The 57671-nt window shown below is 70.6% G+C and carries 47 protein-coding genes (1 of these 47 cut by a window edge); 43 read left to right on the top strand and 4 right to left on the bottom strand.

What is annotated here, in order from left to right; genetic code table 11:
• The 22 genes from ASG04_RS14055 to ASG04_RS13950 form a co-directional block, all read left to right on the top strand.
• Positions 1-247: the 3' portion of a hypothetical protein gene (locus ASG04_RS14055; protein ID WP_056125465.1), read on the top strand. The gene continues 467 nt to the left of window position 1, outside the view; the window shows 247 of its 714 coding nt (coding positions 468-714); the start codon falls outside the window, past its left edge; it ends in the stop codon at positions 245-247.
• Between the two features lie 60 nt (positions 248-307).
• The gene (locus ASG04_RS14050; RefSeq protein ID WP_056125463.1) at positions 308-2077 is read left to right on the top strand and encodes a peptidoglycan D,D-transpeptidase FtsI family protein; all 1770 of its coding nucleotides are present in this window, start codon (positions 308-310) and stop codon (positions 2075-2077) included.
• Positions 2078-2112: 35 nt separating this feature from the next.
• The gene (locus ASG04_RS14045; RefSeq protein ID WP_056125461.1) at positions 2113-3735 is read left to right on the top strand and encodes a Mur ligase family protein; all 1623 of its coding nucleotides are present in this window, start codon (positions 2113-2115) and stop codon (positions 3733-3735) included.
• A complete protein-coding gene (locus ASG04_RS14040; protein WP_056125459.1) occupies positions 3732-5207 on the top strand; it encodes a UDP-N-acetylmuramoyl-tripeptide--D-alanyl-D-alanine ligase in 1476 nt (491 codons plus the stop codon). Before ASG04_RS14045 ends, ASG04_RS14040 begins: the two co-directional genes overlap by 4 nt.
• The gene (gene mraY / locus ASG04_RS14035; protein ID WP_056125457.1) at positions 5204-6307 is read left to right on the top strand and encodes a phospho-N-acetylmuramoyl-pentapeptide-transferase; all 1104 of its coding nucleotides are present in this window, start codon (positions 5204-5206) and stop codon (positions 6305-6307) included. Before ASG04_RS14040 ends, mraY begins: the two co-directional genes overlap by 4 nt.
• Complete coding sequence (gene murD, locus ASG04_RS14030; protein WP_200938520.1) at positions 6300-7835, top strand: UDP-N-acetylmuramoyl-L-alanine--D-glutamate ligase; 1536 nt, start codon at positions 6300-6302, stop codon at positions 7833-7835. The genes mraY and murD overlap by 8 nt, the downstream gene beginning before the upstream one ends.
• Before the next feature lie 61 nt (positions 7836-7896).
• Positions 7897-9096, top strand: a complete 1200-nt coding sequence (gene ftsW / locus ASG04_RS14025; RefSeq protein ID WP_235515547.1) for a putative lipid II flippase FtsW — start codon at positions 7897-7899, stop codon at positions 9094-9096.
• Complete coding sequence (locus ASG04_RS14020) at positions 9093-10208, top strand: UDP-N-acetylglucosamine--N-acetylmuramyl-(pentapeptide) pyrophosphoryl-undecaprenol N-acetylglucosamine transferase (RefSeq protein ID WP_056125454.1); 1116 nt, start codon at positions 9093-9095, stop codon at positions 10206-10208. The genes ftsW and ASG04_RS14020 overlap by 4 nt, the downstream gene beginning before the upstream one ends.
• A complete protein-coding gene (gene murC, locus ASG04_RS14015) occupies positions 10205-11644 on the top strand; it encodes a UDP-N-acetylmuramate--L-alanine ligase (RefSeq protein ID WP_056125452.1) in 1440 nt (479 codons plus the stop codon). Before ASG04_RS14020 ends, murC begins: the two co-directional genes overlap by 4 nt.
• Positions 11641-12828 (top strand): FtsQ-type POTRA domain-containing protein, encoded by a 1188-nt coding sequence (locus ASG04_RS14010; RefSeq protein ID WP_056125450.1) that lies wholly within the window; start codon positions 11641-11643, stop codon positions 12826-12828. The genes murC and ASG04_RS14010 overlap by 4 nt, the downstream gene beginning before the upstream one ends.
• A 192-nt stretch (positions 12829-13020) precedes the next feature.
• A complete protein-coding gene (gene ftsZ / locus ASG04_RS14005) occupies positions 13021-14187 on the top strand; it encodes a cell division protein FtsZ (protein ID WP_056125449.1) in 1167 nt (388 codons plus the stop codon).
• A 7-nt stretch (positions 14188-14194) separates the two neighbouring features.
• Positions 14195-14893 (top strand): YggS family pyridoxal phosphate-dependent enzyme, encoded by a 699-nt coding sequence (locus ASG04_RS14000; protein ID WP_056125447.1) that lies wholly within the window; start codon positions 14195-14197, stop codon positions 14891-14893.
• Between the two features lie 46 nt (positions 14894-14939).
• Entirely contained in the window at positions 14940-15509 is a 570-nt protein-coding gene (locus tag ASG04_RS13995; protein ID WP_056125445.1) for a cell division protein SepF, read from the top strand.
• Between the two features lie 107 nt (positions 15510-15616).
• Positions 15617-15913 (top strand): YggT family protein, encoded by a 297-nt coding sequence (locus ASG04_RS13990; protein ID WP_056125443.1) that lies wholly within the window; start codon positions 15617-15619, stop codon positions 15911-15913.
• A gap of 197 nt (positions 15914-16110) precedes the next feature.
• A complete protein-coding gene (locus tag ASG04_RS13985) occupies positions 16111-16803 on the top strand; it encodes a DivIVA domain-containing protein (protein ID WP_056125441.1) in 693 nt (230 codons plus the stop codon).
• 2 nt (positions 16804-16805) lie between these two features.
• Positions 16806-17471 carry a signal peptidase II gene (lspA, locus tag ASG04_RS13980; protein WP_235515546.1) on the top strand — a complete coding sequence of 222 codons (666 nt, stop codon included), beginning with the start codon at positions 16806-16808 and terminating at the stop codon, positions 17469-17471.
• Complete coding sequence (locus ASG04_RS13975) at positions 17468-18397, top strand: RluA family pseudouridine synthase (RefSeq protein WP_056125439.1); 930 nt, start codon at positions 17468-17470, stop codon at positions 18395-18397. The genes lspA and ASG04_RS13975 overlap by 4 nt, the downstream gene beginning before the upstream one ends.
• Before the next feature lie 144 nt (positions 18398-18541).
• A complete protein-coding gene (dnaE, locus tag ASG04_RS13970) occupies positions 18542-22024 on the top strand; it encodes a DNA polymerase III subunit alpha (protein WP_056125844.1) in 3483 nt (1160 codons plus the stop codon).
• A 6-nt stretch (positions 22025-22030) separates the two neighbouring features.
• The gene (locus ASG04_RS13965) at positions 22031-22849 is read left to right on the top strand and encodes a hypothetical protein (RefSeq protein ID WP_056125436.1); all 819 of its coding nucleotides are present in this window, start codon (positions 22031-22033) and stop codon (positions 22847-22849) included.
• The gene (hisD, locus tag ASG04_RS13960) at positions 22846-24153 is read left to right on the top strand and encodes a histidinol dehydrogenase (protein WP_056125434.1); all 1308 of its coding nucleotides are present in this window, start codon (positions 22846-22848) and stop codon (positions 24151-24153) included. The genes ASG04_RS13965 and hisD overlap by 4 nt, the downstream gene beginning before the upstream one ends.
• Positions 24154-24165: 12 nt before the next feature.
• Positions 24166-24663 (top strand): transcriptional regulator NrdR, encoded by a 498-nt coding sequence (gene nrdR, locus ASG04_RS13955; protein ID WP_056125432.1) that lies wholly within the window; start codon positions 24166-24168, stop codon positions 24661-24663.
• The gene (locus tag ASG04_RS13950; RefSeq protein WP_082518151.1) at positions 24660-25745 is read left to right on the top strand and encodes a quinone-dependent dihydroorotate dehydrogenase; all 1086 of its coding nucleotides are present in this window, start codon (positions 24660-24662) and stop codon (positions 25743-25745) included. The genes nrdR and ASG04_RS13950 overlap by 4 nt, the downstream gene beginning before the upstream one ends.
• A gap of 826 nt (positions 25746-26571) precedes the next feature.
• Here the strand turns inward: ASG04_RS13950 and ASG04_RS13945 are convergent.
• Positions 26572-27162, bottom strand: a complete 591-nt coding sequence (locus ASG04_RS13945; RefSeq protein ID WP_082518149.1) for a DUF3043 domain-containing protein — start codon at positions 27160-27162, stop codon at positions 26572-26574.
• A 72-nt stretch (positions 27163-27234) separates the two neighbouring features.
• Between ASG04_RS13945 and ASG04_RS13940 the strand changes: the two genes are divergently transcribed.
• The 6 genes from ASG04_RS13940 (at position 27235) to ASG04_RS13915 (ending at position 34198) form a co-directional block, all read left to right on the top strand.
• The gene (locus ASG04_RS13940; RefSeq protein WP_056125429.1) at positions 27235-28695 is read left to right on the top strand and encodes a dipeptidase; all 1461 of its coding nucleotides are present in this window, start codon (positions 27235-27237) and stop codon (positions 28693-28695) included.
• A gap of 183 nt (positions 28696-28878) precedes the next feature.
• Positions 28879-29268, top strand: a complete 390-nt coding sequence (locus ASG04_RS13935) for a HesB/IscA family protein (protein WP_056125427.1) — start codon at positions 28879-28881, stop codon at positions 29266-29268.
• A 298-nt stretch (positions 29269-29566) separates the two neighbouring features.
• Positions 29567-30466 carry a cytochrome c oxidase subunit II gene (gene coxB / locus ASG04_RS13930; protein WP_056125425.1) on the top strand — a complete coding sequence of 300 codons (900 nt, stop codon included), beginning with the start codon at positions 29567-29569 and terminating at the stop codon, positions 30464-30466.
• A gap of 11 nt (positions 30467-30477) precedes the next feature.
• Positions 30478-32214 carry a cytochrome c oxidase subunit I gene (gene ctaD, locus ASG04_RS13925; protein WP_056125424.1) on the top strand — a complete coding sequence of 579 codons (1737 nt, stop codon included), beginning with the start codon at positions 30478-30480 and terminating at the stop codon, positions 32212-32214.
• A gap of 4 nt (positions 32215-32218) precedes the next feature.
• Complete coding sequence (locus ASG04_RS13920; RefSeq protein ID WP_056125422.1) at positions 32219-32635, top strand: cytochrome c oxidase subunit 4; 417 nt, start codon at positions 32219-32221, stop codon at positions 32633-32635.
• A gap of 189 nt (positions 32636-32824) precedes the next feature.
• The gene (locus ASG04_RS13915) at positions 32825-34198 is read left to right on the top strand and encodes a glucose-6-phosphate dehydrogenase (protein WP_056125420.1); all 1374 of its coding nucleotides are present in this window, start codon (positions 32825-32827) and stop codon (positions 34196-34198) included.
• A 91-nt stretch (positions 34199-34289) separates the two neighbouring features.
• Here the strand turns inward: ASG04_RS13915 and ASG04_RS13910 are convergent, their stop codons facing one another.
• Complete coding sequence (locus tag ASG04_RS13910) at positions 34290-36188, bottom strand: glycoside hydrolase family 15 protein (protein ID WP_268750905.1); 1899 nt, start codon at positions 36186-36188, stop codon at positions 34290-34292.
• Between the two features lie 53 nt (positions 36189-36241).
• Positions 36242-37306, bottom strand: a complete 1065-nt coding sequence (locus tag ASG04_RS13905) for an App1 family protein (protein ID WP_056125417.1) — start codon at positions 37304-37306, stop codon at positions 36242-36244.
• Positions 37307-37449: 143 nt separating this feature from the next.
• Between ASG04_RS13905 and ASG04_RS13900 the strand changes: the two genes are divergently transcribed.
• The 13 genes from ASG04_RS13900 to holA all read left to right on the top strand — a co-directional run bounded on the left by ASG04_RS13900 (position 37450) and on the right by holA (position 54519).
• A complete protein-coding gene (locus ASG04_RS13900; RefSeq protein ID WP_056125415.1) occupies positions 37450-38097 on the top strand; it encodes a TetR/AcrR family transcriptional regulator in 648 nt (215 codons plus the stop codon).
• A gap of 127 nt (positions 38098-38224) precedes the next feature.
• Entirely contained in the window at positions 38225-39151 is a 927-nt protein-coding gene (locus tag ASG04_RS13895) for an ABC transporter ATP-binding protein (protein WP_056125413.1), read from the top strand.
• Positions 39148-39864 (top strand): ABC transporter permease, encoded by a 717-nt coding sequence (locus ASG04_RS13890; RefSeq protein ID WP_056125411.1) that lies wholly within the window; start codon positions 39148-39150, stop codon positions 39862-39864. The genes ASG04_RS13895 and ASG04_RS13890 overlap by 4 nt, the downstream gene beginning before the upstream one ends.
• Positions 39861-40589, top strand: coding sequence for an ABC transporter permease (locus ASG04_RS13885; RefSeq protein WP_056125408.1), 729 nt, complete (start codon positions 39861-39863; stop codon positions 40587-40589). Before ASG04_RS13890 ends, ASG04_RS13885 begins: the two co-directional genes overlap by 4 nt.
• A complete protein-coding gene (locus ASG04_RS13880; protein WP_056125407.1) occupies positions 40586-41509 on the top strand; it encodes an ABC transporter substrate-binding protein in 924 nt (307 codons plus the stop codon). Before ASG04_RS13885 ends, ASG04_RS13880 begins: the two co-directional genes overlap by 4 nt.
• 265 nt (positions 41510-41774) lie before the next feature.
• Positions 41775-43187, top strand: a complete 1413-nt coding sequence (locus ASG04_RS13875; RefSeq protein WP_056125406.1) for a cytochrome ubiquinol oxidase subunit I — start codon at positions 41775-41777, stop codon at positions 43185-43187.
• Position 43188: 1 nt separating this feature from the next.
• Entirely contained in the window at positions 43189-44193 is a 1005-nt protein-coding gene (gene cydB, locus ASG04_RS13870) for a cytochrome d ubiquinol oxidase subunit II (RefSeq protein WP_056125405.1), read from the top strand.
• Positions 44194-44218: 25 nt separating this feature from the next.
• Entirely contained in the window at positions 44219-45871 is a 1653-nt protein-coding gene (cydD, locus tag ASG04_RS13865) for a thiol reductant ABC exporter subunit CydD (RefSeq protein WP_082518147.1), read from the top strand.
• Positions 45868-47562 carry a thiol reductant ABC exporter subunit CydC gene (cydC, locus tag ASG04_RS13860; RefSeq protein WP_056125404.1) on the top strand — a complete coding sequence of 565 codons (1695 nt, stop codon included), beginning with the start codon at positions 45868-45870 and terminating at the stop codon, positions 47560-47562. The genes cydD and cydC overlap by 4 nt, the downstream gene beginning before the upstream one ends.
• A 97-nt stretch (positions 47563-47659) precedes the next feature.
• Entirely contained in the window at positions 47660-50215 is a 2556-nt protein-coding gene (leuS, locus tag ASG04_RS13855; RefSeq protein ID WP_056125403.1) for a leucine--tRNA ligase, read from the top strand.
• 94 nt (positions 50216-50309) lie between these two features.
• Positions 50310-51023, top strand: a complete 714-nt coding sequence (locus ASG04_RS13850) for a ComEA family DNA-binding protein (protein WP_082518145.1) — start codon at positions 50310-50312, stop codon at positions 51021-51023.
• Positions 51020-53377, top strand: a complete 2358-nt coding sequence (locus ASG04_RS13845) for a ComEC/Rec2 family competence protein (protein ID WP_056125401.1) — start codon at positions 51020-51022, stop codon at positions 53375-53377. The genes ASG04_RS13850 and ASG04_RS13845 overlap by 4 nt, the downstream gene beginning before the upstream one ends.
• Before the next feature lie 122 nt (positions 53378-53499).
• On the top strand, positions 53500-54519 hold the full coding sequence (gene holA / locus ASG04_RS13840; RefSeq protein ID WP_056125399.1) for a DNA polymerase III subunit delta: 1020 nt from the start codon (positions 53500-53502) through the stop codon (positions 54517-54519).
• A gap of 211 nt (positions 54520-54730) precedes the next feature.
• Here holA and rpsT read toward each other — a convergent pair whose 3' ends face one another.
• Complete coding sequence (rpsT, locus tag ASG04_RS13835; RefSeq protein ID WP_056125396.1) at positions 54731-54991, bottom strand: 30S ribosomal protein S20; 261 nt, start codon at positions 54989-54991, stop codon at positions 54731-54733.
• A gap of 191 nt (positions 54992-55182) precedes the next feature.
• On the opposite strand from rpsT, the gene ASG04_RS13830 reads away from it, so the two are divergent.
• Entirely contained in the window at positions 55183-56334 is a 1152-nt protein-coding gene (locus ASG04_RS13830) for a pyridoxal phosphate-dependent aminotransferase (protein WP_056125837.1), read from the top strand.
• 59 nt (positions 56335-56393) lie between these two features.
• A partial coding sequence (locus ASG04_RS17650) for an Ig-like domain repeat protein (protein WP_162241727.1) occupies positions 56394-57671 on the top strand: 1278 nt, incomplete at its 3' end.

Raw genomic sequence — 57671 nt, 5'->3', positions numbered from 1 at the left:
CGACGACGTGCCGCTGGTCGCGAAGCCCGGCGACACGGCGACGAGCAAGGAGAACGGCCCGGCGGCCGGCAGCACCGCTGACACCACGGGCACCGCCGACGCCGCGGGCACGACCGGCGCTGCCGGTGCGGGGTCCGGCACGGCCGACGCTGAGAAGACCGACGGCGCCAGCGCGTCGGCCGGGGGTTCCTCGTCGCCGTCCGTAGAGTCCGACCCGAACCAGCTCCAGGCACCCTCCACCCGGTGACCTGCGGGTCAACCAGGTGACCTCCGGGTCAGCAGAACCAGCCGGGAAGGACCGCACCGCGTGACGAAGACGATCCGCAACCGCCGACTCCGTTACAGCGTCGTCATCGTCGCCGTGATCGCCCTGGTGGCGGTCTTCGTGATCCGCCTCGTCGACATCCAGGTCGTCCAGGCGGCCGAGCTGAACAAGGCCTCGAGCGCCAAGCGCAGCATCCCGGTGACCCTCTACGGCACGCGCGGATCGATCGTCGACCGCAACGGCACCGCACTCGCCGACAGCGTGACGCGCTACAACATCACGACGGCCCCGCGGCTGGTCAAGGACTTCGAGGGCAAACTCGGCGGCACCCGCGTCAAGGACGTCAGCGTGGCCGACGCCCTGACCGCCATCGCGAAGGCCGCGGACGGCGACGCCGCGGCGATGCGGAAGTCGATCGACGCCGACCCCACGTCCGACTTCGCGTACCTGGTCAAGGGCCTCGACGTGAAGCAGTACGAGGCGGTCCGTGCGCTCGACGTGCCCTGGCTCTACCCGCAGCAGCAGTCGGCCCGCACGTACCCGACCGGTGCGACCACGGGCAACATCACCGGCTTCATGGGCACCGACGGCGCGCAGGCCGGGCTGGAGTACGCCTACGACAAGTGCCTGGCGGGCACCAACGGCTCGCAGACCTACGAGCGCGGCGAGGACGGCGTCCAGCTGCCGGGCAGCACGGTGACGACCAAGCAGGCCAAGGACGGCGGGACCCTGCAGACGACGATCGACAGCGACCTGCAGTACATGGCGTCGCAGGACATCGCGGACGCGGCCCAGAAGCTCCAGGCGGTGTCGGCGACCGCCACGGTGACCAAGGTGAAGACCGGCGAGGTCCTGGCGGTCGCGGACTACCCGACCGTGGACCCGAACGACGTCGACGCCACGACGGACAAGGGCGCGTTCGGCTCGCGAGCGCTCACCGACTCGTACGAGCCCGGCTCGACGATCAAGGCGGCCATCGCGGCGGCGCTCATCGACCAGGGCAAGGCCACCCCGACCACCGGGGTCGTCGTCCCCTACGAGCGGACCTTCCCGTGGGGCGGGACGATCCACGACGCCGAGTACCACCCCACCGAGAACCTGACCCTCACCGGGATCCTGCGCGACTCGTCGAACGTCGGCATCACCGAGCTCGGGTCACGGCTGACCGACCAGCAGCGCTACGACGTCATGAAGAAGTTCGGCCTGTTCCAGCCGGAGTCGGCGATCGACTACCCGGGCCAGCCGGGCATGCAGTACGGCGCGAGCCCGAACTGGGACCAGCAGACGGGCATCAACTCGATGTTCGGGCAGGGCATCTCGACGACGGCGATGCAGGTCGCGAGCATCTACCAGACCATCGCGAACGAGGGCGTCCGGATCCCGCTGCACTTCGTCAAGGGCTGCACCACGGCCGACGGCACCACGATCGACGCGCCCGACGTGCAGAGTGAGCGCGTCGTGTCCGCGAACGCGGCCACCCAGGTGACCGACATGCTCCAGAGCGTGGTCACGGGCGGCACCCTGGTGGGGATGAAGCCGATCTCCGGCTACAACATCGCCGCCAAGACGGGCACCGCCGAGGTGGCCGAGGGCAGCAAGGGCTACGGCTCCCAGCGCATCATCTCGGTGGCCGGAATGGCACCCGCCGAGGACCCCCAGTATGTTGTCACGGTGACGTTCACGAAGCCGCAGACGAGCAAGTTCTCGAGCGGAGCGGCTCCGGCGTTCCGCACACTCATGTCCCAGGTGCTCGAGAAGTACCGCGTCGCCCCCTCCACGACCGAGGCGCAGACCTACCCCTCCACGTGGTAGTCCAGGCCGTCCCCGTGGTGAGGAAGAAGGAGCACTTGTCCGCACGGATCCCCCCGGTCCTCCGACCCGAACACCCGACCCCGAGGGCCGTGGCCGAGCTGGCCAACGGCTTCGGCCTGCGGGTCGTCGGGTCGCTGGACGCCGTCGAGACGACCGGCGTCACCCTGAGCGCTGCCGAGGTGCAGCCGGGTGACCTGTTCGTCGGCGTGCACGGTGCGAACCGCCACGGTGCGGAGTTCGCAGCCGAGGCCGCCGAGCGCGGCGCCGTCGCGGTGCTCACCGACGCCGAGGGTGTCGACGTCGCCCAGGGATCCGGACTGCCGGTCCTCGTCGTGGACGACCCCCGTGCGGCGCTCGGCGACGTCGCGGCCTGGGTGTACCGCACCCACCCGGACGAGGCCACGGACCTGCCGCAGCTCTTCGCGGTCACCGGCACCAACGGCAAGACCAGCACGTCGTACATCCTCGAGGGCATCCTCAAGCAGCTCGGCCTGGTCACGGGACTGAGCTCCACCGCCGAGCGTCACATCGGCTCGCTCAGCGTCACGAGCCGCCTGACCACCCCCGAGGCGAGCGAGATGCACGCCCTGCTCGCCCGCATGCGCGAGAGCGAGGTCCGCGCGGTCGCCGTCGAGGTGAGCGCGCAGGCCCTCAGCCGCCACCGCGTCGACGGCATCGTGTTCGACGTCGTCGCGTTCACCAACCTGAGTCACGACCACCTCGACGACTACGCCGACATGGAGGAGTACTACCAGGCCAAGCTGCCGCTGTTCCAGCCGGAGCACGGCCGTCGCGGCGTCGTCTCGCTCGACACCGACTGGGGTCAGCGCGTCGTCCAGGACTCCCGCATCCCGGTCACCACGATCACGGTGCACCCCGAGGTCGAGGCCGAGTGGCACGTCGACATCGTCGAGGCACACGCGGCCTACACCGAGTTCCGGCTGACCGGACCCGAGGGCCGCGAGCTCACCACCCGCGTGCCGCTCATCGGCTGGCACATGGCTGCCAACGCCGCGCTGGCGATCGTCATGCTCGTCGAGGGCGGTTTCGAGCTCGGGGCGATCGCGCACGCGCTCGAGAGCGGCCACCGGCACTACGAGGACGCCGGCGACGGCACCGTCAGCGCGATCGAGTGCTACCTGCCCGGCCGGACCGAGCGCGTGTCCGGCGACCGCGGCCCCAGCGTCTACGTCGACTTCGGCCACAGCCCCGACGCGTTCCTCAACACGCTCGCCGCCGTCCGGCAGTTCACGCCGGGCAAGGTCGTCATGCTGTTCGGCGCCGACGGGGACCGCGACACCACCAAGCGCGCGGACATGGCCCGGGTCGCTGCCGAGGGCTCCGACATCCTCGTCGTCACCGACCACCACCCGCGCTTCGAGGACGCCGCCTCGATCCGGAAGACCCTGGTCGACGCCGCCCGCGCCGCGCTGCCCGAGCACGAGATCCACGAGGTCAGCCCACCCGAAGCGGCGATCCGCACCGCCGTCGGACTCGTCGGCGAGGGCGACTCGATCCTCTGGGCCGGTCCCGGACACCAGGACTACCGCGACATCCAGGGCGTGCGCACCCCGTACTCGGCCCGCGACGAAGCCCGCGCGGCACTCCGTGAGGCCGGCTGGGAGCCGAACGCCGGCCCGGTGGAGGACGCGCGATGATCGCCCTGTCCCTCGCCGAGGTCGCCGCCGCGATCGACGGCGAGCTGCTCCGCGGTGCCTCCGAGTCCGTCGTCGACGGTCAGGTGGAGACCGATTCCCGCCTGGTCCGGCCCGGCAGCGTCTTCTTCGCGCTGCTCGGCGAGGAGACCGACGGCCACCGCTTCGTGGCCGCTGCGGCCGAGGCCGGTGCCGCACTGGTCGTCACCGAGCGGCCCGTCGACCTGCCCGACGGTTCCGCCACCGCACAGATCGTCGTCCGTGACGGGTACGCCGCCCTCGCCGCGCTCGCGCACGAGGTCGTCGCCCGGGTCCGCGCCTCGAGCGCCGACCGCGTCGACGACGACGGCTCGCCCGCACCGCTCCGGGTGGTCGGCATCACCGGCTCGAACGGCAAGACGAGCACCAAGAACATGCTCCGCACGATCCTGTCCGGACACGGCGAGACCGTCGCGCCCGAGGGCTCGTTCAACAACCACGTCGGCGCGCCGATCTCGATGCTGCGCATCACCCACGACACCCGGTACCTGGTGGTCGAGATGGGTGCGAGCGGCAAAGGCCACATCGCCAAGCTCGTCCGCGTGGCCGAGCCGGACACCGGTGTCGTCCTCAAGGTGGGCCTGGCGCACGCGGGCGAGTTCGGCGGCATCGAGGCCACGCAGCGCGCCAAGTCCGAGATGGTCACCGACCTGCCGGACTCGGCGACCGCCCTGCTGAACGTCGACGACGACCGGGTCGCTGCGATGCGCGACCTGACCGCTGCCCACGTCGTGGGCTTCGGCACCGCTGACCAGGCCGACTACCGCCTGTCCGACGTCGTGACGGACCGCGACGGCACCCGCTTCACGCTCACCGCGCCTCCAGGACGCTCTGGAGGATCGGCGCAGGTCCCCGAGACCGTCGACGTCCGCCTCGCCATCCTGGGCGAGCACCACGCCATGAACGCGACGGCCGCCCTGGCCGTCGCCCACCGCTGGGGCGTCCCGCTCGCCGACGGCGCCGCGGCACTCGCGTCGATGACGCGCGCCGAGCGCTGGCGCATGGAGCTGCTGCAGGGCGGACCCGAGGGCGTCACCGTCATCAACGACGCCTACAACGCCTCGCCCGACTCGATGTCGGCCGCGCTCCGTACCCTGGCGCAGGTCGTGCGGCCGGGGGAGCGGACCATCGCCGTGCTCGGCGAGATGGCCGAGCTCGGCGAGTTCTCGGTGGAGGAGCACGACCGCATCGGTCGGCTCGTCGTCCGGCTCGGCATCGGGCAGCTCGTGGTCGTCGGCCGCGGTGCGATGCCCATCCACCAGGCCGCCACCCTCGAGGGGTCGTGGGACGGCGAGTCCGTGTTCATCGAGGACGTCGACGACGCCGTCCACACGCTGCAGGAGATGGTGCGCCCCGGCGACGTCGTCCTGGTGAAGTCGTCGAAGTCGGCCGGGTTGCGCTTCCTCGGCGACCGCCTCGGAGGTGTGTCCGCATGATCGCCCTCTTGATCGCCGGCGCGGTGTCGCTGGTGTTCACACTGCTGCTCACGCCGCTGTTCATCAAGCTGTTCCACCGGCTCGGCTGGGGACAGTTCATCCGCGACGACGGACCGCAGTCGCACCACACCAAGCGCGGCACCGCGACCATGGGCGGCATCGTCCTGATCCTCGGGACGGTGATCGGCTACTTCGTCGGGCACCTGGTCGGCCGCGACTCCGTGACGCTCTCCGGCATGCTCGTGCTCTTCCTGATGGTGGGACTCGGCTTCGTCGGGTTCGTCGACGACTTCCTCAAGGTCCGGCGGCAGCGCAGTCTCGGGCTCGGCGGCTGGGCCAAGGTGCTCGGCCAGGTCATCGTCGGCGTCATCTTCGCCACGGTGGCCCTGGTGGTCCCGTCCTCGACCGGCAAGCCGCCGGCGTCGACGATGGTCTCCGCCATCCGGGACATCCCCTGGCTCGACTTCATGGCGCTCGGCACGGTCATCGGCACGATCCTGTTCCTGGCGTGGATCGTGCTGCTCACGGTCTCGACGTCGAACGGCGTCAACGTGGCCGACGGGCTCGACGGTCTGGCCACGGGATCGAGCATCCTGGCGATCGGGTCCTACGTGATCATCGGCTTCTGGCAGTCGAACCAGGCCTGCGGCAGTCCGCGCCTCGACGCCAGCACCGAGCACGCCTGCTACACCGTGACCAACCCACTCGACCTCGCCGTCGTCGCGGCTGCGGTGTGCGGCGGCCTGATCGGCTTCCTCTGGTACAACACGTCCCCGGCGCAGATCTTCCTCGGGGACACCGGGTCGCTCGGCCTCGGCGGTGCACTCGCCGGTCTCGCGATCCTCAGCCGCACCGAGCTGCTCCTGATCCTGATCGGTGGCCTGTTCTTCATCGTCACCGGGTCGGTCATCCTGCAGCGGGCGTACTTCAAGATCACCCACGGCAAGCGGATCTTCCGGATGAGTCCGCTGCACCACCACTTCGAGCTCAAGGGCTGGGCCGAGGTCACCGTCGTCGTGCGGTTCTGGATCATCGCCGGGCTCTGCGTCGCCGCGGGTGTCGGGCTCTTCTACCTGGAATGGATCGCGCGCGTTGGCTGAACGACTCGACGGCCTCGACAGCTGGTGGTCCGAGGGCTGGAAGGGCCTCGACGTCGCCGTGCTCGGGCTCGGCGCGACCGGGTTCTCCGTCGCCGACACCCTGGTCGAGCTCGGCAGCTCGGTCACGGTGTACTCGTCGGACGCCCCGGCGGACAGCGTCGAGCTCCTCGACGTGATCGGGGCGCGGTTCGTCCAGACCCCGCTCGAGGCCGTCCCCGCGTCCCTCGCCGAACAGGCTCCTGACCTCGTGGTCGTGTCACCCGGCCTCCCGCCGCACAACCCCACCGTGCAGTGGGCGGTCGCCAACAGCACCGTGTGGGGTGACATCGAGCTCGCCTGGCGGGTGCGGGACAAGGTCGTCCGCGGCCCCGTCGCCGCCCCGTGGGTGACGATCACCGGCACGAACGGCAAGACCACCACGACCCAGCTCACCACCGCGATGTACGAGGCCGAGGGCCTCCGCGCGGTCGCGTGCGGGAACATCGGCGTGCCGGTGCTCGACGTCGTGCGCGATCCCGACGGGTTCGACGTGCTCGTCGTCGAGCTCTCGAGCCACCAGCTGCACTACATGGCGGACTCCGGCGACGGCGCCGTGCTGCCGCTCGCGTCGGCGTGCCTGAACATCGCCGACGACCACCTCGAGTGGCACGGGTCCGCCCAGGCGTACCGGGCCGCCAAGGCCAAGGTCTACGAGCGCACCGTGCTGGCCTGCGTCTACAACGTCACCGACGACGCCACCCGCGCGATGGTCGAGGACGCGGACGTGGTCGAGGGGTGCCGCGCGGTCGGGTTCACGCCCGGCATCCCGGGTCCCAGCGAGGTCGGCATCGTCGAGGACGTGCTGTGCGACCGCGCCTTCACCGAGGACCGCCGGAACAGCGCGCTCGAGCTCGCGACCCACGCCGACCTGGTGCAGGCCGGGCTCGACAGCCCGCACATGACGATGAACGTGCTCGCGGCGGCGGCACTGGCCCGCGCCGGGTCCGTCCGACCGAGTTCGATCCAGCGCGCGGTCCAGGCCTTCCGAGCCGACCACCACCGCACCGAGCGCGTCGCGACGAGCGCCGACGGCATCGTCTGGGTCGACGACTCGAAGGCGACGAACCCGCACGCGGCCACCGCCTCGCTGTCGTCCTTCGAGTCCGTCGTGTGGATCCTCGGCGGGCAGTTCAAGGGCGTCGACATCGACGGACTCGTCGCGCGGTTCGGTCCCGCCGCGCGCGGCGTCGTCGTGATCGGCACCGACCGGACCCCCGTGCTCGAGGCATTCGCGCGACACGCGCCGACGGTACCGCTCCTGCAGGTCGAAGCACCGGACACTGATCAGGTCATGCCCGAGGCGGTCCGGCATGCCGCATCGGTCGCGAGACCGGGCGACACGGTCCTCCTCGCGCCGGCCGCTGCGTCGTTCGACCAGTTCGGTTCCTACGCGGACCGGGGTCGCCGGTTCGCGGCGGCGGTCCACGAGCACCTGGGAGGAAACGCCGATGGCGACGACACCGACGGACCTTCCGACCACCGCGCGTAGCGGCCGGAGCACGAGCGGTCAGCCGAGCAGGACGCGTCGTCCGAACGGCGCGGTCGTCGCGGTGAAGAACGTCTTCGTCGCGGAGTCCAGCACCTTCTACTCGATCCTCGGCGTCACGCTGTTTCTGGTCGTCTTCGGCGTCGTGATGGTGCTGTCGTCCTCGAGCGTCGAGCAGTACGCCAAGACGCACGACTTCTTCGGCGCCTTCACCCGCCAGGGTCTGTACGCGATCATCGGCGTGCCGCTCATGCTCGTGGCGAGCCGGATCCCGACCGGCGTGTGGCGGAAGTACTCGCGCTGGGTCATCGTGCTCGGTCTCGTCGTGCAGGCGGCGGTCGTGCTGACGCCGCTCGGCTACTCGATCCAGGGCAACCGGAACTGGATCAAGCTCGGCACCTTCACCGCCCAGCCGTCCGAGATCCTCAAGCTCGCCCTCGTGCTCGGCATCGGCACGATCGTCTACCAGAAGCGCTTCAAGCTCGACCAGTGGAAGCAGATCCTGCCGCCCATCGGCCTCGTGACGGCCGGCTCGATCGGCCTCGTGCTGTTCGGCGGTGACCAGGGGACCGCGATGGTCATGATGATCCTGGTCTTCGGCGCGATGTTCGTCGGCGGGGTCCGGCTGCGGCACATCGGTCTCGGCGTCGGCGCGATCCTGGTCCTGCTGCCGTTCATCACGATGGCGTCGAGTTCCCGCTCGTCCCGCATCAGCGCGTGGTTGTCGGGCTGCACCGACACCAGCCAGTACCAGGACCTCTGCTGGCAGCCCGTCCACGGCATGTGGGCGCTGGCGTCCGGCGGCGTGTTCGGCGTCGGCCTCGGCAACTCCAAGGCGAAGTGGTCGTGGCTGCCCGAGGCGGACAACGACTACATCTTCGCGATCATCGGCGAAGAGCTCGGCCTGATCGGTGCCGTCGTCGTCCTGGCGCTGTTCGTCGTACTCGCCGTCAGCATGGTCCGCATCATCCGGCTCTCCGACGACGCCTTCGTGCGCACCGTCACCGGCGGGGTGCTCGCGTGGATCATCGGCCAGGCGCTCGTCAACATCGGGGTGGTCCTCGGGCTGCTCCCCGTGCTCGGCGTCCCGCTCCCGCTCATCTCGGCCGGTGGGTCGGCGCTCATCATGACCCTCGTGGCGATCGGCGTCGTGCTCTCCTTCGCCCGTGACCTGCCGAGTCGGCACGACCTCGCTGCCCGGGGTGCGACGCGACTGCCCGACGCTGCGCGTGGCGTCCCGCTCGTGGACGGTCGACGCCGATGAGCACGTACCTCTTCGCCGGCGGGGGCACCGCCGGGCACGTCAACCCCCTGCTCGCCGTCGCCGACCGGCTGACCGAGCGGTCACCGGACGACCGGGTGATCGTGCTCGGGACGGCCGAGGGACTCGAGTCCCGCCTCGTCCCGATGCGTGGGTACGAGCTCCTGACGATCCCGCGCCTGCCGTTCCCGCGCAAGCCGAACGCCGCGGCGTTGCGATTCCCCGGGGCGTTCTGGCGGGCCGTCCGGCAGACCGAGGCGATCATCCGCGACCGCGGCGTCGACGTCGTGCTCGGCGTCGGGGGCTACGCCTCCGCGCCGGCCTACATCGCGGCGAAGCGGACGGGCACGCCCATCGTCGTGCACGAACAGAACGCCAAGCCGGGCCTGGCGAACCGACTGGCGGCGTTCCTGACGCGGCACGTCGGGGTCACGTTCGCGAACACGCGCCTGCGACACGCCCGTGTCGTCGGCATGCCGCTGCGCCGCGAGGTCGAGTCCCTCGACCGACGGGCGAGCCGAGCCGCGGGACTCGCCGAGTTCGGCCTCGACCCCGCGCGGCCGGTGCTGCTCGTCACCGGCGGGTCCTCGGGCGCGCGCAGCATCAACCGCACCGTGAACCGCTCCGCCGCCAGCATCGTCGGTGCCGGGTGGCAGGTGCTGCACGTCGTCGGCGGCAACTCCGACATCGGTCCGAGCGACCTGGACGGCTACACGGTGCTGCCGTACTGCGACCGGATGGACCTGGCGTACGCGGCGTCGGACTTCGTGGTGTCGCGCTCCGGCGCGGGGATGGTGTGCGAGCTCACTGCGGTCGGGTTGCCCAGCGTGCTCGTGCCGTACCCTGTCGGCAACGGCGAGCAGCGGCACAACGCCCGCGACGTCGTCGAGGCGGGCGGCGCGGTGCTCGTGGCCGACGAGGAATTCGACCAGGACTGGGTGACGTTCCACCTGCTGGACATCCTGCAGGACCGTGCCCGCATCGCGGACATGGCGGTCCGGGCAGGCAGCGTCGGCCACCGGGACGGCGCCGACCGCATGACCGACCTCGCCCTCGACGCAGCCCGGTCCGCCAGCAGCGAGCGCGCCGGCAGCACCACGGAGGAGCAACCATGACCATCAAGCCGGACCTGACCCAGCCGATCCCGGACGACCTCGGCACGGTCCACTTCGTCGGCATCGGCGGCTCCGGCATGAGCGGCATCGCGCGGCTGTTCCTGGCGGCCGGGCACTCCGTCACGGGCAGCGACTCCCGCGAGACCGCCACCACCGGTCGCATGCGCGAACTCGGCGCCGAGGTCCACATCGGCCACGACGCCGCGAACGTCGGTGCCGCGGACACGATCGTCGTCACGAGTGCGCTCTGGCCGGACAACCCCGAACTGCTCGAGGCCCGGCGCCGCGGTCTGCCCGTGCTGCACCGGTCGCAGGCCCTCGCCGCGCTCATCGCCCAGCACCGCCTGGTCGCGGTCGCCGGCGCCCACGGCAAGACCACCTCGACGGGCATGATCGTGACCGCGATGGTCGAGCTCGGGCTCGACCCGAGCTTCGTCAACGGCGGGGTGATCCAGTCGCTCGGCACGAGCTCGGCCCCCGGCTCGAGCGACCTGTTCGTCGTCGAGGCCGACGAGTCCGACGGCTCCTTCCTGCTCTACGACGTCGCCGTCGCGCTCATCACGAACGTGGACGCCGACCACCTCGACCACTACGGCACGGAAGCCGCCTTCATCGACGCCTTCGTCGAGTTCGCCGCGAAGGCCGGCGAGCGGGTCGTCGTCTCGAGTGACGACGCGGGCGCCAAGCGCGTCACCGAGGGTGTGCGAGCCCGCCCGGACGCGCCGCAGGTCACGACCTTCGGCGAAGCCGTCGACGCCGACGTCCGGATCGAGCGCATCGTCGAGTCCGCCGGCGTCGAGGTCGACTTCCGTGCCGACGGCCGCTCGCACCACCTGACCCTGCGCGTGCCCGGACGGCACAACGCGGTCAACGCCGTCGGTGCGTTCGCCGTGCTGGTCGGCCTGGGCGTCGCGCCCGAGGACGCGGTGCGCGGGCTCGAGGCCTTCGGCGGCACCGAGCGTCGGTTCGAGCTGCACGGTGTCGAGCGCGGCGTGTCGGTGTACGACGACTACGCGCACCACCCCACCGAGGTCGCGGCGGCACTCCGGGCCGCGCGCAACGTCGTCGGCGACGGTCGGATCATCGCGATCCACCAGCCGCACCTGTACTCGCGCACGCAGCTGATGGCGGGCGACTTCGCGAAGGTCTACGAGGACCTCGCCGACCACACCGTCGTCCTCGACGTCTACGGTGCCCGTGAGGACCCGGTCCCCGGCGTGACCGGCGCCCTGGTGCAGGAGCGCTTCGTCGACCAGTCCCGCGTCGAGTACCTGCCCGACTGGGCCGACGCCTCGGCCCGCGCGGCCGAGGTCGCGCGGGACGGCGACATCATCATGACCCTCAGCTGCGGTGACGTGTACCGGATCATCCCGCAGGTGCTCGGCGCACTCCAGGACGACAGCGCGCTCCGGGTCGACGGAGCACCCGCCCGGTGAAGCGTCCCGAGGGCTTCGACGAGCGTCCGGCCGCGCCGGCTGCTCCCGCCGAGGCGGAGCACGCACCGCGCGAGCGACGGGTCCCGCGCATGCCGCGGCTGTCGGTCCGTCGCGGCGCGGCCGACACCCGGGAGGCCCGGCCCGACACCGACGCGCCGGCTGCGGCCGACGAGACGGTCGCACCGGACGTCCCCACCACCTCCGCCCTGCGGGCGTCGCACCCCGTCGCGGACGTCGCGCCCGCGCAGGACGGGGCGCGACGTCCGAACGGGGGTGCGACGGCGGGCGAGGGTGACCAGCTCGCCGGCGTGACCGACGTGATCGACCTGCACCGGCCCTCCAGTCCGCCGCATCCGGACACGGACGCACCCGACGAGCCGATCGGCTCGAAGGTCCGCGCCGCCGAGACCGCGCGCGAGGCGCGCGCGGCCCGCAAGCGTCGCCGCCTGCTCGAGCGCACCGAGGTGCGGCGGTTCACGCGGCGCTCCCGGCACCGGCGCGCCGTCGGCATCACCGCGGCGAGCGTGGTGCTGGTGCTCGGCGTGTCGATCCTGGTCGCGGTGTTCTCCCCGCTGATGGCGCTCCGCACGATCGAGATCAAGGGCACCAGCCGTGTGGACGACACGCAGCTGCGTCAGGCGCTCTCGGACCAGATGGGCACCCCGCTCGCACGGCTCGACTTCGACGCGATCAAGAAGGACATCGCGGGCTTCCCGCTCATCGAGAGCTACGTCACCGAAGAGGAACCGCCGCACACCCTGGTCGTCACGGTGACCGAGCGCACGCCCGTGGTCGCCGTGAAGTCCGGCGACGCGTTCCAGCTGGTCGACCCCGCCGGCATCGTCGTCCAGTCCTCGCCGACACAGCCCGATACCATGCCCGTCGCGGACATCGGCCGCACACAGCTCGGCTCGAGCGTGTTCCGCACCATGACCGAGGTCGTCCTGGCGCTGCCCTCGGCTGTGCGCTCGCAGGTGTCGGGTGTCGCGGCGTCGACCGCGGACGACGTGACGCTGACCATGAAGGACGGGTCGCGCGTCGTCTGGGGGAGCCCGGACGACTCGGACGCCAAGGCGGCGCTCCTCGACGCCCTCGTCAAGGACCACGCGACACGCGACCCGGGGACGGCCGTCGAGTACGACGTCTCGGCGCCGGACAACGGCATCATCCGCGCCCAGTCCTGACCCGTTCGGACGGCCCGGGTCGTGCCGGCCGCGGGGAGCAGCGAGAATTGCGGGACCACATCGCCGACACGCGGCGTGGCGGGACGACACCGCGGGGAGGGCCCCCGTAGCGTCGTCGCAAGCACCACACCTAGCAGCAAAAACCCTGAACTTCAAGTGGAGGTTGAGGGTTCAACCGGAGGCCGGACTGACGTGACCACGAACCACAACTACCTCGCCGTGATCAAGGTCGTCGGTGTCGGCGGCGGCGGCGTCAACGCCGTCAACCGCATGATCGAGCTGGGCCTCCGAGGGGTCGAGTTCATCGCGATCAACACCGACGCCCAGGCGCTCCTGCTCAGCGACGCCGACGTCAAGCTCGACGTGGGCCGCGAGATCACCCGCGGCCTCGGCGCCGGCGCGGACCCCGAGGTCGGCCGTCGTGCCGCCGAGGACCACGCCGAGGAGATCGAAGAGGCCCTCGCCGGTGCCGACATGGTCTTCGTCACGGCCGGTGAAGGCGGTGGGACCGGCACGGGTGGTGCTCCCGTCGTGGCCCGCATCGCGAAGTCCATCGGCGCGCTCACCATCGGTGTGGTCACGAAGCCGTTCAGCTTCGAGGGCAAGCGTCGTCAGTCCCAGGCCGAGAACGGCGTCGCCGGGCTCAAGGACGAGGTCGACACGCTCATCGTCGTGCCGAACGACCGCCTGCTCGAGATCTCCGACCGCGGCATCTCGATGGTCGAGGCCTTCGCGACCGCCGACCAGGTCCTGCTGGCCGGCGTCCAGGGCATCACCGACCTGATCACGACCCCGGGTCTGATCAACCTCGACTTCGCCGACGTCAAGAGCGTCATGCAGGGTGCGGGTTCCGCGCTCATGGGCATCGGGTCCTCGCGCGGGGCCGACCGGGCCATTAAGGCCGCGGAGCTCGCCGTCGCGTCGCCGCTGCTCGAGGCGTCGATCGACGGCGCGCACGGTGTGCTCCTCTCCATCCAGGGTGGTTCGAACCTCGGCATCTTCGAGATCAACGACGCGGCCCGCCTGGTGCAGGAGGCCGTCCACCCCGAGGCGAACATCATCTTCGGTGCGGTCATCGACGACACGCTCGGCGACGAGGTGCGCGTCACGGTCATCGCGGCCGGCTTCGACGGCGGCGAGCCGTCGTCCCAGGTCAAGGAGCGTCGCGCCAGCTGGGTCGACCCGGAGTCCAACGCGACCGCTCCGGTGGCCGGTGGCGGCTCGACCGCGATCGAGGACTCGACGACCTCGACCCGCTCGTGGGCGTCATCGGACCACGAGCCGCCGACGCAGCGCGCCGCAGACCCGGCCTTCGACGGCGACGACGACGAGCTCGACGTCCCCGACTTCCTGAAGTGACCCCGGCGTGACGGACGGCTCCACGAGCCTCCAGGACCGGCTGTCCTCGGTCCGCGACGGCATCGCCGACGCGGCCAGGGCAGCCGGTCGTGCGTCCGACGAGCTCACGCTGATCGTGGTGACGAAGTACCACCCGGCGTCGCTCGTGCGCGAACTCGCGGCCCTCGGCGTCACCGACGTGGGGGAGAACCGCCACCAGGAGGCCCAGGCCAAGGCGGCTGAGCTCGCCGACCTCGCGCTGACGTGGCACTTCGTCGGCCAGCTGCAGTCGAAGAAGGCACGGCAGGTCCGCCGGTACGCCCACGTCGTGCAGTCACTCGACCGCGACTCCGTGGTGGACGCCTTCGCCCCGACCGAGTCCGAACCGGACCCACCCGTGATCGACGGCTTCGTCCAGGTGAACCTGACCGACGACCCCGACCGGGGTGGCGTGCAGCCGGACGACGTCGAGGCGATGGTCGAGCGCGTCCTGCGCACCGGCACGATCGCACTGCGCGGCGTCATGGCCGTCGCACCGCTCGACGAGGACCCGCGTCGGGCCTTCGCCCGGCTGCGCGGCATCTCCGAGCGCGTGCGGCGGATCGCACCCGGTGCGACCGACATCTCGGCCGGGATGAGCAACGACCACGCCGAAGCCATCGCCGAGGGCGCGACACACCTGCGGATCGGAACGGCAATCACGGGAAAGCGGCCGAGCGCGCCCTAGCCTCATGGCAGGGCATCCACGAGCACGCACACCCCTGGAGGGAACCATGGCCGGTCCGTTGAAGAAGACGATGGTCTACCTCGGCCTCGCCGACGAGGAACTCGAGTACGAGGACGAGCAGCAGCCGACGCAGCACCAGCAGCGCGTGCAGCCGCAGACCCCCGCACCCGCGGCATCGCAGCACGAGGCACCGGCGGCAGCGCCCGCGGCAGCCCCCGCCGCGGCCCCCGTCGAGACGAAGGCCCCGCACACCCAGCACCAGCGCGGCGCACAGGTCACCCCGCTCCGCCGCTCGCACACGACCGCACAGAAGGCGACCCCGGTCCAGGAAATGAACGAGATCCTCACCGTCCACCCGCGCGAGTACAAGGACGCCCAGTCCATCGCCGAGAGCTTCCGCGACGGGATCCCCGTCATCATCAACCTCTCGCAGATGACCGAGTCGGACGCGCGGCGCATGATCGACTTCGCGAGCGGCCTGTCGCTCGGGCTGTACGGCAAGATCGAGCGCGTCACGAACAAGGTCTTCCTGCTCTCCCCGGCCCACGTCGCAGTGAGCGGTGAGGCGCCCGAGGTAGAGTCCGACATCGAGGCGTCCTTCTTCGCCCAGTCCTGAGTCGTCGCGTCCCGGGGTCTCCCTGACCCCGAGGCGCCGCCCAGGCCCACCCGCCCTGTGTCCGGCGCTCCAGCAGTGCCGTGCACCCGAGACGAGCGAGCCGAACCGTGTCCGTGATCTTCACGCTCCTGTACTTCCTGCTCCTGCTGTACTTCTTCGTGCTCTGGGGGCGGTTCGCACTGGACATGGTGCAGTCCTTCAACCGCTCGTGGCGCCCCCGCGGCGGCATGCTCGTCGTCGCAGAGGTGGTCTACACGACCACCGACCCGCCGATCCGCACCGTCCGTCGTGTGCTCCCGCCGCTGCGCATGGGCGCGGTGGCCCTCGACTTCGGGTGGTCCATCGTGATGCTCGTCACGATCATCCTGATGAGCATCGTCCGGGTCATCTCGGTCACGGTCTGACCACCAGCCCCACGCATCGACTGGCCGCGACACGCGCCACGCCCAGTCGGTGATCACGGTTCCGGTCCAGCGTCGGTGTACGGTAGTTGGGATCGATGCCCGCGCATGTGGGTATCCGCACCGTGAGTTCGCGCCTGGTACATTCGGGCGCACCGTTTCGGTTCCACACGTTCAGCAGTTCTATTGAGGTGACGGCAATGGCTTTGACGCCGGAAGACGTAGTCAACAAGCGGTTCCAGCCGACCAAGTTCCGCGAGGGCTACGACCAGGACGAGGTCGATGACTTCCTGGACGAGGTCGTCGTGGAGCTGCGCCGTCTGACCGCAGAGAACGAGGAGCTCCGGCAGCGCCTGCAGGCCGCCGAGTCGGCGCCCAAGCCGGCCGCGGCCGCCGAAGAGGCTCCTGCCCCCGCTCCGACCCCCGAGCCCGAGCCGGCCCCCGTCGCCGCCGCTCCGGAGCCCGCGCCGGTCGCCGCCGCCGCGCCGACCACCACGGTCAACCCGGACGACGACACCGAGGGCACCACGAACCTCCTGACGCTCGCGCGCCGTCTCCACGAGGAGCACGTCCGCGAAGGCGTCGAGAAGCGTGACGCGCTCATCGCCGAGGGTCAGGCGCAGGCCGCTCGACTGGTCTCCGAGGCCGAGGCGAAGCAGCGCCAGATCATCGCCGACACCGAGAACACCAACCGCCAGCGCGTGCAGGTGCTCGAGGGCGAGCAGCGTCAGCTCGAGGGCAAGATCGACGAGCTCCGCACCTTCGAGCGCGACTACCGTGCGCAGCTCAAGAGCTACATCCAGGGCCAGCTGAGCGAGCTCGACGCATCGTCGGGCACCGAGCAGTCGGGCCTCACCCCCGCGCCGGCATCGGCGCAGGGCTTCGGCAACTGACGTTGTCCCAGCAGCAAGACCAACGAGCGAAGGTCAGTGTCCGCGCGATCGCGGCACTGGCCTTCGCCGCTGTCGTCGTGGTGGCGATCGACCAGGTCGCGAAGGCCATGGTCGTCGCGAACCTGCCGTACGGACAGGTCGTCCCGGTCCTCGGCGGCGCGCTGCAGTTCCTGTACGTGCGGAACCCCGGCGCCGCGTTCTCGTTCGCGGTGAACATGACGTGGGTGTTCTCGATCGTGTCGGCCGCGGTCGTCGTGGCGATCATCGTCTTCGCACGGCGCATCCGGTCCATGTGGTGGGCGATCGTGCTCGGCATGCTGCTCGGCGGAGCGCTCGGCAACCTGCTCGACCGGCTGTTCCGTGAACCCGGCTTCGGCCGCGGACACGTCGTCGACTTCATCTCGACGCCGTGGATGATGCCGGCGATCTACAACGTCGCCGACTCCTTCATCTGCATCAGCATGGTGGTCTTCGTGCTCCTGGTCATCCTCGGGGTCAACCTCGACGGCACCAGGACGGTCTCGACGAAACGCGCAGGTACGGACGGCCAGGAGGCCCCGGCCGGGTCCGCGACGGACGCTGCAGTGACCCCGCCGGTCGCGTCCACCGACGCGGCGGAGCCGAACCGGTCCTCCCGGCCCGACCAGCTCGGCCACGACGCGACGTGAGCGAGCAGCGTCAGCTCCCCGTCCCGGACGGGCTCGCCGGTGAGCGCGTCGACGCGGCCATCGCGAAGCTCCTCGGCTTCAGCCGCTCCTTCGCCGCCGAGGTCGTGACGGCCGGTGGTGTCCGCGTCGACGGCGTGGTCGTCGACAAGTCCGACCGGCTGCAGGCCGACTCGTGGCTCGAGGTCGAGTGGACCCCGAAGGAAGCCCCGCGCATCGTGCCGGCCGTCGTCCCCGGGATGACCATCGTGCACGACGACGACGACATCGTCGTGGTCGACAAGCCCGTGGGGGTCGCCGCGCACCCGTCGCCCGGGTGGGACGGTCCGACCGTGCCCGGCGGCCTCGCGGCCGCGGGGTTCACGATCGCGACCTCCGGAGCCGCCGAACGCGCGGGGATCGTGCACCGGCTCGACGTCGGCACCTCGGGGCTGATGGTCGTCGCCAAGTCCGAACTCGCCTACACGAGCCTGAAGCGGGCGTTCAAGGAGCGCACCGTCGACAAGGTGTACCACGCGCTCGCGCAGGGGCACCCGGACCCGACCACGGGCACGATCGACGCACCCATCGGGCGGCACCCGTCGAGCGACTGGAAGTTCGCGGTCACCTCGGACGGCAAGCCGAGCGTCACGCACTACGCCACGCTCGAGGCCTTCCGGTCGGCGACGCTGCTCGAGGTGCACCTGGAGACCGGTCGGACGCACCAGATCCGCGTGCACATGGCGGCGACCCGGCACCCGCTCGTCGGGGACACGACGTACGGGGCCGACCCCGTGTTGGCCGCCGAGCTCGGGCTGACACGGCAGTGGCTCGACGCGGTCCGGCTCGGGTTCGCGCACCCGCGCACCGGCGACTGGGTGGAGTTCCAGGCGTCGTACCCGGAGGACCTGCGGCTCGCGCTCGAGCGCATCCGGAGCGCGTCGGTCTGACACGCGGGCGGTTCCCTCGACACGCCCATGGGTGTCGTCGGCCGCGGTTAGGCTGTCTGCGTCCCACACGCAGTTCGTTCGACCGGAGGCCCCGTGGCGAGTTCCGACTCCTTCGTCCACCTGCACGTGCACAGCGAGTACTCGATGCTCGACGGCGCCGCGCGACTGAACGACCTGGTCGCGGAGACCGCAGCGCAGGGCATGCCTGCCGTGGCGGTGACCGACCACGGCAACATGTTCGGTGCGTTCGAGTTCTGGAAGGCCGCCAAGGCCGGGGGCGTCAAGCCGATCATCGGGACCGAGGCCTACATCACCCCTGGGACGCACCGGTCCGACAAGACCCGCGTGCGCTGGGGCGACGGCGGCGGTGACGACGTCTCCGGTGCTGGCTCGTACACACACATGACGATGTTCGCCGAGAACACCACGGGCATGCACAACCTGTTCCGGCTGTCGTCGAAGGCCTCGCTCGAGGGCTACTACTTCAAGCCGCGCATGGACCGCGAGCTCCTCAGCGAGCACCACGAGGGCATCATCGCGACGACGGGCTGCCCGTCGGGCGAGGTCCAGACGCGCCTGCGCCTCGGGCAGTACGACGAGGCGATCAAGGCCGCGGCCGACTTCCGCGACATCTTCGGCAAGGAGAACTACTTCGCCGAGATCATGGACCACGGTCTCGAGATCGAGCGCCGGATCATGGGCGACCTGATCCGTCTGGCGAAGGACCTGGGCCTGCCGCTGGTCGGCACGAACGACCTGCACTACACGCACTCGCATGACGCCAAGTCGCACGCGGCGCTGCTCTGCGTGCAGTCCGGCTCGACGCTCAACGACCCGAACCGCTTCAAGTTCGACGCCGACGAGTTCTACCTCAAGACCCCGCAGCAGATGCGGCACCTGTTCCGCGACAACATCGAGGCCTGCGACAACACGCTGCTCATCGCCGAGCGGTGCGACGTCGAGTTCGACACCTCCGCCAACTACATGCCGAAGTTCCCGGTCCCCGAGGGCGAGACCGAGCACTCGTGGTTCGAGAAAGAGGTGGCGAAGGGCCTGCAGTACCGGTACCCCGGCGGGATCTCGGACGAGGTGCAGGCACGCGCCGACTACGAGGTCGGCATCATCAACCAGATGAACTTCCCGGGGTACTTCCTGGTGGTCGCGGACTTCATCAACTGGTCGAAGGACCACGGCATCCGCGTCGGTCCTGGCCGTGGTTCCGGCGCTGGTTCGATGGTCGCGTACGCCATGCGCATCACCGACCTCGACCCGATCCGACACGGCCTGATCTTCGAGCGGTTCCTCAACCCCGACCGCGTCTCGATGCCCGACTTCGACGTCGACTTCGACGACCGGCGCCGGGGTGAGGCGATCAAGTACGTCACCGAGAAGTACGGCTCGGAGCGCGTGGCGCAGATCGTGACGTACGGCACGATCAAGGCGAAGCAGGCGCTCAAGGACTCGTCGCGCGTGCTGGGCTTCCCCTTCGGCATGGGCGAGAAGCTCACCAAGGCGATGCCGCCGCCCGTCATGGGCAAGGACATCCCGCTCACCGGGATCTTCGACAAGGAGCACCCCCGCTTCAAGGAAGCGGTCGACGTCCGCACCGTGGTCGAGACCGACCCCGAGGCCAAGACGGTGTTCGACACGGCTCTCGGGCTCGAGGGGCTGAAGCGCCAGTGGGGCGTGCACGCGGCCGGCGTCATCATGTCGAGCGACCCGCTGATCGACATCATCCCGATCATGAAGCGGGAGCAGGACGGCCAGATCGTCACGCAGTTCGACTACCCCGCGTCGGAGTCCCTCGGCCTGATCAAGATGGACTTCCTGGGGCTCCGCAACCTCACGATCATCAGTGACGCCCTCGACAACATCAAGAGCAACCGGGGGACCGACCTCGACCTCGAGACCATGGGCCTCGAGGACCCCGAGGCGTACGCGCTCCTGCAGCGCGGCGACACCCTCGGCGTGTTCCAGCTCGACGGCGGCCCGATGCGCGGTCTGCTGCGCCTGATGAAGCCCGACAACTTCGAGGACATCTCCGCGCTCATCGCCCTGTACCGTCCGGGGCCGATGGGGGCGAACTCCCACACCAACTACGCGCTCCGCAAGAACGGCGAGCAGCCGATCACGCCGATCCACCCCGAGCTCGAAGAGCCGCTCAAGGACATCATCGGCACGACCTACGGCCTGATCATCTACCAGGAGCAGGTCATGGCCATCGCGCAGAAGGTCGCGGGCTTCTCCCTCGGCCAGGCGGACATCCTCCGCCGCGCGATGGGCAAGAAGAAGAAGTCCGAGCTGGACAAGCAGTACGCGGGCTTCGAGAAGGGCATGCAGGACAACGGCTACTCGGCCGCTGCCATCAAGACCCTCTGGGACATCCTGCTGCCGTTCTCGGACTACGCGTTCAACAAGGCGCACTCGGCGGCGTACGGCGTGGTGTCGTTCTGGACCGCGTACCTCAAGGCGCACTACCCGGCCGAGTACATGGCCGCGCTGCTGACCAGTGTCGGCGACGCCCGCGACAAGCTCGCGCTGTACCTCAACGAGTGCCGCCGCATGGGCATCCGGGTCATGCCGCCGGACGTGAACGAGTCGATCGGGTTCTTCGCCGCCGTCGGCGACGACATCCGCTTCGGCATGGGCGCCATCCGCAACGTCGGCTTCAACGTCGTCGACGACATCGTCCAGGCCCGCACCGAGAAGGGCGCGTTCGAGTCGTTCCACGACTTCCTGCGCAAGATCCCGATCTCGTCCGCGAACAAGCGCACGGTCGAGTCGCTCATCAAGGCCGGCGCGTTCGACGAGTTCGGCGACAGCCGCCGAGCCCTCGTCGAGATCCACGAGGGTGCGGTCGAGGCAGCCGTCAAGGTCAAGCGTGACGAGGTCCACGGCAACGTCGGGTTCGACTTCGACTCGTTGTTCGCCGAGGTCGCCGAGGAGCAACCCGCCATGGCCGCCGTGTCCCAGGTGCCGGAACGGCCGGAGTGGTCCAAGCGCGACAAGCTGGCGTTCGAGCGGGACATGCTCGGGCTGTACGTGTCCGACCACCCGCTCGCCGGGCTCGAGATCGAGCTCGCGAAGCACCAGTCGATCACCATCGCCGACCTGATCGGCGCCGACGACTCGGTCGAGGGCGAGACGGTCACGGTGGCCGGCCTGCTGACGAGCGTGCAGCACCGGGTGGCCAAGACCAGCGGCAACCCGTACGGCATCGTGCAGATCGAGGACTTCGGCGGCGAGATCGGCGTGATGTTCCTGGGCAAGACCTACCAGGAGTTCGGACCGTCGCTCGTCGCCGACTCGATCGTGGTGCTCCGCGGGCGGGTCAACGTCCGCGACGACGGCAAGGCCCTGCACGCGGTGAGCATGTTCCAGCCGGCCCTCGGCGACGTGATGGGCTCCGGTCCGCTCACGCTGACGCTGCCGGAGCGGCAGGCGACCACCACGACGGTCACCGAGCTGGCTGCCGTCCTCGGTCGCCACACCGGCGACACCGAGGTGCGGCTCCGCCTGCTCAAGGACGACGTCGCCCGCACCTTCGAGCTGCCGTTCCCGGTCAACCTGACTCCCGACCTGTTCGGCGAGCTCAAGAGCCTGCTCGGCCCGCGCTGCCTGGTCTAGCACCGGATGACCGAGCACGCGGCACCGCGCCCCTCGGACGCGGTGCTGCGTGCGTTCGGCGTGGCGAGCGTCCCGCTCGAACGGCTGCCCGGCGGGCAGGGACAGACGTGGCGTGCGGGCCAGGTCGTGTTCCGTCCGCACGGCGACGCCCAGGAGGCCCGGTGGCGGTCCGACACGCTCGCCCGCCTCGAGCACACGGTCGTGTTCCGCACGCCGCGTCCGGTCGCCGCGACGGGCGGCGGCTGGCTCGTCGACGGCTGGGAGGCGTGGGAGTGGCTGCCGGGCGCGACCGACCCCACACGAGTGGACGACGTGATCGCCGCCGGTGCCGCGTTCCACCGGGCACTGGTCGGACTGCCCCGTCCCGGCTTCCTCGACGACGTCGGCGGTCCGTGGGCCGAGGCCGACCGGCTGGTGTGGCACGGTGTGCTGCCGGCCGACCCGACGCTCGACCGTCTGGCGCGGTCGTTCCGTCCCGTCGTGTCACCGTCGCAGCTCATCCACGGGGACCTGCTCGGCAACGTGCTCTTCGTCCACGGGCAGCCGCCGGCCGTCTTCGACTGGGCACCGTACTGGCGCCCAGCGGGACTCGGCGCCGCGATCGCCGCGGTCGACGCCGTCTGCTGGCACGGGGTGTCGATCGAGCGCCTCGAGGCGCTCGGCACGGGTGTCCCCGAGTGGTCGCAGCTGCTGGTCCGGGCGCTGGCCTTCCGCATCGCCACCCTGCACCTGCTGGGGGCGTGGGACCGCGCCCAGGCCGACCACCACCGGCCGGTCGTCGACGCGCTCGTGCAGGGTGCCGCCGGTACGCTGGTCGTCTCATGATGCAGCGAATCGACCTCCGTGGTGGCCTGCCCGCCCGCGCCGAACTCCTCCGTCTCATGCCGCGTGCCGTCGGCGACATCGCGGCCGCCGTGGACGCCGCACGGGTCCTGGTCGACGACGTCAGGTCCCGCGGTGCGGAAGCGTTGCGCGACCAGGCCGAGCGGTTCGACGGGGGAGCACCAGCCGACGTCCGGGTCCCCGCCGCCGAGATCGCCGCGGCCGTGGCGGGCCTGACGCCCGCGCTGCGCGAGGCCCTCGACGAGGCGATCCGCCGGGTCCGCGCCGCCAGTGCCGCGCAGGTCCCCGCAGCGTCGGTGACCACACTCGCCGACGGCGCCGAGGTGCACCAGCGCTGGCAGCCGATGCGCCGCGTCGGCCTGTACGTGCCCGGTGGCAAGGCCGTCTACCCGTCCAGCGTCGTCATGAACGTCGTCGCGGCCCAGGTCGCCGGGGTCCGCTCGATCGCCCTGGTGTCCCCGCCGCAGCGCGACCACGGTGGCGCCGTGCACCCGACGATCCTGGCGGCTGCCGGGCTGCTCGGCGTCGACGAGGTCTACGCGATGGGCGGTGCCGGCGCGGTCGGCGCACTGGCCTACGGCGTGTCGGCGATCGGTCTCGAGCCCGTCGACCTGGTCACCGGCCCGGGCAACAACTACGTCGCCGCGGCGAAGCGCCTGGTGCGCGGCGTGGTGGGCATCGACTCCGAGGCCGGCGCCACCGAGATCCTCGTGATCGCGGACGACACCGCCGACCCGGGGTTCGTGGCCGCCGACCTCGTCAGCCAGGCCGAGCACGACGAACAGGCCGGCAGCGTCCTCGTGACGACGTCCGCGGCGTTCGCCGACGCGGTCGAGGCTGCCATCCCGCAGCGCACGGCCGTGCTGGGGACGGCCACGCGCCTCCAGACCGCACTCGACGGTCCGCAGTCCGCCGTCGTGCTCGTGGACTCGCTCGCCGACGCGGCCACCGTGAGCAACGCGTACGGACCCGAGCACCTCGAGATCCAGACCGCCGACGACGACGCGGTGCTCGCCGACATCGACGCGGCCGGTGCGGTGTTCGTCGGCCCGAGCACGCCGGTCAGCCTGGGCGACTACCTGGCGGGCTCGAACCACGTGCTGCCCACCGGTGGCCAGGCCCGCTTCGGGTCGGGGCTGTCCGCGTCGACGTTCCTGCGCCCGCAGCAGGTCGTCCGCTACACCGGTGCGGCCCTCGCCGAGGTCGCGCCGCACATCGTCGCCCTCGCGACCGAGGAGCAGCTGCCCGCGCACGCGGCAGCCGTGACGGAGCGCGTGAACCGATAGCCTGGGGGAGACATGTTCTGCCCCTTCTGCCGCCACCCGGACTCCCGCGTCGTCGACTCCCGCACCAGCGACGACGGCACGTCGATCCGCCGCCGCCGCCAGTGCCCGAACTGCGGGCGACGGTTCTCGACGACCGAGACCGCCTCGCTCAACGTCGTCAAGCGCAACGGGGTGCTCGAGCCGTTCTCGCGCGAGAAGATCATCTCCGGCGTGCGCAAGGCGTGCCAGGGGCGTCCGGTGACCGACTCGGACCTGGCCGTCCTGGCGCAGCGCGTCGAGGAGATCGTGCGGTCGTCGGGCGCCAGTCAGATCGAGGCGAACGACATCGGCCTGGCCATCCTCGACCCGCTGCGCGAACTCGACGAGGTCGCGTACCTGCGCTACGCCAGCGTCTACCAGGCGTTCGACTCGCTCGAGGACTTCGAGTCCGCGATCGGTCAGCTGCGCGTCGATCACCACGGTGGTGCCGCCGGTCACGCGCCGGCCCCGGCCGCCGAGGCCGGCGCGTGAGCGGCGTCGGGGAGCGACTCGTCCGGAACGGGTACCGCGTCGTGTTCCGGTCCGTGTTCGCGAACATGGACCCCGAGCGCGCGCACCACATCGCTTTCGCGGTCATCCGCTGGTTGCCGCGCGTGCCGTTCCTCGCCAGCACGGTCGAGCGGTACTCCCGACCCGCGGCGGCGGACGGCATCACCACGATGGGCATCCACTTCCCGTCGCGCTTCGGACTGGCTGCCGGCTTCGACAAGGACGCGCACGGCATCGCCGGGCTCGGGTTGCTCGGGTTCGGCCACGTCGAGGTCGGCACGATCACCGCGAAGCCCCAGCCGGGCAACGAGAAGCCCCGCCTGTTCCGGCTGGTCGGCGACCGGGCGCTCATCAACCGCATGGGCTTCAACAACCGCGGAGCCGCCGCTGCCGCGCGGCGGCTCGAGCGTGCTCGCCGGAACCCGGGTCGGCCCGTCATCGGCGTCAACATCGGCAAGAGCCGGGTCGTGGACGTTGCCGACGCGGTCGAGGACTACCTCGAGTCGACCCGGCTGCTCGCGCCGTTCGCCGACTACCTCGCGGTCAACGTGAGTTCACCGAACACGCCCGGGCTGCGTGGTCTGCAGGAACTCGACCAGCTGCGCCCGCTGCTGACCGCCGTGCGGGACGCTGCGGGCAAGACCCCCGTGCTCGTGAAGATCGCGCCAGACCTGGATGACGCGCAGATCGACGCGATCGCCGGGCTCGCCGTGGACCTCGGTCTCGCGGGCGTCATCGCGAACAACACGACCATCGCGCGGACCGGGCTGTCGGCTTCGGCTGAGTCCGTCGCACAGATCGGGGCCGGTGGGCTCTCCGGAGCGCCGATCGCCGAACGCTCGCTCGACGTGCTGCGCCGGGTGCGGGCCGTGGTGCCGGCGGACTTCTGCGTGGTCGCCGTCGGGGGAGTCACCTCCGAGGCCGACGTGCAGGCGCGGCTCGATGCGGGGGCCACCCTCGTGCAGGGCTACACCGCGTTCCTCTACGAGGGCCCCACCTGGGCGACCCGCATCAACCGGTTGCGTCGGCGGCGGTTGCGGCGCGAGGCGCGCGAGTCGCGCTGACGCTGGCCCCGGCCGCGGGTCCTGGCGGGTGTGTGCGATCGGTGCCGGTGCCGGTGCCGGTGCCGGTGCCGGTGCCGGCCTGCCGCCCCAGGTTCCACAGTTCTGGCATCTCGAACCGCGCGACCGGTCGCTTTCCGCACTTCGACGGTGGTCCTGCGGCGAGTTGTGCCACTTCGGCGGCGTGCACGGACCGATGCGGATGATGCCGTCTCGTGATCGACCGGGGCCGAGGATCTGGTCTCGTGAACGACCGGGGCCGAGGGGTCACGACCTGCCGCTTACGTCCGCTGAGGTGTCCCGATCCGTCGGTGTGCGGCGTCGAGGACCGCGAATTCTGGCATCTCGGCGGCGCGCGGGCGGCGCGTTGTGACAATTCGACGGGGCGTCTGGACGGGAGGCGCGGGGCGGACCCGCCTTGCGCCTCCCGTCCGGTGGGGTGGCGGGGCATGGACGCGCCTGCCGGGGGGTCACGACTTGCCGCTCACGTCCGCCGAGGTGTCGCGTTCCGTCGGTGTGCGGCGTCGGGAGCGGCGAATTCTGGCATCTCGGCGCCGTGCGGGCGGCGCGTTGTGACAAGTCGACGGGACGTCTGGACGGGAGGTGCGGCGCGGCCCCGCCACGCGCCTCCCGTCCGGTGGGTGGCGGGGCATGGACGCGCCTGCCGATGGGGCGCGACTTGCCGCTCACGTCCGCCGAGGTGTCCCGATCTGTCGGTGTGAGGCGTCGAAGACCGCGAATTCTGGCATCTCGGCGGCGCAACCCGCCCCGCCCCGCGCACGACGAAGCGCCGCCGACCGAGGGTCGACGGCGCTTCGAGGGGCTGGACTCAGGCTGCGGGGTACTGACCGCGCTTGACCTGGGGCTTCGGCAGGCGGAGGAACCGCAACTGCCACGCCCGCGTCAAGATGTAGAGGAACGTCCCCTTCTGGAACTGGCCGAACTTCGCCGTGAGCTTCTTGCGCAGGATGGCCCAGAGCACCACGCAGTCGAGCAGGAACAGGGCGACGAACGCCCACACGAGCAGCAGTGCGTAGGACGCGGCGGCGGTCTGCGACGCGACGAAGCCGACGATCAGGAAGACCACCAGCACGGGCATCATCACCTCGCCCACGTTCCACCGGGCGTCGATGTAGTCACGCACGAACCGGCGCTGCTCGCCCCGGTCCTTGGCGGGCAGGTAACGCTCTTCGCCGTTGGCCATGCCGACGCGGGCCTTCTCGCGCTCGGAGTTCAGCCGTGCGCGGGCGGCCTTCTTGTCGACCGGCGTGTTGCCGACGAGGGGGCGGCGGTTGGCGGCTTCGCGCTCGCGACGGGACGGCGTGGGACGGCCCTTGCCCTGGTCGGGCAGCCCCTGTTCGAGCAGTTCCTCTTCCGAGGGGTTGACTGTCGTGTTGGTCTTGGGTGCTGCCTTGGCCACGATGATTCCTGCTGTCGGTGAGCGGTGCGCCGAGGAACGCCCCGGTGCTGGTTCTCCTCTAGATTACCGGGCATGACCGACACCCAACAGTCCGCGCCCGCGACCGACCCCGCGCTCCTCGACGCCCTCCGCGAACAGGTGCAGGGCGACCTGCCCACCACGATCGCCGACCTGTCGGCGCTGGTGCGGATCCCGTCGGTGTCGTGGTCGGCGTTCGACCCGGCGCACGTCCGGCGCAACGCCGAGGCCGTCGCGGAGCTCGCGCGGGGCACGGGCGTGTTCGACGAGGTCCGCATCGTCCGGAGCGCCGTCGACGGTGACACCCCGGACGGCGCGTCCGACGCGACCGGCACCGACCACGACGGCGTCGAGCTGGGGCAACCGGCGGTCCTGGCGGTGCGCCCGGCCCGGAACGGCAAGCCGACGGTGATGCTCTACGCCCACCACGACGTCCAGCCCCAGGGCGACGACGCCCTGTGGGAGACCCCGCCGTTCGAGCCGACGCTCCGTGGGGACCGCCTGTACGGCCGCGGTGCCTCCGACGACAAGGCGGGGGTGATGACCCACATCGCTGCGCTCCGCGCGCTGCACGCCCGGTTCGGCGACGACCTCGACCTCGGCATCGTGCTCTTCGTCGAGGGCGAGGAGGAGTTCGGTTCCCGCTCCTTCCGCACGTTCCTCCGCGAGCAGAAGGAGCACCTCGCCGCCGACGTGATCGTGGTCGCCGACAGCGACAACTGGTCGACCGAGGTCCCGGCGATCACCGTGTCGCTGCGCGGGAACGTCACGTTCAAGCTCACCCTGACGACGCTCGAGCACGCCAGCCACAGCGGCATGTACGGCGGCGCCGCCCCGGACGCGATGCTCGCGATGGTGCGGCTCCTGTCCTCGCTGCACGACGACCAGGGCTCGGTCGCCGTCGACGGTCTGACCGCGTACGACGCCCCCGTCCCCGCACGCTCCGAGGACGAGTTCGCCACCGACGCGGCCCTGGTCCCCGGGGTCAAGCCGGTCGGAACCGGCGACGTGCTGTCGCGCATGTGGTTCCAGCCGGCGATCACGGTCACGGGCATGGACGTGCCGAGCGTCGCGAACGCCTCGAACACGCTGCTGCCCTCGGTGTCCGCGCGGGTGTCGGTGCGGGTCGCGCCGGGCCAGCCCGCGACCGAGGCGTACGCCGCCGTCGAGCGCCACGTGCACGCGCACACGCCGTTCGGTGCGCGCGTCGAGATCAGCGAGCCGGACGCCGGCGACGGCTTCCTGGTGGACACCAGCGGATGGGCCGTGCGCGAGGCCCGCACGGCGATGACCGAGGGCTGGGGCGCCGCGCCGGTCGAACAGGGCATCGGCGGCTCGATCCCCTTCGTGTCCGACCTGGCCGCCGAGTTCCCGGACGCACAGATCCTGGTCACGGGTGTCGAGGACCCCGACACGCGGGCGCACAGCCCGAACGAGTCGCAGCACCTCGGCGTGCTGCACCGCGCGATCGCGAGCGAGACGGTCCTCTTGGCCCGGCTGGCGACGCGCGGCTGACGCGCGCAGGGACGGACGGGAGGCCCGGGTCGACTCCGCCGCGGGCCTCCCGTCCGACTCGTGCCCAGTCCCGCGCCGGCACCGCTTCTCCACAGGGCGGCGCCACATGGTGCGGACCGTCGGGGGCGGTGCTTACAATCGGGGGAGGCGCGGTGATCTGCACCGCCCGGAGGGAGACGCGCGATGAGCGACACCATCACGAGCGAAGCCACCGCGATCGACACGACCGCCACGGACGACACGGCCACGCACGGCGTGCAGCTCAGTGGCGCCGCCGCGGGCAAGGTCGCCAGCCTCCTCGAGCAAGAGGGACGCGACGACCTGCGTCTGCGCCTCGCCGTCCAGCCCGGCGGCTGCTCGGGTCTGATCTACCAGCTGTACTTCGACGAGCGACTGCTCGACGGTGACACGACTGCCGCGTTCGACGGTGTCGAGGTGGTCGTCGACAAGATGAGCGTGCCCTACCTCGACGGCGCCACGATCGACTTCGAGGACACGATCCAGAAGCAGGGCTTCACCATCGACAACCCGAACGCCCAGGGCAGCTGCGCGTGCGGTGACAGCTTCCACTGATCCCACCGCGATCTGCGGACCAACGCGGACGGGGAGTGACCGACAGGTCGCTCCCCGTCCGCGTTTCGCGTTCGATCGTCCACCGACCGCACCGAGTCCGAGGTGACCAGGGAAAAGGGCTCCAGCACCTGCGCCGATCGCGCCCCCAGGTGTGTCGCGTGTGCACTGAGCGTCACCGGCTGCGAGTAGGCTAGGAGTGTCCCACCCAAGCTGGGAGCCAGCCATGGAACACCTCGGTGGTCCGCCGTCGGTCTCCGACGAGCTGAGCCCGCAGCTTCAGTCTTTCCGAGAGGTAACAGTGCGTTCGAATCGCCGTATACGTTGGGCGGCCGTCCCGGTGGCCGTCGGTCTGGTCATCGCACTGGCGGGCTGCTCGCAGCAGCAGCTCAACGGGTGGCTGCCCGGTACCGAGGAGACGAAGGACGTCACCAACCACACGAGCCGCGTCGTCGGCCTGTGGACCACCAGCTGGATCGTTCTGCTGGCCGTCGGTCTCATCGTCTGGGGCCTGATCATCTGGGCCGCGATCGTGTACCGCCGCCGGAAGGGCCAGACCGGCCTCCCCGTGCAGATGCGCTACAACATGCCGCTCGAGATCTTCTACACGATCGTGCCGCTCATCCTGGTGCTGGGCTTCTTCGCCTTCACCGCGAAGGACCAGGCCGCCATCGAGAAGCCGTTCGCGCAGCCCGACACCACGGTGCACGTCTACGGCAAGCGCTGGGCGTGGGACTTCAACTACATCGACCAGAACAACCCCTCCGAGAGCGTCTACTACCAGGGCATCCAGGCCCAGGAAGAAGAGAACGGCAACGGGGCGATCGACGAGTCGCAGCTGCCGACGCTGTACCTGCCGGTCGGCAAGAAGGTCAAAATCGAGCTGGACTCGCGCGACGTGGACCACTCCTTCTGGGTCATCGACTTCCTCTACAAGAAGGACATGCTCCCCGGCAAGACGAACTACGAGTACTTCATCCCGCAGAAGGAAGGCACCTACCAGGGCAAGTGCGCCGAGCTCTGCGGCGAGTACCACTCCCTGATGCTCTTCCAGGTCAAGGTCGTGTCGCCCGCCAAGTACCAGGCGTACCTCGACACCCTCAAGGACCAGGGCAAGGTGGGCCTGCTCGGCAACGAGTACAACACCAACACGAACCAGCCTGACAACAAGGCGCCCGTCACGGCGTCGGACGACAAGTAGGGGCTCGCCAGATGACAACGTCATTCGTCGGCCAACCGACAGCGACCGCGACGCCGGACTTCCAGGCGTCCAAGGTCGGTCGGAAGGGCAACATCATCGTCCGGTGGATCACCTCCACGGACCACAAGACCATCGGGTACATGTACCTGATCACGTCGTTCCTGTACTTCCTGCTCGCGGGCGTCATGGCACTCGTGATCCGTGCGCAGCTCTTCGAGCCCGGCCTGCAGGTCGTCGCGACGAAGGAGCAGTACAACCAGCTGTTCACGATGCACGGCACGATCATGCTGCTGCTCTTCGCGACGCCGCTGTTCTCGGGCTTCGCGAACGCGATCATGCCGCTGCAGATCGGTGCGCCCGACGTCGCCTTCCCGCGACTGAACGGCTTCGCGTTCTGGCTCTACTTCTTCGGCGCGCTGATCGCCGTCGGTGGCTTCCTCACCCCGCAGGGTGCGGCGTCGTTCGGGTGGTTCGCGTACGCGCCACTCAGTGACACGACGTTCACACCAGGGCTCGGCGGCACGTTGTGGGTGTTCGGCCTCGGCCTCACCGGCTTCTCGACGATCCTCGGCGCGGTGAACTTCATCACGACGATCATCACGATGCGTGCCCCCGGCATGACCATGTTCCGCATGTCGATCTTCACGTGGAACACCCTCGTGACGTCGCTGCTCGTGCTCATGGCGTTCCCCGTGCTCGCCGCCGCGCTGTTCGGCCTCGGCCTCGACCGCGTGTTCGACGCGCAGATCTTCAACCCGGCGAACGGCGGAGCGCTGCTCTGGCAGCACCTCTTCTGGTTCTTCGGGCACCCAGAGGTCTACATCATCGCGCTGCCGTTCTTCGGCATCGTCTCCGAGGTCTTCCCGGTCTTCAGCCGCAAGCCGATCTTCGGGTACAAGACCCTGGTCTACGCGACCATCTCCATCGCGGCCCTGTCGGTCACGGTGTGGGCGCACCACATGTACGTCACCGGTTCGGTGCTGCTGCCGTGGTTCTCGCTCATGACGATGCTCATCGCGGTCCCGACCGGCGTGAAGATCTTCAACTGGGTCGGCACGATGTGGCGCGGTTCGGTCACCTTCGAGACCCCGATCCTGTGGGCCATCGGCTTCCTGATCACCTTCACCTTCGGTGGTCTGACCGGCGTCATCCTGGCGTCGCCGCCGCTCGACTTCCACGTGTCCGACTCGTACTTCGTCGTGGCGCACTTCCACTACGTGGTCTTCGGCACCGTCGTGTTCGCGATGTTCTCCGGCTTCTACTTCTGGTGGCCGAAGTGGACCGGACGCATGCTCAACGAGCGTCTCGGCAAGATCCACTTCTGGCTGCTGTTCATCGGCTTCCACACGACGTTCCTGATCCAGCACTGGCTGGGCGTCATCGGCATGCCGCGTCGCTACGCGACCTACCTGCCGAACGACGGGTTCACGTGGATGAACCAGCTGTCGACCATCGGCGCGATGATCCTCGGCATCTCGTTCCTGCCGTTCATCTTCAACGTCTACGTCACCGCACGGAACGCGCCGAAGGTCGCCGTGAACGACCCGTGGGGCTACGGCCGCTCGCTCGAATGGGCGACCTCCTGCCCGCCGCCGCGGCACAACTTCACGTCGATCCCGCGCATCCGTTCCGAGTCCCCGGCCTTCGACCTGAACCACCCCGAGGCCGGAGTGCCGGTCGGTGTGGGTCCTGCGAAGGACGCCCCGGATGCCCCGACCTACGACGCCGCGAAGGGCGAGGTGAAGTAAGGCGATGCGCGCCAACGTCAACCTGTTCTGGATCCTCTTCGGGTTCTTCATCCTCGCGGACGCCGCCTACACGATCTGGGCGATCCTCTACTACGGCAAGCCCGAGCCCGTTGGCACGGTCGGCATCGGTCTCGTCGGCATCATGTCCGCGTTCATCGCCTTCTACCTCGGGCGGGTGCTCTCCGCCCAGGGCGGTGACCTGCCCGAGGACCGGCAGGACGCCAACATCGAGGACGGCGACGCCGAGCTCGGGCACTTCAGCCCGTGGTCGTGGTGGCCGATCCTGCTGGCCGGCGCCACGGCGTTGACCTTCCTCGGTGTCGCAGCCGGTCTGTGGATCGTCCCGTTCGGGCTCGCCTTCGTGGCGATCACCCTGGTCGGCTGGGTCTTCGAGTACTACCGCGGCAACTTCGGGCACTGACCCGCACCTGACGCACTTCGGGCGGCACCACTTCCGGTGCCGCCCGAACTGCGTCCAGACGACGTCCCCGACCGGGCGAGCACGCCGGACGACCCCGTCCGTCGACATCGCCCTCCGGGGGAATCAACCGGTCCGCGCCCGGCTTGTGCCACACGGACCCCCACAACCTCGCGAAAGGAGTCACCTCAGGTGACCGACAAGCGCACCCTCATCATCTTCGGCGCAACGGGCGACCTCGCCTCCCGCCTGCTCCTGCCGGGCCTCGGCACGTTCCTGCAGAGCGGCCGGGCCGTCCCCGTCCAGCTGATCGGGACCGGGCGCAGTGAGCGTTCCCCCGAGCAGTGGAAGGACGTCGTCACGAAGTCCTTCGCGACGCAGGACGTCAAGGGCCCTGAGGTCGACGCGACCCTGGAGTCGACGGCGTTCATCCAGGGCGACCCGACCGACCCGAAGCACCTGGAGGCGCTCCTCGACGCGGCCGACAACGAGCCGATCCTGTACTTCGCGCTGCCGCCGCAGATCGCGTCCGACATCTGCGAGGCGCTGCAGGAGGTCGAGCTCCCCGAGGGCACGACCCTGGCGTTCGAGAAGCCGTTCGGCACCGACGTCGCGAGCGCGAAGGCCCTCAACGAGACGGTGCTCAAGCTGGTCCCCGAGGACCGCGTCCACCGCACCGACCACTTCCTCGGTCGCACCACGGTGCTCAACATCATCGGTCTGCGCTTCGCGAACCGCCTGTTCGAGCCCATCTGGAACGCCGAGAACATCGAGAAGGTCGACATCTTCTACGACGAGACCCTGGGTCTCGAGAACCGCGCCCAGTACTACGACGAGGCCGGCGCGATGGTCGACATGATCCAGTCGCACCTGCTGCAGATCCTCGGCATCGTGACGATGGACGCTCCCGCGGAGATCGACGCCGTCGAGTTCCGTTCGTCCCTGGCCCGCGCGCTCCGGTCGACCCAGCTCAAGGGCGACGACCCCAAGGTCGCGTCGCGTCGTGCCGTCTACACGGCCGGCACGATCGACGGCAAGGACCTGCCGTCGTACCAGGACGAGGACGGCGTCGACAAGTCGCGCGAGACCGAGACCCTCGCCGAGATCTCGGTCGAGGTCGACACCGCGCGCTGGAAGGGCGTCCCCTTCACGCTGCGATCGGGCAAGGCACTCGGCGCGAGCCGCAAGGAAGTCCTCATCACCTTCAAGCCCGTCACGCGCCTGCCCTCCGGGCTGAGCGGTCGGCCCAAGGCGGACACGCTGCGCATCGTGCTGAACCCCGACGAGATCGAGCTCACCGTGTCGGCGAACGGCGGTGGCAACCCCTTCGAGATGGGGCAGGTCACGCTGTCGTCCTCGTTCAGCGACGGCGAGCTGACGCCCTACGGCGAGGTCCTGAACGGCATCTTCCACGACGACCCGCTGCTGTCGATCCGTGGCGACGTCGCGGAGCGCTGCTGGGAGATCGTCGAGCCGGTCGTCGCCGCCTGGAAGGCCGACGAGGTCCCGCTCGAGGAGTACCGCGCCGGTTCGCGCGGTCCCGCAGACTGGGAGTCGTCGTCCTGACGAACTGACCACGACACGGACGGGAGGCCCGGTGCCAGCTGGCACCGGGCCTCCCGTCCGTCTGCGGTGGGGGACCGCCCGCGGTGACGGGTCAGGCGGGCGTGCCGGCCTGCTCGCCCTCGCCGGTCACGGACCGGGTGGAGCCGTCACGCTGCGACACCCGGGTGCGGTGGCCGGCCGCCTTGCCTCGAGCTCGGTTGATCGCGTCCGACGCGGACACCAGGGTCAGGTGCGACAGTGCCTGCGGGGTGTTGCCGATGTGGTGCCCGGTGGCGACGTCGATCTCCTCGGAGAGCATGCCGACGTCGTTGGCAGCACCGACGAGCACGTCCATGAGCCGTTCCGCGTCCTCGATGCGCCCCGAGGCCGCGTACTGTTCGACGAGCCAGAACGAGCAGGCCAGGAACGGGTGCTCGGTGCCGCGCAGGCCGTCGAACCCCGACGAGGTGCGGTACCGCAGGATCAGGCCGTCGTCGCCGACACGGAGGTCGTGCTCGATCGCAGCGACCGTGCCGAGCATGCGTGGGTCGTCCGCCTTGCAGTAGCCGATCTGGGGGAGGACGAGCAGGCTGGCGTCGACCTCGTCGGTGTCGTAGTGCTGGCGGAAGGCGCCGCGCTCGGCGTTCCACCCGTGCTCGTCGATCTCCGCGCGCACGGCGTCACGGAGCTGGCGCCATCGGTCGACCGGGCCCTCGAGTCCGAACTCCTCGACCGCGGCGACACCGCGGTCGAACGCCGCCCAGATCATCGCGCGCGAGTGCGTGAAGCTGCGTCGAGGCCCGCGCATCTCCCAGATGCCGTTGTCCGGTTCCTTCCAGTGCTGCTCGACGTAGCCGAGCAGGGCGCGCTGCAGGGCCCACGAGTCCGCGTTCTCCTCGAGCCCCAGCTCGCGCGCGTCGTGCAGGGCCGCCAGGACCTCGCCGAACACGTCGCCCTGGTACTGCGTGTAGGCGCCGTTGCCGATCCGGACCGGCTTGGACCCGAGGTAGCCGGGCAGTTCGTCGAGCTCGCGTTCGGTGAGCTCTCGCTCGCCGGCGATGCCGTACATGATCTGGACGTCGGCCGGGTCGCCAGCGATCGCGCGCAGCAGCCAGCGGCGCCAGTGCTTGGCCTCGTCCTGGTACCCGTGTGCGATCAGCGAGGCCAGGGCGAGCGACGCGTCACGGAGCCAGACGTACCGGTAGTCCCAGTTCCGCTCGCCACCCGGGTCCTCGGGCAGGCTCGTGGTCACCGCCGCGACCACCCCACCCGTCTCAGCATGCGTCATCGCCCGCAGGAACAGCAGCGATTGCCGGGTCGCGTCGGCGTACGGCCCCTCCACCTGGGTCTTGCCGCTCCAGTCGTGCCACCAGTCGATGGTCCGGGTGAGCGCCTGGTCCACGTCGAGCGGCTCCGGCGGCTCGCGGTGCGACGGGTACCAGGTGAGCACGGTGTCGATGACGTCGCCGTCGTGCACGGTCGCGTCGGCGACGTGCCGGTGGTCGTCCGCGTGGAAGCGGGAGCCCCGCACCAGGACGGAGTCGGGACCGGCCGTGGCGAGCAGGGCGGGACCGTCGTCGTCGCCGACCTGTCGGACCCAGGGCAGGGCCCGGGCGTAGTCGAACCGGATGCGCAGCGTCTGGCGCAGGTCGACCGATCCACGCAGACCGCGGACCCGGCGGACGATGCTGGCACGGTGCGCGTCGATGGGCATGAACTCCGTGACCTCGACGACGCCGGTCGCGGTGGTCCAGACGGTGCGCAGGACCAGGGAGTCCGGGACGTAGTGGCGTTCGGCACGTGCGTCTGCGTCGGTCGGACGGAGGGTCCAGTGACCGTCGTGCTCGTCACCCAGGAGTGCCGCGAACGTCGACGGACTGTCGAAGCGCGGCAGGCACGCCCAGTCGATGGTGCCGGCGCGGTCGACGAGCGCCGCCGAGTAGCAGTCGCCGATGATCGCGTGGTCTTCGATTCGCTGGGGCATGCACCGATCGAACCACCGACCGCCGATGTTCCACCGGCTGCCGGAGGGATCGGCTGAAGGTCGGCTCAGGGTACGGAGCGTCAGCTGTCGGGCTGGTCGCCGAGGTCGGCGAGCCCGATCCGGCCGAGTTCGGTCCACAGGCCGGCACCGTCCGGGGCGTAGACCCACGGCGCGCTGGAGTCCCGCGATCGCTCCTGGGCGCGCGACCGACCACCGGCGAGCACTGCTTCACTCGTGGACAGCTGCCGGATCGCCACGCCGGCGACGTTGCCGGGGTGCTCGCGGACGAAGTCGCCGTACAGGGTCTCGTCGTGCTGCCCGTCGTCGCCGACCAGCAGCCACTGCACGTCGGGGAAGTCGCGTGCCAGGCGCCGGAGGTTCTCGTGCTTGTGCATCTGCCCGCTGCGGAAGAACCGGTCGTGGGTGGGGCCCCAGTCGGTCAGCAGGAGCGTGCCGGACGGGTACATGTTGCGCGTCAGGAAGCGCTGCAGCGTCGGCGCGACGTTCCACGCCCCGGTGGACAGGTAGACGGTCGGGGCGCCGGGGTGCTGCGCGAGGACGCGCTCGTACAGGACGGACATGCCCGGCACCGGGCGGCGGGCGTGCTCGGTGACGACGAAGGAGTTCCACGCGGCGAGCAGGGGCCGGGGGAGCGCGGTCACCATGACGGTGTCGTCGATGTCGGACAGCAGCCCGAAGCGGGTGTCGGGGTGGACGATGAAGACCTCGGCCTCGACGTCACGCTGCCCGCCCGCGGACAGCCGGACGGTGTGCCACCCGGGCTCGAGGTCGATCGGCACGATCGTGTCGACGACGCCGCCCCGGTCGGACTGCACGGTGTGCGAGGTCCCGCCCGCGGTGACCGTCACCTCGGCATGGTCGACCGCGACGCTCGTGAAGGACTTCCACCCGCGGACGCCCTCGTAGGACACGTCGGACGCCAGGCCGCGCCGCGTGAGGAGCACCCGGCACAGCACGCGGATCCACCCCGGCGCGCCGTACCCGGTGTAGGGGATGACGGTCGGGACCTGTCCGCGGCGGCGTGCACGCTGTTCACGGAACTCCTGCACGGCGTCCTCGATGCGGGCGGCTCGGTGCAGGATGGGCTCGGCCAGCGACGGTTCGTGGGACGTCGGGTCGGGCATCGGGCCATCATCCCACGGTGCGGACGCCGGTTGTCCACGATCCGGTGTCGACACTCGACGAATCGCAGCGATGTTCCAGCCGGGCTCTGGGAGAGTTGCCCCGTCACACAATCAGTCCGCGCTCGCTGCGAGAAGGAGAACACGTGCTCGTCACCGAGGTTTCGAACGCACTGCCGGGGGGATCATCACTGCTCAGGAACGAGCCGGTCCAAGCCCGCAGTTCGGCACGCCTCGCCGGACTCCTCGACGCGGCAGCGGCCGTCATCGACGAGATCGGGTTCGAGCGGCTCACGACCGCCATGGTCGCCGAGCGCGCCGGGGCATCCATCGGCACGGTCTACCGGTACTTCCCGGACCGCATCGCCGTGGTCGAGGCCCTCGCGATCCGCAGCACGCAGCGTCTGGCGGCCCGCTTCGTCGAGGCGCTCGAGACCAGCGGGGCGACGACCTGGCAGGAAGCCTGCGACGCCCTCATCGACATGACGAGCGAGATGTACCGGACCGAGCCGGGGTTCCGCGCGATCCGGTTCGGTGACCCGGCCGACTCGGGCGTCGGTGACGACGACGACCGCATGGCGGCGCTCGGCGGCACCGTCGGCACGATCCTGCGGGAACGGTTCGGCATGCCCGACAACGAAGCGGTCTCGCGTGCGTGGGTGGTCCTGGCCGAGTCGTCCCACGCGCTGCTCGCCCGTGCGCACCGCGACCGCGAGCACCCGGACACCGCGCTCATCGAGGCCTACCGCACGATGAGCCGGGGCTACCTCGAGAAGGTCGTCGCAGCCTCCTGACGTGTTCCGGGCGGGTCTCCCGCTGTCCGCGACACGTCACGATTCGACACGCGGTGCAACCACTGTCGGTCCTGACGGGTACTCTCACTCGGAGTCGGGCTACCTCCCACCAGAAGGGCACCCACCCATGATCGAATTCCGCTCGGTGCGCAAGACGTACCCGGACGGCACCAACGCCGTCGAGCGGTTCGACCTCGTCATCCCATCCCGCACCACGACGGTCTTCGTCGGGTCCAGCGGCTGTGGCAAGACGACGTTGCTCCGCATGATCAACCGGATGGTCGACCCCTCGTCGGGCTCGGTCTCCATCGACGGCAAGGACGTCGCCGACGGTGACCCCGTCAAGCTGCGCCGCAGCATCGGCTACGTGATGCAGAGCTCGGGGCTGCTGCCGCACCGCAAGGTCGTGGACAACATCGCCACGGTCCCGTTGCTGACGGGTGTGTCGAAGTCCGAGGCCCGGTCGCGGGCCCTCGAACTGATGGACACCGTCGGTCTCGACCGGGCGTTCGCGGACCGGTACCCGTCGCAGCTGTCCGGCGGGCAGCAGCAGCGCGTCGGCGTCGCGCGCGGCCTGGCCGTCGACCCGAACGTCCTGCTGATGGACGAACCCTTCGGTGCCGTCGACCCGCTGGTCCGCAACGACCTGCAGGACGAGCTCATCCGGCTGCAGCGCGAGCTCGGCAAGACGGTCGTGTTCGTCACGCACGACATCGACGAGGCCTTCAAGCTCGGCGACCAGGTCGTCATCCTCAAGAAGGGCGGCGAGATCGCCCAGCTCGGCACGCCGGCGGAGATCCTCTCCGAACCGGCTGACGACTTCGTCGCGAACTTCATCGGTGCGGGCCGGGGCCGTCGTGCCCTGCGCATCGAGCAGACCCCCACCGGTCCGATCGTCGTCGACGGCGACGGTCGTGCTGCCGGAGTCCTGACCGGTCCCGTGGCGGTGGTGGACGCCGCGGCAGCAGTGCAGGGTGCCCCGTCCGCCACGACTGAGGCTGTTGCGTCCCACGACGCAGCGGGTGCTCCGGCGCAGGGTGGGAGCACCGAGTGAACTGGGTGCTGGCGAACGTCGACACGATCTGGGACGACGTCGTCGCACACCTGGTGATCGCGATCCCGCCGATCGTCATCAGCTTCCTGCTGTCGATCCCGATCGGGTGGCTCGTCGTCCGGCTCCGTCGCGCCGGCGGTCGGCGAGTCACTCGCGGCGTCGGCGGCGGCATCGTCACGGTCGCGGGTCTGCTCTACGCGATCCCCTCGCTCCCGCTGTTCATCGCGCTGCCGAGCATCCTGGGCACCGGTCTGCAGGACCCCGTCAACGTCGTCATCGGCCTGACGCTCTACGGCCTGGCGCTGATGGTGCGGTCGACCGTCGACGGCCTCGAGTCGATCGACGGCCCGACGGTCTCGGCCGCCACGGCGATGGGCTACTCGGGAGCGCAGCGGTTCTTCCGCGTCGATCTCCCGCTCGCCGGCCCGGTGCTGTTGGCGGGGCTGCGCGTCGTCGCGGTGTCGACCATCTCGCTCACGACCGTCGGTGCCGTGCTCGGCATCCAGAGCCTCGGCTCGCTGTTCACCGACGGCATCGGTCGCGGCATCACCGAGGAGATCGTGACCGGCATCGTGATGGTCCTGGTCCTGGCGTTCGCGCTCGACGGACTGCTCGTGCTGCTCGGTCGGCTCGTGATGCCCTGGACCCGGAAGTCCACTGTGTCCAAGCGTCAGGCGCGCCGGGTGCTGCAGGCTGCAGAGGTGACCTCGTGATCATCGGACAGGCCTTCGCGTGGGTGTTCGACCCCGCCAACTACGGCGGCTACAACGCCATCCCGACGCGGCTGTGGGAACACATCTGGATCTCGCTGCTCGCGGTGGTCATCGCGTCGCTGATCGCCGTGCCGCTCGGCTGGCTGATCGGGCACACCGGGCGTGCCCGTGGTGTCGCGATCGCGCTGTCCGGGGGCATCCGCGCCCTGCCGACACTCGGCGTCCTGACCCTGTTCGGCCTGCTGCTCGGCGTGGGGCTGCAGGCGCCGCTGCTGGCGCTCGTGATCCTCGCGATCCCGTCGGTGCTGGCCGGTGCCTACTCGGGCATCGAGTCCGTCGACCCGGTGACCGTGGACGCAGCCCGGGCGCAGGGCATGACCGGGTGGCAGATCCTGGCCAAGGTCGAGGTCCCGCTCGGCCTGCCGCTGCTGATCGGTGGCATCCGAGCCGCCGTGCTGCAGGTCGTGGCCACCGCCACCCTCGCCGCGTACGTCGGGGCCGGCGGCCTCGGTGGCTACGTCTTCCTGGGGCTCAAGACCCAGGACTACGCCGAGATGCTCGGCGCCTCTGTCCTCGTGATCGCACTCGCGATCGCGTTCGAGATCGTCTTCTCCCTGCTCCAGCGAGCGGTGGTGCCCGCGGGCGTCTCCGGTCGCACCGCGGGGGGACGCCAGGGATCGCGCGAGCGAGCCCGCAATCCCATCCCGGAAGGAAATCCCTCGTGATCACAGCACCCAAGATCCGCGCAGGCATCGCCGTTGCGCTGGCCGCGGGCGTCGTCGCCGCGTTGTCGGGCTGCGCGTCCAGCAACCCGCTCGACAGCGGTTCCAGCGCCTCGTCCGACTCGAAGACGATCGTCGTCGGCTCACAGCAGTACTACTCGAACGAGATCATCGCCGAGCTCTACTCCCAGGTCCTCGAGAAGGACGGCTTCAGCGTGAAGCGCAACTTCAACATCGGCCAGCGCGAGGTCTACCTCCCGCAGCTGCAGAAGGGCGCCATCGACGTCATGCCCGAGTACAGCGGCAACCTGCTGCAGTACTACGACAAGAACTCGACCGCGAAGACCGCGTCGGAGATCTCCGCCGGCCTCAAGGACGCACTGCCGAAGGGCCTCCGGGCACTCGACGCGGCCGAGGCCACGGACCAGGACAGCTACACCGTGACCAAGGAGTTCTCCGAGAAGAACGACGTCACGAGCCTGTCCGACCTGTCGAAGGTCAGCGACAAGCTGACCGTCGGCGCGAACTCCGAGTTCCAGACCCGACCGTACGGTCCCGAGGGCCTGAAGTCCGAGTACGGCGTCGACGTCGGCTTCACGGCCATCGAGGACTCCGGCGGGGCCCTGACCGTGAAGGCGCTCAAGGACGGCACCGTCCAGCTCGCCGACATCTACAGCGCGGACCCGAGCATCAAGGCGAACGACTTCGTGTCCCTCAAGGACCCGAAGAACCTCATCCTGCCGCAGAACGTCACGCCCGTCGTGTCGAGCAAGGTCAGCGACAAGGCCGCTGCCGACATCGACAAGGTCAGCAAGGTCCTGACGACCGACGCGCTCATCGAGCTCAACTCGAAGAGCACCGCGGACAAGGAGAAGGCGTCCACCATCGCCAAGGAGTTCCTGACCGACAAGGGTCTGCTGTAAGGACCGCGACCCGGTAGTACAACGACAGGTGTCGGGCGAACGCCCGGCACCTGTCGTTGTTCGTGGAGCACAGGATTTCCGCACGGTTGTGCCGTGCAGGCAGGTTGCACGTTCGTGCACGAGCGGCTTCTACAACTTGTAGGAGCAGGTCTCCACTCGGTACCGTTGCAGTGTCCCGAGGACGCGACGAGAACGAAGTGCCCCTCCTACAGGAAGCAACTGACGTGCACCACCTGCGCGCGGCGACCCCGAGTGGAACAGCCGCATGAACGACCTCCTCGATCCTCTGATCCTGTCGCGCTGGCAGTTCGGCCTGACGACGATCTACCACTTCCTCTTCGTCCCGCTCACCATCGGGATGGCCGTCGTCGTCGCCGTGTTCCAGACGGCGTGGTACCGCACGGGCCGGGCCCACTACCTGCAGCTCACGCGGTTCTTCGGCCGCATCTTCCTCATCAACTTCGCGATGGGCGTCGTCACCGGCATCGTGCAGGAGTTCCAGTTCGGGATGAACTGGTCGAACTACTCCCGGTTCGTCGGCGACGTGTTCGGCGCACCGCTCGCGCTCGAGGGCATCCTGGCCTTCTTCTTCGAGGCGGCGTTCATCGGCATCTGGATCTTCGGGTGGGACCGCCTGCCGAAGGGCCTGCACCTGGCGAGCATGTGGTGCGTCAGCGCGGGGACGATCATGTCGGCGTACTTCATCATCGCGGCGAACGCGTTCATGCAGCACCCCGTCGGGTACGAGATCAACCAGGCGAAGGGCCGCGCCGAGCTGACGGACATCTGGGCAGTGCTGACGAACAAGGTCGCGCTGGCGGCCTTCCCGCACACGCTCTTCGCCTGCTTCATGGTGGCGGCCGGCGTGATCATCTCGGTCGCCGCCTGGCACCTGGCGCGCAACCAGAACCTCGAGACGATGATGCCCGCGCTGAAGTTCGGCCTGTGGACGATGGTCGCGGCCGGAGCGCTCACCGTGCTGACGGGCGACCAGCTCGGACTCACCATGGTCGACACGCAGCCGATGAAGATGGCGGCGGCCGAAGCCCTGTACAACACGGCAACCGGCAAGGACGCCTCGTTCTCGATCTTCACGCTCGGCACCCCGGACGGCGTGCACGAACTGTTCTCGATCCGCGTCCCGTACCTGCTGTCGTTCCTGTCCACGCACACGTTCAGCGGCACCGTCGAGGGCATCAACAACCTGCAGGCCGAGTACAGCCAGGTCTACGGCCCGGGGGACTACAAGCCGGTGATCTGGGTCACCTACTGGTCGTTCCGCTGGATGATCGCCCTGGGCGTGGGCGCCGTGATGGTGTCGCTCGCCGGGCTCTGGCTGACCCGCAAGGGCCGGTTCCCGACGCAACGCTGGGTGTGGCGGATCGCGACGTGGGCCGTCCCGCTGCCGATGGCCGCGATGATCGTCGGCTGGGTCTTCACCGAGATGGGCCGCCAGCCGTGGCTCGTGTTCGGTCTGCTGAAGACCGCCGACGGCGTCTCCCCGAACGTCACCGGGCTCGAGGTACTCATCTCGCTCGTGGTGTTCACGCTCATCTACGGCACCCTGGCGGTGGTCGAGTTCCGGCTCATCAAGAAGGTGGCCCAAGAAGGACCGGCGGCGCCCGCCGAGGTCGACGAAGCGACCGGCGAGGTCAAGCACGAAGTGACGGTGTACTGAGATGGACCTGCCCGTGCTCTGGTTCGCGATCGTCGCGCTGTTCTTCGTCGGCTACTTCGTCCTGGACGGCTTCGACTTCGGCGTCGGCATGGCGCTGCCCTTCCTCGGCCGCGACGACACGGACCGCCGCGTGATGATCAACACGATCGGACCCGTCTGGGACCTCAACGAGACGTGGGTCATCGTGGCTGGTGCGTGCCTGTTCGCGGCCTTCCCGGAGTGGTACGCCACCATGTTCTCCGGGTTCTACCTGGCGCTGCTGCTCATCCTGGCCGCGCTCATCGCCCGCGGGGTGTCGTTCGAGTACCGACACCAGGACAAGCAGCTGTCGTGGAAGCGCCGCTTCGACCTCATGATCATCGTCGGCAGTGCCGTGCCCTCGTTCCTGTGGGGCGTCGCGTTCGGCAACGTCGTGCGGGGCATCCCGATGGACGCCGGACACAACTTCACCGGCACGGTGTTCGACCTGCTCAACCCCTTCGCGCTGCTCACCGGCGTCGCCACGCTGCTGGTGTTCTTCACCCACGGCGTCGTGTTCATCGCGCTCAAGACCGAGGGCGACATCCGCATCCGGGCGAAGCGCCTGGCCACCCGCGCCGGCGTCGTGACGATCGTCGTCGCTGCGGTGTTCCTGGTCGCGATGGCGTTCGTCCGCGCGACGCCGACGTCGCTCGTGCTGTCGGTCGTCGCCGCCCTGGCGCTCGTGCTGGCCGTGCTCTGCAACGCCTGGGGCCGTGAAGGCCGGGCCTTCACCCTGATGGCCGTCACGATCGCCGCGGTCGTGCTGGCGATGTTCACGGCGGTCTTCCCGAACGTGATGCCCGACTCGGTCGACACCGCGAACAGCCTGACGGTGACGAACGCGAGCAGCGGCACCTACACGCTGACGGTGATGAGCTGGGTGGCGTTGGTCTTCGTGCCGCTCGTGTTCGCCTACCAGGCGTGGACCTACTGGGTCTTCCGCAAGCGGGTCTCCCGTGCACACGTGACCGCCGCTGCCCACTGAGTCACCGACCCCGGGAAGGCACGCCATGAAACCGCTCGACCCGCGTCTGCTCCGCCTGTCGCGGTCCGCGCGCGGCTTCGTCGCTGCCGCCGCCACGACCGGACTGCTCCGGACGGTGGCGACGATCGGCATCGCCTGGGCCGTCGCGGCCGCGGTGACCCAGGTGATCGACGCCGTCGACCGGGGCGTGGTCCCCGAGCGGTTCCCCGCCACCCTCGCGCTGCTCGGCGCGGCCTTCGCCGTGCGGGCGGTCGCGGCGTGGGCGACGGACGACCTGGCCGCCCGTGCAGCTGCGTCGGTCAAGAGCGAGCTCCGGACGACGGTCCTGGCGCGGGCCGCCGAACGCGGCCCCGCCTGGCTGGCCGGGCGATCGAGCGCCGGCTTCGCGACCACGCTCGGCCCCGGGCTCGACGCCCTGGACGCCTACTTCGGCCGGTTCCTGCCGCAGCTGGCACTGACCGCCGCCGCGACGCCCGTGCTGCTGGTCGCGATCGGCCTGGGCGACCGCACCAGCGCGCTCATCGTCCTGTGCGCCCTGCCGGTGATCCCCGTGTTCATGGTCCTGATCGGGCTGGCCACCCAGGCGCTGCAGCGGGGTCAGGCCGACGCCCTCGCACGGCTCGGCAGCGCCTGGACCGAGGCCGTCGAGGGACTGGCCACCCTCAAGGTCTTCGGACGCGCACGGCGACAGGTCGGCCGCATCGGCACGGTCACCGACGAGTACCGGCGCGGCACGCTCGGGGTCCTGCGCCTGTCGTTCGTCAGCGGCTTCGCGCTCGAGCTCGCCGCCAGCCTGTCGGTCGCACTCGTCGCGGTCACGATCGGCATCCGGCTCGTCGACGGATCGATGGGCCTGGGCGCGGCGATGTTCGTCCTGGTGCTCGCTCCCGAGGCCTTCGCCCCGATCCGGCAGGTGGGTGCCGACTTCCACGCGGCCCAGGACGGCGCAGAGGCCGCCGGCGCGGTGCTCGACGTCCTCGACGCCGACGATGCGGCGCCGACCGCCACCGACGATGCGGCGCCGACCGCCACCGTCGGTGCGGCCGGCGCCGACGCGCTCGTCCTGCGCGGCGTGACGGTCCGTCGCGACGACGTGCGCATCGGTCCCGTCGACCTCGAGGCACCACGCGGGTCGGTCGTCGTGCTGACCGGGGCGAGCGGATCCGGCAAGTCCAGCCTGATCGCCGCGATCCGCGGGGTCCTGCCACACGAGGGCGGGGTCACCGTGCCGGGGCCGGCCGGGTCGACCCGGGCCGACCGGATCGCGTGGGCCGACCAGCGGCCCCGCCTGCTGCGCGGGACGGTCGCGGAGAACGTCGCGCTCAGCGCGACCCCCGACGACGTCGCGGTGCGTTCTGCGCTCGGTGCGGTGGGGCTGGGACTCGACCCGGACCTCCAGGTCGGCTCCGGTGGCACCGGCCTGTCCGGAGGCCAGGCGCAGCGCGTCGCCGTGGCTCGTGCGCTGTACCGGGCCGCGCAGGCAGACACGGCGCTCGTCGTGCTCGACGAGCCGACGTCCGCACTCGACGCCGAGGCCGAGGCGACCGTGCTGACCGCCGTCCGCCGCCTGGCGGACCGGGGCGCCGTCGTCGTCGTCGCGAGCCACCGGCCCGCGGTGGTCGCCGCGGCCGACGTCCGTGTCGCCGTCGACGGGGCCGTCACCGGAGCGCGCGCATGAGCACCACCGAACGGGAGGCCCGGTCCGGCTCCGTCCTGCGACTCGCGACGCCGACGGGGGCCGGGTGGGGACGCGCGGTCGCGGCCGGCGCGCTGAGTGCGCTGTGCGCCGTGGCGCTGTTGGCCGCGAGCGGGTACCTGATCACCCGTGCAGCGGAGCACCCGCCGATCCTCTACCTGACGCTGGTGATGGTCGGGGTGCGTGCGTTCGCGCTCGGCCGGGCCGCGCTGCGGTACGTCGACCGGCTCGCCGGGCACGACGCGTCGTTCCGGCAGCTGGCGGTGGTCCGGACGGCGATGTACCGGCGGCTCGCGTCGGTCGCTCCTGCCGGACTCGGCAGCGCTGGCCGGGGCGACCTGCTGACGCGGCTCGTCACGGACATCGACCGGCTGCAGGACCTGCCGATCCGAGTCGTCGGTCCGCTCGTGTCCGCCGGCACGACCGCCGTGCTGTCCGTCGTCGCGGTGGCGGTCGTGTCACTGCCGGCGGCGCTCGTCCTGCTCGTGGCGCTGGTCGTGGCGGCGCTCGTCGGCTCGGTCGTGACGGCGTCGATCGCCCGCACGAGCGACCAGGCGACCGCGGCCGACCGAGGGCGTGTCGCCGACCTGGTGCTCGACACGGTCCGGCTGCTCGACGTGTTCGCCGCGTACGGCACGCTCGACGAGCGCCTCCGCCAGGTCGAGGACCTGGACCGACGGGTGACCCGAGCGGTCCGGCGACGCGGAGCGGTCGAGTCCCTCGTGGGCGCCCTCGTCGGCCTGGCCGGTGGCGGTGCGGTCGTCGGGATCCTCGCCGTCGGTGCACCGCAGGTCGTGTCCGGGGCGCTCGACGGACCGTTGTGGGCGCTGGCGGTGTTCGTCCCCCTGGCGCTGTTCGAGGTCGTCGGCACGGTGCCGATCGCGGTCCTCACCCTGCGCCGTGTGCGCGCGGCGGCCGAGCGGGTCGAGCAGGTCGTCCCGGCGACGCTGCCTGATGGACTCGTCGCCGAGCCGGACGAGCCCGCGTCACCGGCGTCGCTCGTGGTGCACGGTCCGGTGTCCGTCGCGGTGCGGGGGATGCACGTCCGCTGGCCCGGGTCGGCGACCTCCGCGGTCCGGGACGTCTCCTTCGACCTGCACCCCGGCGAGGTCGTGGTGGTCGCGGGTCCGAGCGGCGCGGGCAAGTCCACGCTGGCGCAGGCACTGGTGCGCTTCGTCGACCACGAGGGCAGCTACACGCTCGACGGGGTCGAGGCCCGGTCGATGCACCCCGACGCCGTCCGTGCGCGGATCGGGCTCATCGAGCAGGACCCGTTCGTCTTCGACCAGTCCGTCCGGCAGAACCTGCTGTTCGCGCGCGAGTCCGCGTCGGACGACGAGCTCTTCGCAGTGCTCGACCGCGTCGGGCTCGGCGACTGGGTGTCCCGCCGCGGTGGACTCGACGCCGGGGTGGGCGAGCGCGGCGTCCTGGCGTCCGGCGGTCAGGCGCACCGCCTGGCACTCGCCCGGGCGCTGCTGCACGAGTTCCCCGTGCTGGTGCTCGACGAACCCACGGCGGGCATCGACCCGGACCTCGGGGACCGGGTGCTGCGGGACCTGGTCGGGACGGCCCGTGGCGCAGGGCGCACCGTGGTCGTCGTGTCGCACGTGCCGGTGCCGCCGGAGCTCGTCACGAGGACCCTGCGGATGCGGGACGGCCGCCTGGTCGGGTGAGCCCGCCGTCCGTGCCGGGTGCCCCGGGCTTGTACCCTTGGGGACCGGCGCATGTCTTGCGGACCTGCACCGCGCCTCCAGACCGATTGAGAGTTCCGTGACCACCGAGCAGCACGTCGAGGACCCGAACGCCTACGACTTCCGTCGTATCCAGGACAAGTGGCAGGGCCGCTGGGAAGAGCTCGGGCTCTTCACCACCGACCACGACGACCGCCGTCCCCGGAAGTACATCCTCGAGATGTTCCCGTACCCGTCCGGCGACCTGCACATGGGCCACGCCGAGAACTGGGCGCTCGGCGACTTCGTGGCGCGGTACTGGCGGCAGCAGGGCTTCAACGTGCTGCACCCGATCGGCTGGGACTCGTTCGGGCTGCCCGCCGAGAACGCGGCGATCAAGCGCGGGGTCGACCCCGGGGCCTGGACCTACGCCAACATCGCGCAGCAGAAGGCGTCGTTCAAGCGGTACGCGCCGTCGTTCGACTGGTCGACCGAGATCCACACCTCGGACCCCGAGTACTACAAGTGGAACCAGTGGCTGTTCCTGAAGATGTACGAGAAGGGCCTGGCGTACCGGAAGGACAGCTGGGTCAACTGGGACCCGGTGGACCAGACCGTGCTGGCGAACGAGCAGGTCCTGCCCGACGGCACCTCGGACCGCTCCGGCGCCGTGGTCGTCAAGAAGAAGCTGACGCAGTGGTACTTCGGCATCACGAAGTACGCCGACCGCCTGCTCGACGACCTCAACCAGCTCGAGGGACGGTGGCCGTCGAAGGTCATCGCGATGCAGCGCAACTGGATCGGTCGTTCGGTCGGCGCGGACGTCGACTTCGTCATCGAGGGGCGCGACGAGCCCGTGACGGTGTTCACCACGCGTCCGGACACCATCCACGGCGTGACGTTCCTGGTCGTGGCGCCGGACTCCGACCTGGCGGCGGAGCTCGTCGAGTCCGCCGACGAGTCGGTGCGCACCGCGTTCTCGGACTACCTCGTGGCGACGCAGAAGACCTCCGAGATCGACCGGCAGAACGCGGACCGCCCGAAGACCGGCGTCCCGCTCGACCGGTTCGCGGTCCACCCGCTGACGGGTGAGCGCCTGCCGATCTGGGCTGCCGACTACGTGCTCGCCGACTACGGTCACGGCGCCGTCATGGCGGTGCCCGCGCACGACCAGCGGGACCTCGACTTCGCCCGCACCTTCGACCTGCCGGTGCGTGTCGTCGTCGACACGAACCAGCCGGTGACCGGCGCGATCCCGGTGATCCCCGAGGGCGCGACGCTCGACGACTTCGACGTGCCGACGCTCGACCCGGCATCGACGGGCCAGGCGTTGACCGGCCAGGGGCGGATGATCAACTCCGGCCCGCTCGACGGCATGTCGAAGCAGCACGCGATCACCGCGGCGATCAGGCTCCTCGACGAGCGTGGCACCGGTCGCGCGGCCAAGACCTACCGCCTGCGCGACTGGCTGATCTCGCGCCAGCGGTTCTGGGGCACCCCGATCCCGATCATCCACGGCGAGGACGGCACCGAGCACCCGGTGCCGTTCGACCAGCTGCCGGTCCGCCTGCCGTCCACCGAGGGGCTCGACCTCAAGCCGAAGGGGACGTCGCCGCTCGGTGGCGCCACCGAGTGGGTCAACGTGCCGAACCCGGTCGACGGCACCCCTGCGCTCCGTGACACCGACACGATGGACACGTTCGTCGACTCGTCGTGGTACTTCCTGCGGTTCCTGTCCGCGAACGACGACACGCAGGCCTTCGACCCCGAGCTCGCCCGCAAGTGGGCACCGGTCGACCAGTACATCGGCGGCGTCGAGCACGCGATCCTGCACCTGCTGTACGCGCGCTTCGTGACGAAGGTGCTGTTCGACCTGGGCTACCTCGACTTCACCGAGCCGTTCTCGGCGCTGCTCAACCAGGGCATGGTGCTGTCCGGCGGCTCGAAGATGTCGAAGTCGAAGGGCGGCGTCTCGCTCGGCGACGAGCTCGACGCGCACGGGGTCGACGCCATCCGCCTGGTGATGGGCTTCGCCGGTCCGCCCGAGGACGACATCAACTGGGAGGACGTCTCGCCGGCGGCCTCGGCGCGCTTCCTCGCCCGCGCCTACCGCCTGGCGACCGACGTCACCTCGTCGCCGGACGCCGTGTGGGCCGACGGGGACCGCGCCGTCCGCCAGGTCACCCACCGGTTCCTGGCAGACGCGCCCGGACTGATGGAGTCCTTCAAGTTCAACGTCGTGATCGCGCGGCTGATGGACCTGGTGAACGTGACCCGCAAGGCGATCGACAGCGGCCCCGGCGCCGCGGACCCCGCCGTGCGCGAGGCGACCGAGACCATCGCGCTCGGGCTCAGCGTGTTCGCGCCGTACACCGGCGAGGAGATGTGGGAGCAGCTGGGCCACGACACCACCGTCGCGACGCACGGGTGGCGCAAGGCCGACCCGACGCTGCTCGTGCAGGAGACCCTGACCGCCGTCGTGCAGGTCAACGGCAAGGTGCGCGACTCGTTCGAGGTGTCGAAGTCGATCGAGGCGGACGAGCTCGAGCAGCTCGCGCGGTCGTCGGCGAACGTGCAACGGTACATCGGTGAGCGCGAGGTCGTGAAGGTCATCGTGCGGGCGCCGAAGCTCGTGAACATCGCCATCAAGGGGTAGCGCCGCTCCTCCACATGTCGAGCGTGTTCCTGGCGCTCCACAGTCGCACGTCGGGGAGCCTGGTCGGACGGTCGGGCTCCCTAGCGTTCCCGGCATGTCCCGGTTCACCCTCTCGCCGCGTGCGGCGGTCATCCTGGCGGCGGTCGTCGTCGCGGTCGCCCTGGTGGTCGTCGTGCTCGGCGCACGGGGGAGCGGCGGTGCGGGCACGGTGTCCGTGTCTGGTGCCGCGGGGGTCTCCGCCGCGCCGACGGCTCCTCCCACGACCGAGCCCGGCGCCGGGTCCGGTTCCCCGGCCCCCTCGGCGTCGCCGGCACCCGTCGTCGTGCACGTGGTCGGCGCCGTCGGGCGCGCGGGTCTGGTCACGCTGCCCGGTGGCAGCCGGGTCGCGGACGCCCTCGACGCGGCGGGCGGGGCCGGTCCGGACGCTGATCTCGCTCGGGTCAACCTGGCGCGCGCGGTGGTCGACGGGGAACGCCTGTACGTGCCGCGGACGGGGGAGACCGAGATCCCGGCGACCGTGGACGGGGGCAGCGGTGCTGGTGCCGGTACCGGTGCCGGTGGGTCGGCTCCGGGCGCGGGCGGTGCGTCGGCTCCCGGTGCCGGTGGTGGGCCGGGCGACGTCATCGACCTGAACGCCGCTGACCAGACCGCACTCGAGACACTGCCGGGCATCGGCCCGGCGCTCGCGCAGCGCATCCTGGCATGGCGTCAGGAGCACGGCCGTTTCGCATCGGTGCAGGACCTGCTCGAGGTGAACGGCATCGGTGACGCTCGTTTCGCCGAGCTCGAGGACCGGGTGCGGGTGTGAACGTCGCACCGGACCGGTCGGACCTCCGGATCGCCGTCCCTGCAGCGGTCGTGTGGGTCGCGGCAGCGGTCCTCGTCGGGGTCCCGCAGGCAGTCTGGCGGGTGGGTGCGGTCAGCGGTGCGGTGGCGGCGGTCGCGCTCGTGGTCACCGTCGTCCGCGGTGCGGCCCACGGTCGCACGGCCGATCGGATGCCCGTGGCACCCGTGGCACCCGTGGCACTCGTGGGGTCCGTGTTCCGGGTGACGGCCGCCCTGCTCGTGACGACCGGACTGCTGGTCGGCCTGGTGGCGGTCGCGGTGGCGGTGGGGGACGCTCGTCGGCGTCCCGCGGCCCTCGACCCTCCGCGGGCCGGTGCCGTTCCGGTCCTCGTCGTCCTCGACCGGGACCTCGCCGCGGCTGACCGGTCGGTGCTCGGCACGCTCCGCTCCGTCGGCGAGGCCGCGGGACTCGACGTGCCGGTGCGGGTCGTCCCGTCGCGCGACGACCAGCGGCACCACACACTCGGCGCCGGTGCCACACTGTCGGGGCCCGCGCAGATCGAGCCCGACGAGCCGGGGTCGTCGACCGCGTTCGTGCTGTTCCTGCGGACTCCGAGCGCGGTCACGGACGCGTCGGGGCTCCTCGGGGCGACGAACGACCTCCGGGCGTCCTTCGCCGCCGTGACCTCCCGGTTGCCGCAGCCGGGCGGCGCACTCCTGCGCGGTCTCGCGATCGGGGACCGCAGTGGTCTCGACCCGATGACCGCGTCGGCGATGGAGACCAGCGCGCTGACGCACCTGACCGCGGTGTCGGGCTCGAACTGCGCCGTCGTCGTCGCCCTGGCGGTGCTGTCGGGTCGCGCGCTCGGCCTCGGGCGGGTCACGCGCGCGGCGTGCGCGGTTGTGCTGTTGCTGGGGTTCGTCGTCCTGGTCCGCCCGGACCCCTCGATCGTCCGGGCGACCGTGATGGCGATCGTCGCGCTCGTCGTGCACCTGGTCGGCAGACCGGTCCGCGGCGTCCCGCTCATCGGTCTCGCGGCCGTCGGCATGCTCGTCGTCGACCCGTGGTCCGCGCGCTCGTTCGCGTTCGGGCTGTCCGTGCTGGCGACCAGCGGGATCGTCGTCCTGGCCCCGCCGCTGACCGCGCTGCTCGGCCGACGGTGCTGGACCCCGGTGGCGGCTGCCCTCGCCGTGCCGATCGCAGCGCAGGTCGCATGCTGGCCGCTGACGATCCCACTCGCCCCCGCCCTGCCCACGTACGCGGTGCCGGCCAACCTGCTCACCGAGCCGCTCGCGCCCGTGGTCACGGTCCTCGGCCTCGGTTCCTGTCTCCTGGCACCGGTGTGGCCGTGGGGTGCGACCGTCATCGCGGGCATCGCCTGGGTCCCGGCAGCCGCCATCGGGGCCGTCGCCCGCGGGGCCGCGGTGCTGCCGTTCGCGTCGGTGCCCTGGCCGCTCGGCGTGGTCGGTGTCGCAGCGGCCGTCGTGGTCAGCGCCGCGGTCGTCGTCGCCGTCCTCGCCCCCGCGGCGATCCGGTCGCGTGTGCTACTCGTGGCAGCGGTCGTCGTGGTGATCGGTGTCGCGTCGACCTCGGTGCCGACACTGCTCGTCCGCGCCGGGTTGCCGACGGGCTGGAGCGTCGCGGCGTGCGACGTCGGACAGGGTGATGCGACGCTCCTGCGCAGTGGTGACTCGACCGCGCTCGTGGACGTCGGGGACGACCCGGACCGGCTCCAGCGCTGCCTCGACCTGCTCGGCGTCCACCACGTCGACCTGCTCGTCCTGACGCACTTCGACCGGGACCACGTCGGAGCCGTGGACACCGTCGCCGGGATCTCCGAGGTCGCACTCGTCGGCCCACCCGGACGCCCCGCTGACGACGCCGTCGTGCGTGACCTGGTCGGCGCCGGGGTCGACGTCCGGCGGGCCGACGACCGCACTGCTGGGACCCTCGGCGCCCTCGCATGGCGGGTCTTCTGGCCCAGGGCAGGCGACACGACCAGTGGCAACGCGGCGAGCATCGTCGTCACGACCTCGGTCGCGCAGACCTGCGGGACGTGCGTGCGTGCGACTCTCCTCGGGGACCTCGACGAGCGCGCGCAGCGGCGGTTGCGCGACGCGGTCGAACCGGGACCCGTCGACGTCGTCAAGGTGTCGCACCACGGCTCGTCGGACCAGGACCCGGGACTCTACCGACAGCTCGCGGCGCCGGTCGGGCTCATCGGCGTGGGTGCGGACAACACCTACGGGCATCCGACCTCCCGGGCGCTGGACATGCTCACCGCAGCGGGGACGACGCCCTTCCGGACCGACCGGCAGGGCACGATCGTCGTCCGGCGCGGTGCCGATGGCCCCGAGGTCTGGACCGAGCGATAGGATGCCACCGCTGCCGTTCCGTCAGGATCGGCCGCGTCGGGGCACGTCGTCCCGTCGACGTCGGCGCGGGCCGTGTCGGGGTCGGCCCGTAGACTCGGGAGCCGCACGACCGGAAGGACCGCATGCCCGCCAAGAAGCCCGTTCGAGCCGCCGCGAAGATCGACCAGGTCCCGTGGTCGGGCATCCGTCCCGCGCCCGTCGTCCTCGTGACCGGCCCCGAGACGTTCCTGGCGGAGCGCTCGACCGGCATGCTGCGGGACCTGCTCCTCGGCGAAGACCCCGCGCTCGAGGTCCACGACCTCGAAGCCGACCAGTACGCGCCGGGTCTGCTGGCGACCCTCGCCAGTCCGTCCCTGTTCGGCGAACCACGCATGGTCCGCGTCACCAACGTCGAGAAGTGCACCGACGCCTTCATCACCGAGACCATCTCGTACCTCGGCGCCCCGGCCGACGACGTCACCCTCGTCCTGCGGCACGGTGGTGGCGTCCGCGGCAAGAAGCTGCTCGACACGGTCCGCAGCGGTGTGGGCGGCGGGATCGAGGTGCAGTGCGACGAGCTCAAGCGCGAGACCGACCGCATCGACTTCGTGAACGCCGAGTTCCGCGCCGCGCGGCGCCGGATCGCTCCCTCGGCGGTCCGGACGCTGGTGGCCGCGTTCGCCGACGACCTCGCCGAGCTGGCGGCGGCGTGCCGGCAGCTCCTGGCGGACGAAGCCCAGGAGATCACGGACAAGGTCGTCGACAAGTACTACGGCGGCCGCGTCGAGACCAACGCGTTCAAGGTCGCCGACATCGCGCTCGCGGGTCGGTCCGCGCCGGCGATCGTCGAACTCCGACACGCCCTCGCGACCGGCGAGGCCCCGGTGCCGATCGTCGCCGCCTTCGCCAGCAAGATCCGCACGATGGCCAAGGTCAGCGCGTTCCGCGGGTCGAGCGGACAGGCCGCCTCCGCGCTCGGGCTGGCGCCGTGGCAGGTACAGCGTGCGCAGCGCGACGTCGCGGGGTGGAGCGAGTCCGGCCTGGCGAACGCCATCATCAGCATCGCCGAGGCGGACACCGCGGTGAAGGGCGGTTCGCGCGACGCGCACTACGCCCTCGAGGTCATGGTCCGCACCATCGCCCGACGCGGCGAGCCCCGCTGACGCCGGTCGGGCCTCCTGGCCGGCGCACGCGGCGCCGCACTTGCTGACAGGCCGTGCGGTAGCCGAGACGCCGCATGCCCGCCGAGACGCCGCCGAGTCCGGCTCCGTCTCGGGGGCTCGGCGGCGTCTCGGCGCAAGCACCCCACTCAGCGCCCGGAACGACGGAAGCCCCACACCGGAACGGTGCGGGGCTTCCGAGATGGTCAGTGCGTCAGAGCGACGCGACCTTCTTCGCGATGGCCGACTTGCGGTTCGCGGCCTGGTTCTTGTGGATGACGCCCTTGCTCACGGCCTTGTCGAGCTTCTTCGTCGCGGTGACGAGAGCGGCAGCGGCCTTCTCCTTGTCGCCAGCGGTGATGGCTTCGTTGGTGTGGCGGATGAGCGTCTTGAGCTCGGACTTGTAGGCCTTGTTGCGCTCCTGGGCCTTCAGGTTGGTCTTGATGCGCTTCATCTGCGACTTGATGTTCGCCATGTGGTGCTCCTGCTTCGTCTCGTACGGGTGAATGCGACCGCTGGGTAGAGGGGCCCTTGGTCGTCTCGCGTTCCACCCGTGGGCGGGGAACGCGCAAGCCAGCAAGCCACACTACCAGGGCGGAGCGCCGCGGACAACGAGCAGAGGAGCGTGTCACGGACCGGAAACACGGCTCCGTTACCGTGATCGGCATGCCGTCCCTCGCACCTCGGATCGAGACCGTCCCCGCCTCCGGCATCCGCCGCGTCTTCGAGCAGGCGGCGCTCCTGCAGGCCGGCGGCGAGGACGTCACGATGCTCGTGATCGGGGAGCCCGACGTCCCCGTGGCGACGCACATCGGCGACGCGGCACGACGCGCCTGGACGGAGGACCACACCGGCTACACGCCGAACGGCGGCATCGCGCCGCTGCGTCGCGCGATCCAGGAGAAGCTCCTGCGCGAGAACCGCATCGCCGCCGACCTCGAGCAGATCTGGGTGACGGTCGGCGCGACGCAGGCGCTCTTCCAGGCCATGACGCTCGTGCTCAGCCCGGGCGACGAGGTGCTCGTGCCGGATCCCGGGTACACGACCTTCACGATGAACGCGCACATCCTCGGGGCGACGCCGGTGCCGTACCGCCTCGAACCGCAGCACGGGTTCGAGCCCGACCTCGAGGCCCTCGAAGCCAGCGTCACCGAGCACACCCGCGCGATCGTGGTCAACTCGCCCTCGAACCCGCTCGGGTCGGTCTTCGGTGAAGCGACCCTGCGCGAGGTGCTGGCGCTCGCCCGGAGGCACGACCTCTGGGTGGTCTCCGACGAGGTGTACGAGTACTTCACCCACGACGTCCGACACGTGAGCCCGGCTGCGCTCGACGAGGACGACCGCGTCTTCACGGCCTTCTCGCTGAGCAAGACGTACGCCATGACCGGAGCCCGGGTCGGGTACCTGGTCACCCCGAAGGGTCTCGGCCCCACGATGCGCACGACCCAGGAAGCGATGATCAGCTGCGTCGCCGAACCGGACCAGTACGCGGCGCTGGCGGCCATCGTGGGCGACCACTCTGCCGTCCGCGACGCCCGCGAGCACTACCGCGAGAACCTCGGGGTGGCGACGGAGGTCCTCGACGCCGCGGGCATCCGGTACAACGACCCGCGCGGGGCGTTCTACCTGTGGATCGACGTCTCGCACGCGACGGACGGCGACGTCGCCGAGTGGGCGCTCGCCTTCCTGCAGCGCGAGAAGGTCGCCGTGGCGCCGGGGAGCGCGTTCGGCCGGACGGGTGAGGGGTGGATCCGGGTCTGCCTGGCGGCGACGCCGGAGGACCTGCGTCGCGGGCTCGGTGCGCTGCCGAAGAAGTGAGCAACGGCCTTCGACATGTAGTATTCCAAATACTACTTTCGAAGGGTCTCCTGTTGTCCATGCATCCCCCTGTCCTGCGACGGTCCGTCATCGCGACCGTGCTCGCATCCGCCGCCCTCGTGGGGAGCGCGCTCACCGCCGCTTCCGCCACTGCTGCTCCTTCGTCGGCGCCCGCGGCCGATCGCCTGAGCGGTCCACTGGTGTTCCACGCGCAGTCACCGAGCTCCGCGAACTCCTACTGGTACGGCGTCGGCGCTCCCGAGTCGTCCACCCTCGTACCCGTCAGTCCGGGAGGTTCCTCAGCGGCCGTCGTCGCGGACGCCGTCGCGTGGACCACGCCGGCGCTCGGGGCGACCGGGCCGGTCTCACCCGCGTCCGATGAGGGAACGTGTCTGGAGGACCCCAACCAGCAAGCGCTGATCGCGGTCGCCTGCACCGGGGCGCCGATCCAGGACTACCGCTGGGTGGACGTCCCGACGGGGAAAGCACTCCAGAACATCGTCACCCGGAACTACCTCGGTACGGCTTCGGACGGCGCCAGGGACTACCTGCAGCCGGCGAAGTCCAGCGCCTACGGGACGGGTGCCGTCGACACGGACCTGTTGACCGGTGGTGTCGCACCGCCGGTCGACGATCGGCTCCACGGGCGGATCGTCTTCCGGCAGGGGACGTACTGGTGGGCCGTCGAAGACCCCGACAGTGGCGGGTACGGACGGGCGAAGACCGGTGCTGATGCCGCCGCCGCTGCGCGCGCCGGCACCGACTGGACGACTCCCGCACTCGGCGCGGCAGGTCCGCTCTCCCCGGAGGCCAGCCCGACGATGTGCCTCGACGCGAACGACCGCGGCCCCGTCTACGAGGTCGTCCGCTGCGACGGCAGCGCCCTCCAGCAGTGGCGGTGGGTCGAGCTGCCCGGAGGCGTCGGCCTACAGAACGTCGCCGATCCGGTCAAGTACATCGGAACGGGGAACGGCGGCGGGTTCGACGACTACCTCGAGGGAGCCTCGTCCTACGAGGGTCGTGCGAACGGCGTCATCGACCCGACCTACCTCGGCGTCGACGGCGGCGGCGACGACGGCGACGTTGCTGCTCCCACGGGTTCGGTGACCTTCGATGCGGACGTGTCCAAGAAGGCCACCGTGTCCGGCACGGGCGCCGAGGGTGCCACCATCGAGCTCTTCGACGGCACCACGAAGATCGGGACCAGCAAGGTCACGGGCGGTACGTGGTCCACCCCGATCGACGCGCTCGGTGCGGGCAAGCACACGATCCGCATCGAGCAGTCCGGCATCGACGGCGTCCAGTCCGCCACGACCGAGGCCGACTTCGGTGCCGGA

Origin of the sequence: Curtobacterium sp. Leaf183, from assembly GCF_001424385.1 — a bacterium.
Lineage (GTDB): Bacteria > Actinomycetota > Actinomycetes > Actinomycetales > Microbacteriaceae > Curtobacterium.
The sequence above is the reverse complement of the archived record's forward strand: the minus strand, read 5'-3'. Positions and strand labels throughout refer to the sequence as shown.

Bases quoted from the DNA above. Each gene is read 5' to 3' on its own strand.
- ASG04_RS13935 (WP_056125427.1), top strand. From the start codon at position 28,879: ATGAGCGACACCATCACGAGCGAAGCCACCGCGATCGACACGACCGCC.
- ASG04_RS13875 (WP_056125406.1), top strand. From the start codon at position 41,775: ATGAACGACCTCCTCGATCCTCTGATCCTGTCGCGCTGGCAGTTCGGC.
- ASG04_RS13830 (WP_056125837.1), top strand. From the start codon at position 55,183: ATGCCGTCCCTCGCACCTCGGATCGAGACCGTCCCCGCCTCCGGCATC.
- ASG04_RS13895 (WP_056125413.1), top strand. From the start codon at position 38,225: ATGATCGAATTCCGCTCGGTGCGCAAGACGTACCCGGACGGCACCAAC.
- ASG04_RS14040 (WP_056125459.1), top strand. From the start codon at position 3,732: ATGATCGCCCTGTCCCTCGCCGAGGTCGCCGCCGCGATCGACGGCGAG.
- holA (WP_056125399.1), top strand. From the start codon at position 53,500: ATGCCCGCCAAGAAGCCCGTTCGAGCCGCCGCGAAGATCGACCAGGTC.
- ASG04_RS13850 (WP_082518145.1), top strand. From the start codon at position 50,310: ATGTCCCGGTTCACCCTCTCGCCGCGTGCGGCGGTCATCCTGGCGGCG.
- ASG04_RS13905 (WP_056125417.1), bottom strand. From the start codon at position 37,306: ATGCCCGACCCGACGTCCCACGAACCGTCGCTGGCCGAGCCCATCCTG.
- mraY (WP_056125457.1), top strand. From the start codon at position 5,204: ATGATCGCCCTCTTGATCGCCGGCGCGGTGTCGCTGGTGTTCACACTG.
- murC (WP_056125452.1), top strand. From the start codon at position 10,205: ATGACCATCAAGCCGGACCTGACCCAGCCGATCCCGGACGACCTCGGC.
- ASG04_RS13965 (WP_056125436.1), top strand. From the start codon at position 22,031: ATGACCGAGCACGCGGCACCGCGCCCCTCGGACGCGGTGCTGCGTGCG.
- hisD (WP_056125434.1), top strand. From the start codon at position 22,846: ATGATGCAGCGAATCGACCTCCGTGGTGGCCTGCCCGCCCGCGCCGAA.
- ASG04_RS13920 (WP_056125422.1), top strand. From the start codon at position 32,219: ATGCGCGCCAACGTCAACCTGTTCTGGATCCTCTTCGGGTTCTTCATC.
- ctaD (WP_056125424.1), top strand. From the start codon at position 30,478: ATGACAACGTCATTCGTCGGCCAACCGACAGCGACCGCGACGCCGGAC.
- cydB (WP_056125405.1), top strand. From the start codon at position 43,189: ATGGACCTGCCCGTGCTCTGGTTCGCGATCGTCGCGCTGTTCTTCGTC.
- ASG04_RS13995 (WP_056125445.1), top strand. From the start codon at position 14,940: ATGGCCGGTCCGTTGAAGAAGACGATGGTCTACCTCGGCCTCGCCGAC.
- ASG04_RS14020 (WP_056125454.1), top strand. From the start codon at position 9,093: ATGAGCACGTACCTCTTCGCCGGCGGGGGCACCGCCGGGCACGTCAAC.
- cydC (WP_056125404.1), top strand. From the start codon at position 45,868: ATGAGCACCACCGAACGGGAGGCCCGGTCCGGCTCCGTCCTGCGACTC.
- rpsT (WP_056125396.1), bottom strand. From the start codon at position 54,991: ATGGCGAACATCAAGTCGCAGATGAAGCGCATCAAGACCAACCTGAAG.
- ASG04_RS13985 (WP_056125441.1), top strand. From the start codon at position 16,111: ATGGCTTTGACGCCGGAAGACGTAGTCAACAAGCGGTTCCAGCCGACC.
- dnaE (WP_056125844.1), top strand. From the start codon at position 18,542: ATGCTCGACGGCGCCGCGCGACTGAACGACCTGGTCGCGGAGACCGCA.
- ASG04_RS13940 (WP_056125429.1), top strand. From the start codon at position 27,235: ATGACCGACACCCAACAGTCCGCGCCCGCGACCGACCCCGCGCTCCTC.
- nrdR (WP_056125432.1), top strand. From the start codon at position 24,166: ATGTTCTGCCCCTTCTGCCGCCACCCGGACTCCCGCGTCGTCGACTCC.
- cydD (WP_082518147.1), top strand. From the start codon at position 44,219: ATGAAACCGCTCGACCCGCGTCTGCTCCGCCTGTCGCGGTCCGCGCGC.